At 40.2% G+C, this 57,671-nt stretch carries 42 protein-coding genes and 1 tRNA gene (1 of these 43 cut by a window edge); 13 read left to right on the top strand and 30 right to left on the bottom strand.

All coding sequences use genetic code 11. The features are described from left to right. Positions 1-818: the 5' portion of a radical SAM family heme chaperone HemW gene (gene hemW / locus UABAM_RS12145; protein ID WP_151968273.1), read on the bottom strand. It extends 307 nt beyond the left edge of the window; only the first 818 of its 1,125 coding nucleotides appear in the window; its start codon is at positions 816-818; its stop codon lies beyond the left edge, outside the window. Positions 819-854: 36 nt separating this feature from the next. Here hemW and UABAM_RS12140 point away from each other — a divergent pair, with 36 nt between their 5' ends. The 6 genes from UABAM_RS12140 (at position 855) to UABAM_RS12115 (ending at position 5,997) form a co-directional block, all read left to right on the top strand. Further along, complete coding sequence (locus UABAM_RS12140; RefSeq protein WP_151968272.1) at positions 855-2,783, top strand: hypothetical protein; 1,929 nt, start codon at positions 855-857, stop codon at positions 2,781-2,783. Then, positions 2,774-3,538 carry a 3-deoxy-manno-octulosonate cytidylyltransferase gene (kdsB, locus tag UABAM_RS12135; protein ID WP_229759390.1) on the top strand — a complete coding sequence of 255 codons (765 nt, stop codon included), beginning with the start codon at positions 2,774-2,776 and terminating at the stop codon, positions 3,536-3,538. The genes UABAM_RS12140 and kdsB overlap by 10 nt, the downstream gene beginning before the upstream one ends. Continuing rightward, positions 3,526-4,005, top strand: coding sequence for a hypothetical protein (locus UABAM_RS12130; RefSeq protein ID WP_151968271.1), 480 nt, complete (start codon positions 3,526-3,528; stop codon positions 4,003-4,005). The genes kdsB and UABAM_RS12130 overlap by 13 nt, the downstream gene beginning before the upstream one ends. A gap of 542 nt (positions 4,006-4,547) precedes the next feature. Further along, on the top strand, positions 4,548-4,901 hold the full coding sequence (gene queD, locus UABAM_RS12125) for a 6-carboxytetrahydropterin synthase QueD (protein ID WP_151968270.1): 354 nt from the start codon (positions 4,548-4,550) through the stop codon (positions 4,899-4,901). Then, positions 4,865-5,440, top strand: coding sequence for a GTP cyclohydrolase I FolE (gene folE / locus UABAM_RS12120; RefSeq protein WP_151968269.1), 576 nt, complete (start codon positions 4,865-4,867; stop codon positions 5,438-5,440). Before queD ends, folE begins: the two co-directional genes overlap by 37 nt. A 158-nt stretch (positions 5,441-5,598) precedes the next feature. Next, complete coding sequence (locus UABAM_RS12115; RefSeq protein ID WP_151968268.1) at positions 5,599-5,997, top strand: hypothetical protein; 399 nt, start codon at positions 5,599-5,601, stop codon at positions 5,995-5,997. Between the two features lie 430 nt (positions 5,998-6,427). Here the strand turns inward: UABAM_RS12115 and UABAM_RS12110 are convergent, their stop codons facing one another. Then, a complete protein-coding gene (locus UABAM_RS12110) occupies positions 6,428-7,942 on the bottom strand; it encodes a M3 family metallopeptidase (RefSeq protein ID WP_151968267.1) in 1,515 nt (504 codons plus the stop codon). 178 nt (positions 7,943-8,120) lie between these two features. On the opposite strand from UABAM_RS12110, the gene UABAM_RS12105 reads away from it, so the two are divergent. Continuing rightward, entirely contained in the window at positions 8,121-9,035 is a 915-nt protein-coding gene (locus tag UABAM_RS12105) for a hypothetical protein (protein ID WP_151968266.1), read from the top strand. Between the two features lie 117 nt (positions 9,036-9,152). Here the strand turns inward: UABAM_RS12105 and UABAM_RS12100 are convergent, their stop codons facing one another. Next, positions 9,153-10,076: a WD40/YVTN/BNR-like repeat-containing protein gene (locus UABAM_RS12100; RefSeq protein ID WP_151968265.1), complete on the bottom strand. Its 924-nt coding sequence runs from the start codon at positions 10,074-10,076 to the stop codon at positions 9,153-9,155. 235 nt (positions 10,077-10,311) lie between these two features. Here UABAM_RS12100 and UABAM_RS12095 point away from each other — a divergent pair, with 235 nt between their 5' ends. Beyond that, the gene (locus UABAM_RS12095; RefSeq protein WP_151968264.1) at positions 10,312-10,977 is read left to right on the top strand and encodes a hypothetical protein; all 666 of its coding nucleotides are present in this window, start codon (positions 10,312-10,314) and stop codon (positions 10,975-10,977) included. 158 nt (positions 10,978-11,135) lie between these two features. Here the strand turns inward: UABAM_RS12095 and UABAM_RS12090 are convergent, their stop codons facing one another. The 20 genes from UABAM_RS12090 to UABAM_RS11995 form a co-directional block, all read right to left on the bottom strand. Continuing rightward, positions 11,136-11,939, bottom strand: coding sequence for a hypothetical protein (locus tag UABAM_RS12090; RefSeq protein WP_151968263.1), 804 nt, complete (start codon positions 11,937-11,939; stop codon positions 11,136-11,138). Positions 11,940-12,138: 199 nt separating this feature from the next. Beyond that, positions 12,139-13,443 carry a B12-binding domain-containing radical SAM protein gene (locus UABAM_RS12085; protein ID WP_151968262.1) on the bottom strand — a complete coding sequence of 435 codons (1,305 nt, stop codon included), beginning with the start codon at positions 13,441-13,443 and terminating at the stop codon, positions 12,139-12,141. Beyond that, complete coding sequence (locus tag UABAM_RS12080) at positions 13,425-14,684, bottom strand: hypothetical protein (RefSeq protein WP_151968261.1); 1,260 nt, start codon at positions 14,682-14,684, stop codon at positions 13,425-13,427. Before UABAM_RS12080 ends, UABAM_RS12085 begins: the two co-directional genes overlap by 19 nt. A gap of 284 nt (positions 14,685-14,968) precedes the next feature. Continuing rightward, entirely contained in the window at positions 14,969-16,009 is a 1,041-nt protein-coding gene (ansA, locus tag UABAM_RS12075; protein WP_151968260.1) for an asparaginase, read from the bottom strand. Between the two features lies 1 nt (position 16,010). Next, positions 16,011-18,320, bottom strand: coding sequence for a xanthine dehydrogenase family protein molybdopterin-binding subunit (locus tag UABAM_RS12070; RefSeq protein ID WP_173013269.1), 2,310 nt, complete (start codon positions 18,318-18,320; stop codon positions 16,011-16,013). Then, positions 18,313-18,756, bottom strand: a complete 444-nt coding sequence (locus UABAM_RS12065; RefSeq protein ID WP_151968259.1) for a (2Fe-2S)-binding protein — start codon at positions 18,754-18,756, stop codon at positions 18,313-18,315. The genes UABAM_RS12070 and UABAM_RS12065 overlap by 8 nt, the downstream gene beginning before the upstream one ends. Positions 18,757-18,934: 178 nt before the next feature. Next, complete coding sequence (locus tag UABAM_RS12060) at positions 18,935-19,660, bottom strand: FAD binding domain-containing protein (protein WP_151968258.1); 726 nt, start codon at positions 19,658-19,660, stop codon at positions 18,935-18,937. Positions 19,661-19,673: 13 nt separating this feature from the next. Further along, positions 19,674-20,870, bottom strand: a complete 1,197-nt coding sequence (locus UABAM_RS12055) for a pyridoxal phosphate-dependent aminotransferase (RefSeq protein ID WP_151968257.1) — start codon at positions 20,868-20,870, stop codon at positions 19,674-19,676. Position 20,871: 1 nt separating this feature from the next. Further along, positions 20,872-22,863, bottom strand: a complete 1,992-nt coding sequence (gene argS, locus UABAM_RS12050) for an arginine--tRNA ligase (RefSeq protein WP_151968256.1) — start codon at positions 22,861-22,863, stop codon at positions 20,872-20,874. Positions 22,864-23,049: 186 nt separating this feature from the next. Next, on the bottom strand, positions 23,050-23,550 hold the full coding sequence (locus UABAM_RS12045) for a hypothetical protein (protein ID WP_151968255.1): 501 nt from the start codon (positions 23,548-23,550) through the stop codon (positions 23,050-23,052). Continuing rightward, a complete protein-coding gene (gene lpxK / locus UABAM_RS12040) occupies positions 23,547-24,584 on the bottom strand; it encodes a tetraacyldisaccharide 4'-kinase (RefSeq protein WP_151968254.1) in 1,038 nt (345 codons plus the stop codon). Before lpxK ends, UABAM_RS12045 begins: the two co-directional genes overlap by 4 nt. A gap of 3 nt (positions 24,585-24,587) precedes the next feature. Further along, positions 24,588-25,799, bottom strand: coding sequence for a serine/threonine protein kinase (locus UABAM_RS12035; protein ID WP_151968253.1), 1,212 nt, complete (start codon positions 25,797-25,799; stop codon positions 24,588-24,590). 3 nt (positions 25,800-25,802) lie between these two features. Next, entirely contained in the window at positions 25,803-26,669 is an 867-nt protein-coding gene (locus UABAM_RS12030) for an NAD(P)H-hydrate dehydratase (protein WP_151968252.1), read from the bottom strand. Between the two features lie 8 nt (positions 26,670-26,677). Next, positions 26,678-27,598, bottom strand: a complete 921-nt coding sequence (locus UABAM_RS12025) for a serine/threonine protein kinase (protein ID WP_151968251.1) — start codon at positions 27,596-27,598, stop codon at positions 26,678-26,680. An 8-nt stretch (positions 27,599-27,606) separates the two neighbouring features. Next, complete coding sequence (gene cyaB / locus UABAM_RS12020; protein WP_151968250.1) at positions 27,607-28,152, bottom strand: class IV adenylate cyclase; 546 nt, start codon at positions 28,150-28,152, stop codon at positions 27,607-27,609. Then, entirely contained in the window at positions 28,153-29,019 is an 867-nt protein-coding gene (amrB, locus tag UABAM_RS12015; RefSeq protein ID WP_151968249.1) for an AmmeMemoRadiSam system protein B, read from the bottom strand. Continuing rightward, complete coding sequence (locus tag UABAM_RS12010) at positions 29,019-32,507, bottom strand: hypothetical protein (RefSeq protein WP_151968248.1); 3,489 nt, start codon at positions 32,505-32,507, stop codon at positions 29,019-29,021. Before UABAM_RS12010 ends, amrB begins: the two co-directional genes overlap by 1 nt. A gap of 7 nt (positions 32,508-32,514) precedes the next feature. Further along, the gene (locus tag UABAM_RS12005) at positions 32,515-35,955 is read right to left on the bottom strand and encodes a serine/threonine-protein kinase (RefSeq protein ID WP_151968247.1); all 3,441 of its coding nucleotides are present in this window, start codon (positions 35,953-35,955) and stop codon (positions 32,515-32,517) included. A 108-nt stretch (positions 35,956-36,063) separates the two neighbouring features. Continuing rightward, positions 36,064-39,459, bottom strand: coding sequence for a serine/threonine protein kinase (locus tag UABAM_RS12000; RefSeq protein ID WP_151968246.1), 3,396 nt, complete (start codon positions 39,457-39,459; stop codon positions 36,064-36,066). A 12-nt stretch (positions 39,460-39,471) separates the two neighbouring features. Then, positions 39,472-42,717 carry a serine/threonine protein kinase gene (locus UABAM_RS11995; RefSeq protein ID WP_173013268.1) on the bottom strand — a complete coding sequence of 1,082 codons (3,246 nt, stop codon included), beginning with the start codon at positions 42,715-42,717 and terminating at the stop codon, positions 39,472-39,474. A gap of 247 nt (positions 42,718-42,964) precedes the next feature. On the opposite strand from UABAM_RS11995, the gene UABAM_RS11990 reads away from it, so the two are divergent. Further along, positions 42,965-43,564: a hypothetical protein gene (locus UABAM_RS11990; RefSeq protein WP_151968244.1), complete on the top strand. Its 600-nt coding sequence runs from the start codon at positions 42,965-42,967 to the stop codon at positions 43,562-43,564. Between the two features lie 45 nt (positions 43,565-43,609). Here the strand turns inward: UABAM_RS11990 and UABAM_RS11985 are convergent, their stop codons facing one another. Genes UABAM_RS11985 through UABAM_RS11970 form a run of 4 tightly spaced genes read right to left on the bottom strand, consistent with a single transcriptional unit; the run spans position 43,610 to position 46,954 of the window. Next, the gene (locus UABAM_RS11985; protein WP_173013267.1) at positions 43,610-44,680 is read right to left on the bottom strand and encodes a tetratricopeptide repeat protein; all 1,071 of its coding nucleotides are present in this window, start codon (positions 44,678-44,680) and stop codon (positions 43,610-43,612) included. Next, positions 44,670-45,416, bottom strand: coding sequence for a L,D-transpeptidase family protein (locus UABAM_RS11980; RefSeq protein ID WP_151968242.1), 747 nt, complete (start codon positions 45,414-45,416; stop codon positions 44,670-44,672). Before UABAM_RS11980 ends, UABAM_RS11985 begins: the two co-directional genes overlap by 11 nt. Positions 45,417-45,428: 12 nt before the next feature. After that, positions 45,429-46,565 carry a mechanosensitive ion channel family protein gene (locus UABAM_RS11975; RefSeq protein ID WP_151968241.1) on the bottom strand — a complete coding sequence of 379 codons (1,137 nt, stop codon included), beginning with the start codon at positions 46,563-46,565 and terminating at the stop codon, positions 45,429-45,431. Between the two features lie 2 nt (positions 46,566-46,567). Next, positions 46,568-46,954 (bottom strand): RidA family protein, encoded by a 387-nt coding sequence (locus UABAM_RS11970; protein WP_151968240.1) that lies wholly within the window; start codon positions 46,952-46,954, stop codon positions 46,568-46,570. A gap of 278 nt (positions 46,955-47,232) precedes the next feature. Between UABAM_RS11970 and UABAM_RS11965 the strand changes: the two genes are divergently transcribed. The 3 genes from UABAM_RS11965 (at position 47,233) to UABAM_RS11955 (ending at position 48,796) form a co-directional block, all read left to right on the top strand. Then, a tRNA-Sec gene (locus UABAM_RS11965) sits at positions 47,233-47,328 on the top strand. A gap of 94 nt (positions 47,329-47,422) precedes the next feature. Beyond that, positions 47,423-48,013, top strand: coding sequence for a tetratricopeptide repeat protein (locus UABAM_RS11960; RefSeq protein WP_151968239.1), 591 nt, complete (start codon positions 47,423-47,425; stop codon positions 48,011-48,013). An 18-nt stretch (positions 48,014-48,031) separates the two neighbouring features. Then, positions 48,032-48,796: a hypothetical protein gene (locus tag UABAM_RS11955; protein ID WP_151968238.1), complete on the top strand. Its 765-nt coding sequence runs from the start codon at positions 48,032-48,034 to the stop codon at positions 48,794-48,796. 5 nt (positions 48,797-48,801) lie between these two features. On the opposite strand, the gene UABAM_RS11950 is transcribed toward UABAM_RS11955, so the two are convergent. The 3 genes from UABAM_RS11950 to UABAM_RS11940 are packed head-to-tail and all read right to left on the bottom strand — an operon-like array spanning position 48,802 to position 52,036. Continuing rightward, complete coding sequence (locus tag UABAM_RS11950; RefSeq protein ID WP_173013266.1) at positions 48,802-49,893, bottom strand: glycosyltransferase; 1,092 nt, start codon at positions 49,891-49,893, stop codon at positions 48,802-48,804. Between the two features lie 28 nt (positions 49,894-49,921). Beyond that, entirely contained in the window at positions 49,922-51,289 is a 1,368-nt protein-coding gene (safD, locus tag UABAM_RS11945; protein WP_151968236.1) for a sulfoacetaldehyde dehydrogenase SafD, read from the bottom strand. A gap of 15 nt (positions 51,290-51,304) precedes the next feature. Beyond that, the gene (locus UABAM_RS11940) at positions 51,305-52,036 is read right to left on the bottom strand and encodes a sulfite exporter TauE/SafE family protein (protein ID WP_151968235.1); all 732 of its coding nucleotides are present in this window, start codon (positions 52,034-52,036) and stop codon (positions 51,305-51,307) included. A gap of 418 nt (positions 52,037-52,454) precedes the next feature. On the opposite strand from UABAM_RS11940, the gene UABAM_RS11935 reads away from it, so the two are divergent. Further along, the gene (locus tag UABAM_RS11935) at positions 52,455-57,542 is read left to right on the top strand and encodes an ICP22 family protein (RefSeq protein WP_151968234.1); all 5,088 of its coding nucleotides are present in this window, start codon (positions 52,455-52,457) and stop codon (positions 57,540-57,542) included. The last annotated feature ends 129 nt before the right edge of the window (positions 57,543-57,671 follow it).

Raw genomic sequence — 57,671 nt, 5'->3', positions numbered from 1 at the left:
CATTGACGTACACGACCATCGAAGGAATGGGCCGCAGGTCCAATACCTAGATACTCTTTTCCTTGCCAATATGCGGTGTTGTGCTTTGAGAAATAAGGTGGACGACAAAAGTTGGAAATTTCGTAGTGCGCATAACCATGTTTTTGCATTGTTTTCATGAGTAGAGCAAACTGTTCCGCTCCTTGATCTTCGCTGACATTAGGAACTTTTTTTGTTTCAATCATGTATTTGAGAGCTGTTTTCTCCTCAACTGTTAGACAGTAACAGGATATGTGGGGAATTTCCGTTTCTATTGTATGAAGAATATTGCGCTCCCAATCTATATCTGTTACATTAGGAATTCCATAAATAAGGTCTATGGAAATATTGGAAAAACCAACCTCTCGCGATAGATGTATACACTGTAGTGCCTCCTCGCCACTATGTGCACGGTTTAAAAACTGCAAATCGGCGTCGCGAAATGATTGAATGCCAATACTCAGGCGATTAAAACCCAAATCGCGATATTCTGTGAGAACAGATTTATTTAAGTCGTTGGGATTTACTTCAATGGTAATTTCTTCTACATGTTGCATATCGTAATTACTGTGAATGGCAGCAAAAATATTGCGTAAATCGTTTATATGAAGTATGGACGGAGTTCCACCCCCAAAATAGATGGTTTGTGGTGGCTGGGACAAGTAATCACGCTGTAGTTGTAACTCCAGAATGATTGCTTTGACTACTTTTTCCTTGAGACGTAACGAGGTAGAGAAATGAAAATTGCAATAATGACACGCCTGTTTACAAAATGGTATATGTATATAAATACCTGACAACAATAGCCTCCTGTGCATTTACTATAGGTGAATAACGTGAAATATTTTCTCGGTGTAAACGTTTTTATTTTTTTACTGACATTGTGCAATATTAACGCGCAACAAAAAGCGTTTGTTTACATCAAATCTACACCAGAACTTCGGCAGCAAATCCAAGAGCAACTTGCAGATACTCTCGCTGAAAACTATACAATTTCACAAAATAAAAAATTGTTTTCGTTACTGAGCAAAAATTCGTTTTTGCAAAAAGAGAGCAGCAAAGAAGTTCGCCAATCCATATTCGCCAAAGGTGTTGCATTTATTCTTCTCGTTAAGTGCGAACAAATACCAAATGGCTATCGATTCTATAGTCGTATGATTCAGAAGGATCGAGATGTGGTGTTGCGTATAACACCTCGAACTTCACAACAGCTCTTTACACAATTTAACAACTATTTACGTGAAACCACAACGATAAAAAATACACCTCCTGTTGTTGCTCCTGAAAGTTCTTCCAAAACTTGGACGACCAAGATCATACACCACACTGTGATCGGGCTTACATGCCTTGCCATCAGCAGCATATTTATCTATTCTATATTTTTGCTGTTTTCCAAAGGAAAAATTATTTTTACATTGTGTGTATTGCAGCTCCTTTTGTTCCAAGTTCTTTTTGTACAAATATACTACTGGCTTGGGCAACATCACTTTGAGCACGGTGCTAGTGATCCTTATTGGTATCAGTGGATACTGTTTATGGTATTTCACGTGTTTCGTGCGATCGATATTATTGATTTTCTAGAAGAGTTCAACATTGGTATATATTTTCTGAAACATCGAACGATTCTGTGCGGCAGTACGATTGTGATTATGCGTTTGATGATCGATGCTTTTGTTATTGCTCTTACTGTAAAGTTTTTGGAAACGAGAATGCAAAAAATTTACAGTAGCATTGATGCTTTTAAGCGTCGTTGGAAAAATCAGTTGTTACCTGTTTCACTGATGATGGCTATTGTATTTCTAGGAATTTATAGCTACTGTGCCGTTTCGGAAAAGTGGTTTGTTATCGATGCTTTGTTGTTGTGGCCTGTAGACAACTTTTTACGCGTCATTGATATTGGCGACTGTTTTCAAACATTTGATTGGACGTTGCATTTTGTTTTTGACAGCACATTGCACAGCAGTATGGAGGTTGTGTTTCGTTTCGCCACAGGGGTTCTTATTGCGAAATGGGTTGATCGGTTGACAACAACATATTTTCGCGGTATGGGCTTAACTCTTGATGAGATACTCGACAATCTGGAGCACAAAGATTTAAATGTGGTAAAGATCATGTTGAAAAAACTGCGAAAAATAGGACCGGAAGTAAAAGAAAAAGCCGTACCGCGATTTTTGAAGATTGTTACTATATATCAGTTAGACTTTAAAATACACAAAACTTTGAGAAAAGAGTATATCTTTTTCGATGAAGATGTTCCTGTTGCTGCACAAAACAACCTAGATTTTACTTTGGTAAAAACGCTTCAGGCAATAGATAAAAACGGTGAAGAGTTATGTAAATATTTTGCGGCGAGTGATACGCGCGAGAGCGCGAGTAAACTATTGTCTACACTTGGTCCACAGTGCATACCCTACGTGATGCGTTTTTTAGAAAACACAAACCCTAATATACGCGAAGAAGCTCTCAATTGCTTGAATAATATGACAAGTCCTGCGGGGAAATGGTGTCATACTTTGGAATATTTAAATGAACTTCCCATTGTATTGCGTATGCTTCATAGTTTTGATATAGAAATAAAGATCGTAGCCATCGAGATTATCAAAAATTCAAAAATAACATCATCTATCGCCGGTAATGCCATTCCTATTATACGCAAAATGCATAAAGAGGAAGAAAGCCGTGAAATGAAGAAATTGTGTCAAGAAGTCATTGATATCTACAAAGGAATTTGTTTCGATGACAATGGAAACTATATTTGTTACTAAGGAGATCAAAAATTAAAGCATCTGTTGTGATACCTGCGCGTCTTGCGTCGACAAGACTGCCGGAAAAAGCTTTACTAAAAGAGACCGGTAAATTTTTAGTACAACATGTTTACGAACAAGCTATTCAAGCGCAGAAAATAGATAAGGTAATTGTCGCTACCGATTCAGAAAAAATAGTAGAAGCGGTACAGTCTTTTTCGGGAGAAGTTCAGTTAACCAGTGAATTGCACCAGAGTGGTACCGACCGTATTGCCGAAGTGGCACAAAACGAATCTGCGGATATTTTTGTAAACGTTCAGGGAGATGAACCGGAAATATCTCCACAGGCAATTGACGCTGTTGTTTCTTTACTTTTGGAAAATCCTCAGGCAGATATTGCCACCCTAGCTTATCCCATCTCTCCAGCGAAAGCACAAGACCCTAATCTTGTTAAAGTGGTACGTGATACGAAAAAATTCGCTTTGTACTTTTCGCGTGCCCCCATTCCTTTTATGCGTGATCAGGAAACAACGGTTCGGGAAGACATCTACTTGGGGCATGTGGGTATATACGCCTATCGGAAAAATTTTCTAAAAGTGTATAGTTCTTTGCGACCATCGTTTCTCGAAAGATTGGAAAAACTAGAACAATTGCGTGCTTTAGAAAATAATTTTAAGATTATCGTTGGGGAAACAACGGAAAGTACGAGAGGCATAGATACAAAAGAAGATTATCAAAACTTTGTAGAAAGATTCCAGCAAAAATGCACAAATTAGATACGATTATTCGTCATGAAAAAGAATCGAAAAAAAAATGTACGATATATCCACTAAAATACCGCGAAGATTTACGCTTTATCAATGCAAATTTTATCGATAACTATGATTATGAAGGTTACGTGTTATTGCATGTTGATGGAGAGCCTTTGTCTGTCAATGACAAGGACAAGCCGTTGCTTCTAGTTGATGCGTCTTGGCGATGGGCTGACAGAATTTTTACAAGTGAGAAAATAAATAGTTTACCACGTAGATCCATTTGTGGGTTTGTGACCGCTTACCCAAGAAAAAGTAACTTCTATGATGACCCCGATACTGGTTTGGCAAGCGTAGAGGCTTTGTATATCGCTTCTTTGATGCGCGGCAAGGAGGACTTGTCATTGTTAGATCATTACTATTGGAAGCAGGAATTCTTGGAGAAAAATGTCGAAGTGATTCGCATGCATCGCGAAAGAGTGGTGGAATAAATATTACAGTTGTCCACATATCGTTACAAAATGTAACATCGTTTTGTGTGCCCAAAATGTCTTATTTTGTAAGCTATTATAAAAAAAAAGCTCTATTACCCTTTAAAAATAAAGATTAGTAAAAAAAAATTTTTTTTGATGTGCTTTTGGCATGGTATTCGCATAAGTAATAAGGCAGAGTTTAGAGTTTATTTCACTTGGTTAATCAATTCTTCCATTTCTACAAAGATTAGAATAAAAATTGATTAGGGCATAGGGGAAATCTACTACAATTTTGTAGTAGAGTCAGAGTGCCTGTGAAGCATGGGCAAAAGTTTCACTCCATTTATATTACGACATAAAGCGAAAATAAAAGCGCTACAAATTTTTGCTCATGCTTATGATACAGGTTTTATAGGACGTGTCATCAATCAACTTACAAAAGTTGATTGATAACACGTCTTTTTTTTTGCGTACCTAATTTTCTCGATTTTTCTCTGGACTATATCACAATAAAAATTTACAAAGTACATAATAAATTTTAGATATAGATAAGGGACATCATGGAAATATACAAAGAGTTTACCTTTGAAGCCGCACATCGTCTACCCAATGTCCCCGAAGGGCATAAATGTGGACGTTTACATGGTCATTCATTTAAAGTAACTATTTATGTGTCAGGCGAAGTAGATAGCACCACAGGATGGATTATGGATTTTGCGGATATTAAGGCCGCATTTAAGCCACTTTATGATCGTTTAGATCATTATTACCTAAATGATATCGAAGGTTTGGAAAATCCGACAAGCGAAGTGATTGCGATGTGGATTTGGGATCGACTAGATCTTCCTGGCTTGTCAAAAATAATGGTCAATGAAACATGTACCAGCGGCTGCGTTTACACAGGAAAAAAATAGTGGAAAAGATATTTACAGATTTGATCGAACAGATAGGAGAAGATCCGGAACGCGAAGGTTTGGTGAAGACTCCACAACGCGCCGCAAAAGCATTTCGTTTTTTAACTCAAGGCTATGAGCAAGATATATATGAAATTACCAATGACGCTATTTTTACAAGTGATGCCAACGATATGGTAGTGGTAAAAAATATCGAACTATATTCTTTATGCGAGCATCATTTGTTGCCCTTTATCGGCACATGCCATGTGGGGTACTTACCCAACGGCAAAGTGATCGGTCTGTCGAAAATTGCGCGTATAGTTGACATGTTTGCGCGTAGACTACAAATCCAAGAAAATCTAACACGGCAAATCGCCAATGCGATGATGGAAATTCTTCAGCCCTTGGGGGTAGGGGTTGTTGTTGAATCAAAACATTTATGTATGATGATGCGCGGAGTGGAAAAACAAAATTCGTTGATGAAAACATCGTGCATGCTAGGAAATTTCCGCAACCAACCACAAACACGCTCCGAGTTCTTGCATTTGATTTCTTAGGAACTTTTGATTGTTTGCGTTGCCATCGCTGTTAAGGTCGGTTTTTTATTTAGGGTACTCTCGAAAAAAACAACCCTGTGCTCAAGTTCGAAAAACAAGTTGTGTGTTGTTGGGGAAGGTTCAGAGGATACTCAAGACAAACGTAAGAGGTCGTAATAGTGAAAAAGATTGCGTTCTACACATTTACGATAACAGTGACATTGTATATTTGCTTACATGTTCTATTTTTAATGGCTAAAGCTAACATAGCTAACGTTTTTTCTCCTTTAGAAAGTAAGCCTGTAGAAGTAACAATCTACGATTTTAGTTATAGAAACGTTAAGTTTTCTGTAAGTCACGGTGTTACTTTTGTCTTCAATTGTAAAGGGAATAGATTCTACGAAGGAAAATTAGCCCAAACCAGCAAAAATAGAGTAATGTCTTGGAACTTATGGGGCGAAATAAAGTATTATTTCAAAATTAAAAACAAATTCGTCCCCGCCGAAGATTTAGATTTGCTAAATTCTAAAATCGAAGCATACAAAGCTCGTTGCAAGGAAAGAGGGGGAAACTATTGATGAAAATATTCTACCTAACAATTATTACCTCAACAATCGCATTGCTATTCATTGTAGGTGTTTATTGCGATGCTAAAAGCGACTGTGTAGATTTTCTAAACAAGAGTTCACTTCGGCCGGATTTGACTTTAAATTCAATAGAATTTTCCATAAAAGAAATACTAATATTCAAATTTAATACACTTCACAAAGAAATACCTGTTATACCTTGGAGCTTACGTAGTTGGGGTATAAACCCACAATTCGAATATCACTTTATATGGGTTGCACCAAGAACACTCAAGAAAAGTGAATAACAAATAATTTAACAAATTTATAACGTATTCAAACTAGCCAAGCTCTAGTTTCATCGGGGCGGAGCCCCGATTGTAACCAAGGCGGAGCTTAGTAAATACGTGTAGGAAAAGATGTCACTGATTTGAGGGCTCGATTACACGTACGGTTGTAAGCGATCGGTGTGTAAGAATTTTTTCAGTACTTCATCTGCGGAATACAATCCTCCATGTTGCCAAATTTCACGCCACATTTTTCCCGTGTGTGGGGTCATGATGCTTGAATGCTCTTTTTTGAGTTTAGAGGAAACTGTATTGACCAACATCCCTGCCAAAAAGTAAGACGAAACGTAAAAGGGCTGATTGTAGAATAGAATGTATTCTGCGTCGTGTCCGGTAAATGGAAAATCTGCTTTTAGGAAACTATATTCGCGATTTATGTGCTTGCGAATTTCTTGGATGTTTTGTCCCTTTTGTTCTAGGCATTGTTTCTCAAAAAAGTACGTTTGTGGCATGCGGTAGATCCAGCTTATGAAAGAATATTTACCGAATTTTTCGTACTCACTCAGTAAACTCTTATCTTTTATGTACTCGCTTGCCCAATCAACATCGTGTACCGTTTGTTCGGAGAAGATGGCGCTGGCTTCTGTGACGACGATATTCGGATCTTGGAAGAATTTATCTTTCTGGTCGGTGAGTTTATAAAATAAGGCATGTCCGTATTCATGTAACAGAGTTTTCTGCGAGCGTATTGTGTCATCGGGAAGAACACAGATACGTACGTCGTTGGGAATGTCAGGCGCAACACAAAAGGCAAAACTCGGAGATTTATGTGGACGCTTTTCGACGTCGATTTCGACGTCAAGGTTTTGCGTGTCGATACCCATTTTTTTCCAAATGTCATGCATAATCTCAAGAGGTTTGTCTAAAGGGAGCATCTTTTTGAATTTGTTTTCCATGTGGAATTCGAGATACTTTGTGTCCCAAGGAGCTATCTCACCGCTAAAAAGCTTATTTTCTTCCGCATATTCTTGCAACCATGTAATGCATTCTTGGCGATAGTTATCTATATCGCGAATAAAATGACTCATTTCTCTTTCAAGCTCGTCTTGTGAGATAGAAGATGTTTTCAGAGCTAAATTCAAAAAATCTACGTCTTTTTCTGCGGCGACTTCCGCTAAAATTTTGTAATAGTTGCTGAGTTCTTCATTGCATACGTCGGTAATTTCTAAGCGATTTCTGTAAACATCTTCGCGTTTTTGACGATCGCTGTCAAAGTGCAGAATCTCTCTTATTTCAAGTGAGCTAAGATCTTTGCCTTTGTAATTAGGGGTAAAAGATCCATAAATTTTTTGCAGTTTTTCGCCTATTTCAATGATCTCTGGATGCCTTTTGACTCTTTCGTAGCAAAACATCGTATGTAAGCGCTCTATTTTCTTACGGAATAGCGCATCGTTGATTTGTGGGTTGTGGTATTCCGTTTGTATCACGTCAAAATATTGTTCCTCAAAGGCAATTTTCGCCGACTCTTTTTCTAAACTGGCAAGATCTCCTGGCTGTCCGAGACAGTACATGTCCCAGAAAGTTTTCATCGATTTTTGCGCCAATGTATGTTGTTGATGACAGATTTCATCAACGGTTTTTTGAATTTGCTCTTGGTTATATTTTGACATGGTGATTCCTTTTTTAGAAAAAAATTTTAAAATAGCGGCCTGGGGAACATAATTGCATCAGTGACGTTTATAAACTTTATTTTCACATGACTATGTTGTAAATTATAAAGGTAACAAAATATTTCATATATTTTATAGTAAATGACTATTTTGCTCAATTATAACTTAGGAGGTTACCATGAGAATAACAAATTTTATTACGCTACTTGTAACCATTCTTATCGCCAGTACATCATTATATGCTGTTGGTAAAAGTGACATGCGTAAAGACTGGGTAAAAGAAAAGAAACAGGCACGAAAAGCTTTCAAAAAAGCTTACCAAGAGTTTATAGAGGATATGCCAAAGAAAAAGGCAAAAAAATTACTGGAAAAGCTCGGATTAGAAGAGGGTAAGGAAGAGTTAGAGGACTATGTTAAGTTTGATAAAGGTTTTGGTCCAGCATTAGACGCGCTTGTGGCTTACCATGAAATAGAAGTGGAAATTCCTGAAATAGAAGAGATCATCAAAGATGACGAACTTTGGGAACTCGGTAGAGAAGTTGCGGAAAGTATTTATGAAGAACATTCATGGAAGTACCAAACGCGTGACTACAAAAGTATGGATATGGCCACACTTTATAGTACCTATATAAATGGAAGTACCCAAATAAATATTTCTGGCGATATACGTAAACGATGGAATAACGCCGCAAAAGTGCAATTTGATGCAAAACTCTACAATGAACAAACACAAGATACCTTAAAAAAGCTTCGCGATGATACTGCGAAGGAAAAGTATGTGTGGAATTCTCTTTGCGCTCAAATTCGCAACTCCGAAAAATTTGAAGAGCATTTTAAAACCAAAAAAGCGAAAAAACTCGGTTTAGATTACAAGGTGGTTAAGAAAGCACGTAAACTAGCCTTGAAAAGATGTAAAGGGTATCGTAACGATCTCAAGAGTATGACAGATGCAATGTTCTCCGCGATCAATAACGAAAAAGATAAAGAGCTAAAGAAAGAATTGCAAAAAGAGTCGAAAAAATTGAAAAAAGAACTAGAAGACCTACAAGAAATCTTAGCCAAATTCTCCAAAAAGATTAAGAAAAAGTACTAGAATCCTGGCGAAAAGCCAAAAGTATAGGAATATTTTACTCCAGGGAGAATTACCTGGAGTAAGTTTGCGATTATTTTTAGGGATCACGATGGTTTTTGAATAAAGACGTTTAGGAATTTATCTAGAAAAAGTATTCTGAACTTTGTTCTCTAACTCCATAAACCATACACCGCCATCAGTGGTAATGTAAATCTTATTGTTACTACTGATCGCAATATCGTAAACGTCTGTATTAGTCAACCCGTAGTTGAAAGCTTGCCAAGTATTTCCTTCGTCCGTAGAACGAATCACCCCGCCTCTTTCAATCGCCGCGTACATATTTCCCTGAGAATCGATTGCCATAGAATTAATGTCACGATAAATGTTGTTGTGTACCACTTTCCAGCTACGGCCATTGTCTTCCGAGCGTATAATTTCCCCATGGAATTTCCCCATAAATATATGACCTTGGTCATTGATCACCATCGCCGTGCAATTATAAGTAGGTGTTTTGGAGTCAACAAGTTTCCAATCTTGGCCTTTATCTTTACTGGACCATAAACCAGTACCAGTATCATAACCGAAAAGTTCGTCTTGCGAATTAGATGTAATACCTTTTATTTGTTGCGAAAGATAGGTAATTTCCCATGTATCACCGTTGTCGAAAGACCGATGTAAATCCGTACCATTTGCTGTAAAATAGATGTGATCTTCCTCGGTGATGGTTATGTTGTATTTATTTGTGCCCGGCGCATTCACAATAAGGACCATGGTCCAGGTATGGCCTTTATCTGTAGAACGGAACAATCCGTGGTGGGCTGTCAAGGCAAAGAGATGTTGTTTGGAGTTTATGGCAACGGTTTGTATATAGTAACGAAGTCTTAAACTGATGCTTTGTTTTGAGGAGATAACACCGATATCGCTGGAGAAAAATAGAGTATTGTCTTTGTTTATCGCAATGTCTCGCACAACAGTTCCTTGTTTTAAAAGCGCGCGTTTCCACTGATTTTGTGCAAATGTACAGGTGGTTAAAATTAGGCAAAGTAAGAAAGTCTTTTTCATCGTGATCTCCTTTAAGTTTTGGAATATAAATGTCTCTACATGTAGATTGGAAAGAAAAAACGTTCGTATCCCTAAAAAAATTTTTTAGGTAAAATTTTGAAAACATCCTGTTTTCATGAGACATCCACAAAATCATTTTGTATTGTGGATGATATGCTATAAAGTGATGTAAATGTTCGTTGGGAAGTGGTCGTTGTGTCGCTTCTTTTGGTTTTGCAATGCGGAGGAAAAAAATATGAGACACCTAGTATTCTATTTGTTACAAGCTAGTGCAGGGATTAGTGCCGTATGGCTCCTATGGGCAATGTTAAAAGACTCTCCCTACCGAATTGGCTTCATGTCCGTCGAAGTAAAAGAATATCAACCGCAAAAATTTGTACAAATAGAGGCAAATGGTTATAAATGCGCGTACATTGCGTGGATGATTATGCTAGGATGTCTAGGTCTGTTGTACTTTGTAATGATTCCAGACGCCCAAAAGTACTTGCGTCGTACGATTTACCAAGACGAATGGTTGGAGCCTCTAATTGTCGGTACTGTACTTGGATTAATGGTGGTTTATGCGATCATTTTTTGTCTAGACGTCGTGATAAATAAGTCGGGAATAAAAACCATCACCTTTGACGTACCACAGCAAACTGTGACCTTGGTCGCGAAAGGAAAATCGATGGTCATTCCGATGGGCGAAATCAAGGAATGCAAGATGAAACACTGGGTTGGTTTAAAAGGGGAAATTTTAGTCGTCTTCATTTTAGGTGAGTTTGGCGGTTGTACAGTTGATATTATACCTGACTACAGCAAACTCCAAGAACGACTCGATATGTGGAGAGATATCTTCGGCGAGCGCTTTGTCGACGAACTAGACGACTTTCCTCCGGCGTCGGACAATCTTGTTTGTTGATGAGATGTGTTTACCATTCTTCGAACTCTTAGACGGTTTTGCGAATCAAAACAGCTCATATAATCGCGGTGGAAAATGTAGGGGCGGACCTTGTGTCCGCCCGTTCCCTCAAATACAGTAGGATATACGTTTACAACCACAAACCATGAATCCAAACTCTATTCGTTTTCGTTCGTTTCCTCACCTGCCGACACCGAACTTTGCTCGTTTTGTTGCTCAAACCATTTGCCATATTTTTCTTTGATCATAGATTCATATTCATCTATCCCTGTAATTACTTTTTGCGCAAATAGAGTTCGGTCTTCTTTCTTTTCCCATTCCGCGGCATTTTTTAAATTTTGTTCTACTTCATCACGACTAAAAAATTGCATATTGTACAATTGCATTCCCAAGGTGTAATTCTCCACTTCTTCATCAATTTCGACGAGCATTCCGATAAATCCCAATCCTCTAGGAGGAAATAGATACATACCTTCTAGCGATGGTTTTTGTTGACTATATTTACTTTTTATACAGCCGACGGGAAAATCATTTTTGATACGAAATGAACTGCGGGGAACGCCTAAAAAATCTACCATGGTTTCTTTGGTTTCATTTATGACAGAATTGACAACGGCTTGTTTGGGAAAGCGAAAAATATTCACTTCAGGATCAGCGTTTTGCTGCTTTCTTTTTCGTAAATCGCTTGTTTGTTGTACCATTAGGTATTGTAAATTTCCATTTTTAGTTACTTTGAAGGGAATCGTTAACACTGTGGGACGAAAGCCCATCCAATGATAAAAAGCCACTTTATTACGCCCAAAAGCATGGATACCACACAAGTCTTTACCAATTTCCCAGAATACATATACAACCGCAACAGGCGAAGCTACAATCCACAATACGCTTAACAAATACTCGGTATCGTACATTGCGGTAACAACAATCCCTACAATAGCAAGCAACAAAACAACTACTCTCATTTGAATTTTACCTTTCCATCAATAAAACTAAACATCGGATTTTAAATTTTTATTATTACAACACACGATATGGGAGTCAAGGTGGAAATGTAAGGGCCCGTTCCCGCAAAATACAGATTGGCATACACTTTTAAACAGTCGTGTTTGTCACTCCCGTATACGCTCCTGAATTGCACTATCTGTTTTCACTCTTGATCAACTAACCTGAGGAACGTTGTTGTTTAAAATGTTGTTTCCTTTTTTGATAGGCATCTTCGGTATATGCTTGGCTAAATAACCAATGCATACCTTGTTCCAACTCCTGAACACTCATATTTTGCGGTTGGTAATTTACGTCGAAAAGAGTACAGCTTTCCCAAAAACGTTCTTTTAATAAACGTCCTTCTTTTTTGAGTCTATCAAACAGCGGTGTTCCCGGAAAAGGTGTTAAAACCGTAAATTGTACATCTTCGGCACCTAAGTCCTGTACAAACTGCCAAACCTGAGGAAATATTTCTGGTGTGTGGTGATCCAAGCCAAGAATAAAACACGCAATCACTCCAATACCACGCGATTGCAAAGTATCCACAACCTTACGGATTTTGGGGGCTTGTTTTTTCTTCCAACCTACGGGATCGATACCTTCGAGATGTTGCTCATTGGGGCTTTCAAATCCGATTAACACTTGGCGGCAACCCGATTGAGAGATTAAATCACAAAGTTGTGTGTCCTCGGCAACCGAAGCGTCCGTTTCGGTAAAGTAGCGTATTTCTTCGCGTTGCAGTTGTTGGAGAAAGTCCTTGCTCCACGCTTTGTTTAAAAACGTATTGTCATCGGCAAACTCAAAAAATGGCTGTGAAAAATATTTACGCGCAGTGCGTATTTCGTCGATGATCAAATCGATGGGCTTTTGATTAAAACGTTCACTAATAAGAAGACTCGCCGCGCAAAAATCACAATTGCGCGGGCATCCGCGTGAGGTTTGGATGGTGAGTCTGCTGTATTCGCGGTTTTGTAACAAATCAAAACGCGGTTTTGTGTACAACTGTGGGGAAAATACCTTGTCCTTGGCACCATAGTACTTTTTTTGCATTTGCCCGCGTGAAAAGTCTTCTAACAGCTTTGGCCATGCACCTTCAGCACCATTGATCACAACGGCATCGGCGTGTTGTAGAGCTTCGTCGGGCATCATGGATACATGAAGCCCACCCATCACCACCTTCACTCCGGCACCGCGATAATAATCGGCAATAGCATATGCTTCGTGGATTTGCGCCGCCAAGGACGAAATTCCCACAAGATCGAACATTGGTAAGTCGCAACTATATTTGTCGATTTCGATATAGTGAACTTCATATTCGGGAGGGGTCAAACCCGCTACGGTAAGTATACCTAAGGACGGTAAGGTGGCAATAGTTTGTCCACGCTTGACAAACCCAGGCAACGACACTCCCAACTCCATAAGCTCCGGTGACTGTATACGCACCCCGCTCATGGCAATTAAGCCTATTTTTGTTTTCGCCATTTTGCACTGTATTCCAATCTTTTTAGTTCGTCATTTATTGGTGTTAGACCAAATGATTCTTCATTGAGGTCATTCACGGAACTATTGTGATAGAAAATAAACCCATATATACGCTCTTTATTGTTTGCAATCCATTTTTGGCCGCGGGGGGTTTTTTGCAAAGTTTGTCCAAGAGAGGAAAAAATTTGTACGTCTTTGTCATCGCGAGCAGAATTAAAGCTTCGTAAAGTAAAACAGTTTGTCAAATAGTTGTAATATGTGTCGTGCATCCACTGTGGATCTGTTTCTTGTAGATTTTGGAATATTTTGTTTAGTTGAGCAAAGTAACCAAATAGAAAATATTTTCCATATAACGTCGGCGGAATTTTGCGTACCGCCGAAAAATCACTTCTTTGGTGTTTTCTCATAATAGATAGCGCGTAAATAATATCGTCATCATGTTTGACGATTTTTTCCAACTCTAGAGAGCGGTGAACTTTATGTTGGTGAACAATAGCTACCCATCCCCAAAATACCGCAAAAATAATAACGGTGAATAGTGGATAAGAGGATGGCATTGCCTGTGGAAAGGTATGCGTTTTTTTGCGTTCCATTGCGGTTTTTGCTATCGCACAACCTAGAAATGCAATAATGGATAATACGCAAGTGGTGTTGGTAAGCTTGTAAACCATTTGCTCTTCCAGTGAAAAACGCAGTCCGCCCATGTTACGTGCAAGGGACATTCCCAAAGACGAAAAAAACGTCGCAATGCCGACAACAAAAGACACCGGCATCAAGATGACAATAATGGAATTGCGAATAGGTGTATCAAGAAGTACTTGTACAACGCGAATCATAAGACACACACGCCACAGTGACACGATGGTCAGGAGGGCAATATTCGCCATAGCGCTGTTGTATTCCGTCATCATCGTTTCTACGGGAATGGCGTACAACCATGCAATCGGAGCTGTCATCCAGAATAAGTTGAGAAAACGCAGGTACTCTTTGAAAAATGTATAGCCTTCCGCGAGTTCGCGACGTACGAATAAAAAGATAAAAAATGAATTTAATGTAGAAAATATAAACGGCGAAAGTAGATATATCGGCTCATGAAAAAAAGACGCTTGGTCATAGTTGCGCCCGACACCCGTCATCAAGACAAAGATCGCACCGATCAGTAGCGAAAATTTGGCCGAAGCGACTTTGTGTATCGCTTCGCGATTACCAAATAAATAGAGCAGTATAGTTGAGAAGTTCATTGGTATTCGTTTCTGTTGTGTTTGTTTTTGTTAGATGTTTTCTCAGATTGGTGTGCTATCTATAAGTTGTATTCGTATGATTTAGTTTAAGTTGCTGTATTGTATGAACGCTGAGGGCGTGGTGTAAACAAAAAAATTTGGAGTTGTGAAATCGTAGTAACGAAGACCCGCAAACCAGTGACGTCTTTTCCTATACATCTACCATATACAGTGAAAGACGTCAGTGGTTTGCGATGCCTTGTTGGTTGGTTTTTTTTGTGTGAAATTTTCATGCAAGATTCACATCAAATTAAAGTACTATAAAGCCCACAAGTCAGTTCTCCGCGTAGGTTTTTTGCCATTAGCATGCGTTTTCGTTTTATTTCGTGTTTTAGCGTGAACAAGTAAATCATCTTTGCCAGTGCTGACTCAATCGTCATATCTCCGCCATTGACTACTCCGCATTTTTGTAGCACCGAACCGCCGCGGTAGTACTGCAAGCTAATTTCTCCCAGAAGGCACTGACTGCAAACCGCAATCAATACTCCACGTCCCACAGCTTCTTCTAGTATGGGTACCAGTTCCGGTGACTCAGGGATATTACCAATTCCGTAAGCTTCGATCACTAGCCCCTGCAATGGAGCCTTTAGAATTTCCTGTAGTAGCAAAGGCGAAAACCCCGGGAATATGCGTACTGTTGTCACGGTGACATCGGGGGCAAAAGGGATAAACTCAAAATTGTTTTCATAGGTGGGCATGGGCAATAGGAGATCTTCGCGCACTTTAATTTTGATTCCGGCTGTGGCTAGTGGCTCAAGGTTTGGCGAGATAAACGCGCCGAAACCCGAGGCATTTACCTTAACGGCACGGCAACCACGATATAGTTTCTCGCCAAAATATAGGCATACCTCGGGAATCTCAAACTGTTGTGCTATGATTGCCGCAGCAATGATGTTGTCGCGTCCGTCGCTGCGTAATTCGGATAGGGGAATTTGTGAACCGGTTAGAATCACTGGTTTTCCCAAATTCTTTAGCATAAACGCCAATGCTGATGCAGTGTAGGCCATGGTGTCGGTTCCGTGAAGGATGATAAAACCGTCAAAATCATGGTAGTTTTTTGCTACGTAATCACCGATGGCCACCCAATCCTTAGGGGCCATATTTGCCGAGTCCATCGCAGGTGTGTATTCATCGATGACAAAGTCCGGCATATCGCTGCGATGAAACTCAGGTATGGCGTTGAGAACTTTGGTTATGTATCCCGGAGGAGCAGGAACATAGTTCCCCTCCTCTTTGATCATGCCTATGGTTCCTCCGGTGTAGAGGATTGCGAGTTTTTTTTTCATGCTAAATTTTACCCAAACCTTTGAGGATTTTTTCTGGGGTAATGGGTAGTTCGCGAAGTCTTACACCGCAAGCGTTATAGATGGCGTTGGCGATCGCAGGGGCTGGTCCGTTAATCGGAATTTCGGCGATGGCTTTTGCGCCAAATGGTCCCGTGGGCTCGTCGGTGTGCACGAATTTGGTGACGATTTCCGGCATATCGATTGCGGTGTGGATGTGATAATCGAAAAAATTGGTGTTGATGGGCGCACCCTTGTCGTCGAAAATCATGTACTCAGATAGCGCATAACCCAGTGACTGTGGTATGGCACCTTCCACTTGCCCTTCTGCCATTTGTGGATTGATGACCTGTCCGGCGTCGGAGACGGAGACGATTTTTTTTACGCGAACGATTCCGGTTTCGGTGTCGACCTCTATTTCGGCAAATGTAGTGTTGAATGGCGGTGGTGAATCGTAGCTCATGTGCGAGGCGTTGGCCATAATTTGATGTTGTTCATGGGTGTAGAATGCCTTGGTGCAGATTTCTTGGTATGTGACAGAGTTACCATCGGCAGCTATGACACAACCGTTTTTGATACTGGCTTCGTCTACTTCGAGGAGCTTCTTGCCCATGTCTAAAATTTGTTGTTTTACTTTTTCCGCGGCTTTTTTTACCGCACCACCGGAAATGTATGTGGTACTCGACGCATAAGCTCCGGTGTCGAAAGGTGTCATGTCGGTGTCCGAGGAGTAGACGATGATCTTTTCTACCGGAACTTCGAGAACTTCGGCGGCGATTTGCGCTAGCATGGTGTCTGACCCGGTCCCGATGTCTGTGGCTCCGGCGAGTAAGTTAAAACTGGCGTCTTCGTTCATTTTTATAAACGCGGCGGCCATATCAATTCCCGGAATTCCCGAGCCTTGGCCACAACCAATCATTCCCACACCGCGGCGCACTCTTCCACTTTTTTCTTCGTTGTAAAGTTCGTCCCAGTTGATGAGCTTTTTACCTTCATCGATACAATCTGCCATACCACTGGTGTATATCTTCATCGGATAACCTTCGCCACCTTCGCCTAGTATTTTAGCGATGGGAACGTCGTCGCCTTCTTTGATATAGTTTTTGTGACGTAGCTCCGTTGGGTCTATCTTTAACTCTGTAGCAATTTCATCGAGCATCACTTCCATAGCAAAGAAACCTTGTGGTGCACCGTAACCACGGTAGGCACCAGGAACGGACATGTTGGTGTATACTGCTTGACCGAGAAGTTTTTTGTTTGGTGCGGCATAGAATGAGAGTGCTTTGTTTGCGGTAACTGACATAACGGTGAGTGAGTGTGTTCCATAGGCTCCACCGTTTTCTAAAATATTGAGATCGATCGCTTCAATAAAACCATCGTTTTTGACACCCATACGCACTTTGAGAATTTGTGGGTGACGTGAGCGTGCGGCGAAGAGTTCTTCTTCACGTGTGTACTCAATTCTCGCAGGTTGTCCGGTTTTTAGCGTGACCGCAGCACACACTTCTTCGTTGAGAATCTCTTGTTTGCTTCCAAAACCACCGCCGATGCGCGGCTTGATGACGCGAATGCGACTAATCGGAAAATCAAGTACTTCGGCAACTATACGACGAACGTGAAAAGGAACTTGTGTTGCGGTACGAATGATTAATCGATTGTGTTCGTCCATCCATGTGACGGCAATGTGTGGTTCAATGTGTGATTGTTGGGCAAAAGGAACTGAGTATTCTTGTTCAAACACATGATCGGCTTTTTCCATCGCTGCTTCGACGTCGCCTAATTCGGCTTTTAATTCGGCGATTAGGTTACGCTTGTGATCGTGTACCATTGTAAGCCCTGATTGCTCGTGGACCATAATGTTCGAGGTTAGCGACTCACGCGGGTCGAGGAGCGCTTCGAGAATTTCGTATTCTACTTTGATTTTTTCGATGGCTTCTTCGGCCGCGGCAAGTGTCTCTGCGGCAACTGCGGCAACGCGATCACCTACATAGCGTACTGTGGAGTCGAAAATACGAGTATCACGCGAAGAAGGCTCTGGGTAGCCTTGTCCAGCAGTTGTGTAGTAATGGGTTTCAAAATCTTCGTGGGTAAGAATAAGTTGAACACCTGGTACCTGTGCAGCAAGTGAAGTATCAATACTTTTTATGTGCGCATGGGCATGAGGACTGTGTAATATTTTGATATGTAACATATCACGCAATTGTAGGTCATCGGCAAAGACCGGTTGACCTGACACCAACGCCAATCCATCGACGCGCACGGTTTTTTTTCCTACGTATTTCATATCGTTATTTGTTGTCTGTTTCTCATTCATGACTCACCGCCTTTATTGGTTTTACATATCCGGTACAACGACACAAATTGCCTGCCAATGCATCACGTATATCTTCTGTGGAAGGTTGCTTGTTTTCTCTAAGTAGTGCTTCCGAAGCTAAGATCATTCCCGGCGTACAATATCCACATTGTACCGCACCTTCATCGAGAAACTTTTGTTGTAGGTGATGCAGGTTGTTCTTGCTTCCAAGATTTTCGACGGTTTCGATCTTTTTTCCCTCTACAGTATGCATCATGATAAGACATGAATTTTGCGCCTTGTTGTCTACAAGAGCAGTACACGCTCCGCATTCTCCTAATTCACAGCCATTTTTGACGCTGTAAATTTCTTGACTTCGGAGATAGTGAAACAGAGTTTCTCCGGGAGCGAACTCTGCTTTTGTTTCTTTTCCATTTAATGTAAATGTTACTTTCATACCCAAATTCCTCTTTTATTGTTTTTGCCGTGTGTAATTTTTGCAAAGGTTATTATTCATTGTTCGTCGTTGAAAATGATTGTCCACCTGTATTTGGGGAACGGGCGGACACAAGATCCGCCCCTACATTCCACCACGATTCCCTTTGTTTTTTATTGCGGTTTGAATGGAATAAAATCTAACCTGTAAAGTCTCGCAATGCAACCTTTACCAAATGTCGTTTATAATTGCACGATCCATGGTGGTCATCGGCAAAAAATTCAGCCAACTTCTCCTCTACTGCTTCATCTATCTTACCGTCTTCGACCACAAAGTTGGCAAACCCATTTGTTCGTCCGCCAATAACACACATTTTTGTGGTATAGTTATAACCGACCACAATAAACGGTGGGGCAGAGGGAATAACACTGTAGCCCTTTACATCGACATTGCGATCTTTGGCAAATACGATTTCGCTGATAATTCCTTCTCCATCCCATGAGTTGATGTCTACCTCTGTGGTGCGATCGTTGACGAAAACTTTGAGGTTTACGTTTATGGCATGTAGTAAGACATTTATCTGTGAGGTTGTACTTTTCTGTGCAATCTCACCGCCGATGGTACGTTGGTTGCGTATATTTTTGGAATAGCATGATTGGTGCGCACTGCGACCAATGACATCTTTGTCGAAGTGACCTTCCATTTGCTGTAAAGTTACACCTGCCCCAATAGATATTTGTTCACCTTCTTCTGCTATTTTTGATGCAATTAGGTGATTTATATCAATTAGCGTATGCACTTCTTTACTTTTTTGTGCAACTAAATAGGTTCCTCCGCTAAAGAGAACGCTATTTTTGTTATCATTTAGTTTGTTTGCCTCTAGCAACGTGGCAGGCTGCTCGATGTTTTGGATACTTGCCCACATAATAATTGCCTCCTTATCCTTCGCGTAATTCTGCAAAGGCGTTGTGTATACGTTCAATACCTTTTTTTATCTGTTCGTGAGATGTTGCATACGATATGCGAAAATTCAAGTCACAGCCGAAAGCCTTTCCTGGAACGACCACCACATGGTGTTTTTCCAACATATAATCGGCCAAATCTAGTGAACTGTTGATGGCTTTGCCTTCAGGTGTTACTTTGTTGTAGCCTTCACATTGAGGAAATAGGTAAAAAGCTCCGGGCGCTTTATCTACACTAAGTCCTGGAATTTTATTTAGCAAATCATGGGCTAGGTTACGGCGATCTTCAAAAATACTGCGCATTTTTTCCACTTCGTCTTGCGAACCGGAAATGGCGGTGGCCGCGGCTTTTTGCGAAATCGAACATGGACTGGAGGTGAATTGGCTTTGTATTTTGGCCACGCCTTTGATGATTTCTGGTTCGGCGGCGATGTAACCAATGCGCCATCCTGTCATGGCATATGCTTTGGATACCCCATTTACCACAATGACTTGTGACTTGATTTGCGGGTATTGTGCCAGTGAGAAATGTTTGTTACCATCGTACACTAGTTTTTCATAGATTTCGTCGCTAATGACCCATATTCCACTTTCGGCAATTACCTCTACCAAACTCTGTAGTTCTTGTTCACTGTAAACGGCACCACTTGGATTGTTGGGGCTGTTGATGATCACGGCTTTTGTTTTGGGGGTAATGGCTTCCTTGAGTTGTTGTGCCGTAATTTTGTATCCAGAGTCTTTTGTTGTTGGTACAACCACACTTTTACCGTGACACAGTGTGACCATTTCAGGATAGCTCAGCCAGTAAGGCGCAGGGATGATAATTTCGTCACCTGGATTAATTAGAGTCATGAGAACATTGGAAATAGAATGTTTGGCTCCATTGTTTACTGCGATATTTTGCGCGGTGTACTCTAAATTATTTTCTGTTTTTAATTTGGAGACGATAATATCCTTTAGTTCGTTGATTCCCACTGCCGCCGTGTAGCGCGTAAAATTGTCATTGATTGCATCAATTCCACTCTGTTTTATGTGCTGCGGAGTAGGGAAATCAGGCTCACCAACGGTAAAGCCCACGATATCTTTCCCTTGTTGTTTCAAGTCATTTACTTTTGCCACCAACTGCAAAGTAAGAGAAGGTGTCACTTGATCTAGTGTACGATTGAGTTCCATATTACATCCTTTCGGGAACATTCATCCCTAAAAGTTTCATACCATTGTGAATAACCTGGGCAACAACTTTGCACAGTAATAATCTCGCTTGTTTTGTCTCTTCGTCGTCGCTAATAACTTGGTGCACACCATAGAATTTGAACAGTAATTTTGTCAAGTCCAACAAATAGGTGGTGATAAAATGTGGACTGTCGTTCTCGGCAGCATTGGCTACTGCCTGAGGAAAATCAGCGACTTTTTGTAGTACTGCCTGTTCTTCCTTGGAATGGAGAATCGCATAGTCGACTTCCGTAGTTGCTGTGGCATTGGCGTTGCGAAAAATACCACAAATACGTGCGTAGCCGTATTGGATATACGGACCAGTGTCGCCGGTAAAGGCAATAGCACCACTCTTGCCAGCACTGTCACCGCTATCGCTAGAAATTGCTTTGTGTGGATCAAAAAGTAGTGCTTTTTCGCGAGAGATGTTGAGTAAAAATAATTTTAGAGCGGCCAAGGCTATGTCTTCGGCAACATTCGCTATTTGGTCTTCTTCGATATCGATTTTTTCGTTGGCAGTGATAATGTCGACGACACGTTGTTCCATTTCCTTTACGAGCTCATCGGCATCTACGCGTGTTCCCTTGCGGCTTTTGAGCTTTCCTTCGGGAAGATTTACCATTCCGTAAGAAATGTGACGGCATTTTTCCCACCACGAAAAATCTAGAATTCCGAGAATGCTGAATAGTGTTTTAAAATGCAACTCTTGCTCTTCGCCCACGACAAATAAGCATTGGTCAAGTTCTTTGTCTTTATGTTTGAGAATAGTCGTTCCGATGTCTTGGGTAATGTATACCGAAGTTCCATCGGCGCGAAGTAATAATTTGTCCTTAGGAGAAAACTTTTTGAAGGTTTTCGAATCTTGTTTTTTTAGTGATTCTCCGCTCACCCAAATGGAATTGTCGTCGTGTTTCGCAAATACACCTTTTTGCGCACCTTCTTCTACGTGCTTTTTTCCTAGAGAAAATGTATCGCTTTCAAAATAAAATTTATCGAACTCACAGCCGAGTTTGCCGTAGGTTTCATGAAAGCCATCCATTACCCACGCATTCATCTTTTTCCACAACGCGCGGACTTCCGCGTCATTGTTTTCCCATTTTTTTAGCATCGCCAACGCATCGCCGTATAGCTTGGAGTTGCTAAGGAAATCGTTGTTGAAATCTTCGACCGATTTTTCTGTGTCTTTTAGCTTTTTACGCAATTCTTTTTTTTGTGCAGCATCTTTACAGTTGCGCACTTGTTTTTTTAGATCACCAATTTCTGTGGCGAGTTTTTCGAGATCAATTTTTTGATCTTTGGCACATTGTTGTTTTTCTTCTTCTAACTTATTGTCGAATAAAACATAGTACTTACCAACAAAGTGATCCCCTTTTTCTCCACAGCTTTCGGGAGTTTCGCCGTTGCCCCATTTTTCATAGGCCAACATAGATTTGCAAATGTGAATACCGCGATCATTTACCAAGTTGACCTTAATGACCTCGTATCCATAAAAGTCGAGAATATTGGCGATGGCCATACCTAAAATGTTGTTGCGCAGATGCCCCAAATGTAGTGGTTTATTCGTATTCGGTGAAGAATACTCGATCATGACCGTTTTGTTTTTCTTTTCTCCGCGTCCGTAGTCTTTTTCTTCTTTCATTACTGTGCGACAAACCACTTCGCTGAAAAGGGTTTTGTTGATAAACACATTGATATACGGTCCGACGGCTTGCATTTTGCTTACCAAAGAAGAAGGCGTAAAATTTGCGGCGATGTCGGTAGCAATGGCTACCGGAGCTTTTTTCAATGCTTTGGCGAAGGGAAAACACGCGATCGCATAGTCTCCCATATCGCTATTGGGCGGTGCGCTAAACTGAATGGCATCGGGAGATATATCCTCTACATCGCTAAATGCATTATTAATATTTTGGCAAATTTCCGTCTTTAATTTGTTGGTAAATTCCTGTAAGAGCATGACAATTTTCCTAAAGTCCCCTAATCGCTAGTTAAAATCCGTAAGCGTGTCATCCCTGTGAAAACGGGGATCTAGCAATCTGAATAATTCTCATTACTGGTTTACCGCTTTCGCGGTAATGACACAAGTGTTTAGTAAATTATTAGACGTTTCTAGATGAAACTCAACTAGCAGTTTAGGGTTAAATTATAATATATTCTTCATATCTTCGTAAAGATAATCTGCTTTACTGTTTACGAAAATATCGGGCTGCGGATTGGTGAAGCGCCCAATGTTGTATATGTTTTTGTAGTAAATCCACTCGCTATCAACTTCGTAACGTCCGTTAAATTTTATTTGTCCCCATTGATTCTCGTCGAGTTTGAAGGCGAATTTTCTCTTTTCCCATGCAATGCCTTCCCCTTCGTAGTGGTTGGGTAAGTGATATGTTTTTATCATACCGTCTTGTTCGAAAAAACCAATGCATGAATCTTGTTGTGGAAGAGAGTCTTCTTCCTTTGTTTCCATATGTGTTTTTGCAAAGTCATTCCATGCATAGCATGAAAAAGATTGGTAACCATATGCCTTGTTTTCGGAAAGAAAAGGCAAGAATTCATACACTTCGGGAACGGCGTTGCGAATACTGGCTTTTGGTGCACCGCGATACTCTTTTCCCCATTTTATTTCTACCATTTGCACTATAATCATGATTTTTTCCTAATCGTATTTTCAATTACTGAAATAAGTTCTTGTTTGCCTTCGGTGATGTCTATTTCTATTTGTAAAACCCAAATAGGTATTTCGCCACTTACTTCGCTAATCTTGACGGCGTCTTTCGCTGTGGTGATGATGATGTCTGCGTGATGCTGTTGCGCACTACGGCAGATCGTGGTTATATCTTCGGTGGTGTAGTGATAATGATCGTCAAAGGCTTTTAATTCTATCACTTCGACCCCAAGATTTTCCACTAAATAACAAAAACTATTGGGGTTTCCTATGCCGCAAAATAGTACAGCTTTCTTGCCGGTAAATGTATGTTTGTTTTGCGTATGTTTTTTAGTAAGTTCTGTAAAATAAGCGGGAACATGTTGTGAGAGAACCTGTAACTTTTCTCCCGCGACATGACGCAGTTGTTGGCGAATTTTTTGTAGTTGTTGTGTCGTGACCATGTCGCTACGCGTAATGATAAAAACATCAGCACGTTTTAGGTTACTTAGATATTCGCGAAGAAATCCGCGTGGCAGCATGTGCTTATAACCAAATGGACAAGTTGCGTCGATAAGTACGATATCTAGGTCGCGATTGAGTTGTCTGTGTTGGAAACCATCATCGAGTAAAAATACGATATCTTCTCCGTATTGCTGCAGAGCCTTTTGCGCGGAATCGTAGCGTTTACTGCCTGTGAAATGTGGTACTTGTGGAAGAGCTTGTGCAAAAATTTGTTGCTCGTCTCCTCCATAGCCACGCGAAAGGAGTATTGTCTGGGGGAAACTTTGTGGGAAATTTTGGATGAGCCATATCACCATAGGGGTTTTTCCCGTTCCTCCGGCAATGATGTTACCGATACTAATTACAGGCGCATGAACCGATTTACCTGATAGGAAATGATATTTGTATCCCAGATTGCGTAGATGTGTGATGACACCATATACAATACTTGCAAATTTCAAGATAGGACGTAAGAAAAAAAAATGTAGTTTATTGCTCGTTTGCAATTGATGTACGAAAGAGGTTTTGCTCATAGTTTAGCCAGCGAGTAGTAAAATGATAACGAGTGTTGAACAAAGTATTACGATGAGTATTTGATAGTATATTTCGCGGTATTTTAGCCTTTTTATTTCCTCTTCAAGTTTGTAGATTTGCGCCGGAAGGCCAAAAAAATCTTGACGGGCAATCGTGGACTTATTGATGTCGAGTCTTTCCGCTTTTGGTGAACTACCTTCTTTTACTAGTACAAGGTCGCGCTTTAGGTTTTCATAACTTTGGTAACGGTCTTGTGGTTCTTTTGCCATCATTTTTTCGATAATTTGACAAACTCCTGGTGGGATGGAACCACGTATACTTAAAGGGGAAGGAATGGCCGCTTTAATATGTTGGCGAATAATAACGGATTCAGACCCATCGTAGGGAGCAGAACCGGTGATCATGTGATAAAAAGTTGCACCAAGGGAGTAAATGTCACTGCGATAGTCTAGGTCGTTTTTACCCATGGCTTGTTCTGGAGACATATAGTCGGGTGTTCCTAAGACAAAATCGTCGTTTTGTACGAGTTGTTCGTCCATTTTCGACTTTACAAATCCAAAGTCGCCTAACTTCGCAATTTGTTCTTTGTTTATGATAATGTTACTTGGTTTGATATCGCGGTGTACCAGGTTTTTTTTCCAAATATAATTCAGTGCATCTAGAAGCTGCAGGGTATGATCCATTGCCTTTTCTAAAGGAATATAATCGTCTTTGTTGATGATTTGTTCTAGGGTAGACCCAGGAACGTATTCCATAGAAAAGTAGTAATGACCTTTATCATAACCAATATCAAATACTTGGATTAAATTCGTGTGCGATAGTTTACCCACGATGCGCGCTTCGAGAAGAAAACGTTTGCGAAATTCTTCGTCTTGTACCCATTTGCGATAGAGAACTTTTAGTGCCACATTGCGTTTCATCGAAAGTTGTTTGGCAAGGTATACGACACCAAGACCACCTTCACCTAAAATAGATTTTATTTCGTAGTTTCCGATGGCGAGTGCCTTGTTTTTTTTGCGTGTTTCTTTGTATAACCGATCGAGTTGTTCTACACTCATTAAATTGTGATATAAAGCTAATTCATGCAACATTTTGTCTTTGTGCTTGGGAGCATTTTTTTGCGATTGCTTACACCTGGCAACTTGCTCCGCAGTGAGATATTTTCCTTGGATTGCGGCGTGCATAAATTCTTTATCCGAAAGATAATATTCCACGATTTATTCCTGACTTAAATGTATTTGAAAAGCATGTGGTAAAAACTGTAGTATGTCGCTGGCGATCATCCCGTATTCTCCTATGTATTCTTTGCACAGATCTCCTGCAGCACCGTGTAGGTAAACACCTAGTTGCGCTGCGGCAAATGCTGAAAAACCCTGTGCGAGTAGGGCGGTAATCACCCCTGTCAAAACATCTCCACTTCCCCCTGTTGCCATTCCTGGATTTCCGGTAGTGTTTTCGTAGTAACTGTCGTGGCTGACAACGATCGCTGGTGCGACTTTTAATACCACAACACAGTTGTGATCACGGGCGAATTGCATCGCAATTTCTTTACCGTTTTCTACGATTTCATTAATAGGTTTGCCCACTAAACGACTGAACTCTCCAGGGTGAGGAGTTACAATTGTGGGAGCACTACGTTTTTTTAGTACGTCACTGCGATCGCAAAGCGCGTTGAGTGCATCGGCATCTATTACAATTGGCGCACGTAAGCGCGGAATAACATCGTAAATAAATTCTTGTGTATAGTGGTGTTGTGACATTCCTGGACCAATGGCTACGGCTTGGCATTCATTTGTAACATCAACAATATTACTCCTTGCCATAAAAGACACTGCTCCGGTAGACGTTGAGGGAAGAGGATAGGTCATTGCACAAGTTAACTTTGTTGCCGCAACGCGTTGTTCACTGTCGGGAGTGGCTAAGGTGACCAATCCCGCACCAGAACGCAAGACCGATTCTGTTGTGAGGTACGCAGCTCCCATCATGCCACGTGAACCGGCGATAATAAATACTTTACCACAGCTTCCTTTGTGGGCATTTTGTTTGCGTGGGGACAATTTGGGTAAGGTTTGTATTTGTTCCATAACTCTTCCTATAAAAAGCGCTGCATATCTTTATCGCGATCCGTAATACCCAAACAATCGTAAGCGTAATCGCGTACTTCCATTGTTGACCATCTTTTGTTGGGATCAAAGTCCATCATTTTCTTCACTAAGAATTGCAACATCTTTTTTTGTTTGCGATCTGCACGAACATCTTCTAGCTTTGGTACGCGATAGCGTTTTGAACTCCACTTTTCGACATCTCGTTTCGGATTGAATGGTGGCGTACCGGTCAACATGTGAAAAAATATGGCACCTATACTGTAAATATCGCTGGCAGGTGTTATGTATACATTTTTATCAGGAAATAGCAAGCAGCGCATTAATTCTGGTGAGATGTAATGAGTATTGATGTCCACTAATTTTGTTTCCATGAAATCCGACTGCGCGAGATATTCAAGACCGGCAAGGTATACATCCGCCGTTTTTTTGCGAACAATGATACTACGCGGATGAATATTGCGATGTACAAAAGAAAAATCGGCTAAATGCTCTAACGCCTTGGTTAAGTCGGATAAGATCCACAAAGCCTCTTTTACGGTAATGAGAGATGATTTTCGCAAAATAGTGTGTAGATCGATACCTGCAATCCAATCGAGAATGACAAATCCTTGATTGGGATCAATGGAAAAATCTCGTGCGGAAACAACATTGCGCTTTGGATCCAGAATTAGTAAGAATAATGCACGACGTAGATATTTTTGCAATTGAATGTGATTTAAATTTGGTGGTGCAAATTCGATAACATACTTTTTGCCCTCTTCCATCGACAGACAGAAAAACACGTTTCTTTTGTTTACGTTCGGCTTTTCATCTAGCAATTGATAGAAACCTTTTCCCCCTTTGAAGATATTCTTTTCTAGCAATTTTTCGTTTAGAGTGTGAATTTCTTTGATAATATCTTTATGCATTTTTGCACCTAAAATTTCATTTCGGTGATTGTATCGATATCGAGCCCGTAGTGCGCAAGCACCTCCTTGGGACCCATTGCATTTGCTTGGTCAACGGGAATATCCAACTTTTTCAACATTTCAATGAGCTTATCACTAGAAGGAGCTTCAATCTCTAAATATGTTGGTATATTGGGCAATGTGTCTATATCGAAAACGAATTCGTTATAAACATAGTGCTTACGCTTTTTTTCAAAGTGGAGTATGATTTCGAGACCTAAGCCAAGAAGAATATTTTTCATATTCTCGGTGTCACTAACGACGACCTCGTGTTCTTGCATAATTTTATGTTGATCTTGCGCACCAAGAGGTGTTTTGTAAGTGCATTTTATCTCTTCGCCTTCGCTGCGGATACGCACATACGATTTGTTTTTGGTAAGACGTCTATCTGGATAATCAAAGATGAGCGTCTCCATAAGCCAGTCGCCTTGTAACGAGGCCCCTAGTTCCCTTACTTTATTTTCTATGTTTTCCTGGCAAATGTCTAGAACTTTTATCTCTATTTCTGTTGTCATTTAGATTACAATTCCTGAGTAACCAACAAAATTATCTATTTCACCTTGCGGATCTACGTCCCAACTAGTGGTATAATGCAATAATTTCCCCTGGGATCTTCCCGCTACTTTTGCAAACATTAAAGTTGCTGCAATTGCTCCACCACCACATGCATTTTGATTTTTTTGTACTTCTTCTACAATCTTAGCGTCTTGTAGTTGTAACATCAAATCAATAATTCTTTTATCGTTGTTATTTTTTACCCATTCTAAGCTTTTGTGACCTGAACCTGCTGGGTTGAAGCCAAAACGCGATCCATAATGCGTCAGGTCTGTGGAACAAATGGCGATAGTGGTGTTGTTGCTTTCCTGTTGACCAAAAACAAGTTGAGCAATGTTTTTACCTAGCGTATTTGCCGACGACATTACGGGTACCATAATCGGGACAAATTTGGCCTGTGGAAAAAAATGTTGTATAAACGGTAACAAAACTTCAATAGAATGCTCGTGCATGTGTGCATTTGCATTGACTTCGACGATTTTATTTTCGATAAGTTGTTCGGTAATTTCTTGCGCAATTTCTATGTCTCCCAAAGGTGTATTCCACGTTCCAGCTCCCCAAGTGCAAGGAGCAAAAACCCCGGGTATATGAATCGCCCCAAAAACAATAAATGTTTTTGCATCGGGAACTACGCGGTGCAATGCGTCGAAAACTTGATAGGCTGTATATCCCGAAAACATCCAGCCTGCATGAGGAGCTATTCCCGCACAAATATCGCCATCACTGTGTATTTCGTTTTGTTGCGCCTTCCATCTTTCGAACATAATTTCGCATTGTTTTTTTGTTTGTGGGTAAAAAAAACCTGCGTGAGCTGCTTGGCGATGCATTACGCGTCTCCTAAATATTTTTGACCTCTAGGGCTTCGTGTGATTGATTTACCATCGTAAGAGACAAGTTTTTGTTTGGCGAGAGCTTCGACAACGGCAAAAAACTGGGCTGTTTCAATGGCATTTTCTTCGGGAATTAATGCGTTTTGTATGTCTACGATGTTTTGTTTGTCTTGCGTGAGTAGATGTAGTACCTTATTTTCTATTTGCGTGGCACTTAAATCTGAGTTTTTCATTTCATGAGCGAGAACAAAGAAGATTTCTTCGCTGATGTCGGTGAAGGCCTCGATATTCTGCGCGGTGCCTGAAAACTTGACGCCCATTTTGTTTTCTGTTCCTGAAGGGCGAGCGGTGATGGAAAATTCAAACACATCGTTTTGGCTACTACAAAAAAACAAGGTGTCCGGTTCTTGGGCAAATTTAGTTTGTAACAAAGTGTAGTCGCTAAAGTGCTGCTGTATACACGCCACTATTTTTTGCCACAGCGGACTTTCGTAATACCACAATTCTTTTTTCACAAAGTATACATAAACACTGATACTTTTTGGCGTAGGGTACAACTCGCTTATTTGTGAAAAATCGCGTTGGGTTGTGAGTAAATCGAGAATCGAAAATACCGTGTGTATATTGGCGAGAAAGCCATTTCCTACGTAAACATCGTGTTCTTTGTCTTGAGAAATTACGCGATTACAACGAATGATGTGCCCTGATTTTTCTCCTCCAAGAGACTGCTGTTGAAGTATGTATTTGTCTCCGATGGGAGTGATGCACAAGTTTACTTTGTCGTTACGAACGTTTTCACTCATGACAAAATCTACGGGATGAAGTTGGCGCACACAATTTTTCATTGCGTTCATAAAGGGAATACTTGAATCTACAGTAAATGCAATGACGGTTCCCACAGGCAAAGATTTGTGGTTTACCGCAGAACGTATTTGTAAAAATAGTGATTTGTCGCCATCAAAGATATGAGCAATATCAAGTTGAGGGTTATAAACGGCAGTAATTCCACGATCACCATCACCATCCATAAAAATAGCAAAAGCTGTGGTTTGCGGTTTGTCTTTGTAAGCAAATAATTTTTTTAGTGCCGGAAAGCCATTGTATTTTCCACCAGGTTCTATGTCAGAACGTGTGAGGTGTTCTATATTTTCAAAATGCCCCGCACCAACACGGTCGTCACCGCTATTGTTATTGATATTAAGACCATTTGGTTTGTCTCCCACCCAGTCAATAGAATCAATGCCACATTTTTGTATCGCAAGTTGCAGCGCTTCTTTGTAGTGTGTTGCCGATAAAGCGCCATGTGACAAATCACAAATAATCGCTACATCTTGTGTCGTTTTTCCTGGTAAATTTTGTTGTTGCGTGACAACAGATGTAAACACTTTTTGTGCCTCCTCTTGCAAGCACAGTACCTCGGACGTAGAGGAGCGTTGTATGTCGGATGCATGATAGAACATTAACGCGGTGATGGCGTTTTCCATATTGCTCATTGCTTTGACAAATCGACCTTGCTCATCGCGGATAAATATTTTAAGTCCGTCTTGAGAAGCAGGGTTATGCGAAGCACTTTTGTATAGAAGTATATTGATTGGATTTTGTTGTGGCATTTCGCTAGCTAAAACATAAGGAGCGTTGGCAATGGGCATAGTTCCTAAATCGTAGACCGAGTGCCCGGCGGCAGCAATACCTTCCTGTAAGGCTGTGTACAGACAGTCGCTGCGTAAGGGGTCATTGCAGTACAAGTCGCGCGTATCTTTACCAATTCCCACGACCGCAGTTGTTTTGTATATGGCTTCGAAAGCTTGAACACTGGCGTATGCCAAAAGGTAGCATAGCTGCGGGGTGATGTCTCCGAGTTTTATATAGCGGACAATGGCGTCAGCGTAAGGTACATGTGCGTCGAGGTAGTGGACATTACCGCGAATACCATCTGTTCCATGAAGGCGAAATAGCGATTTATCCACGAAGCCTTTCCAATCGCTTGTGCTTGCGACAAAATCTCGTAGCAATTTCCAGTCAATTACCATGGCGTCGTCTAGTGAAGTGAGGTGATGTATGACTTCGTGACTATTTGTACCAAGAGTTGCGTCTATTTCATGAGCATTGTATTTGTTGCCGTCATTTACAATACCTAAGTTGTTGCTCAAGTGACGGAAGTCGACGATGAGCTGTTGTTTGTTGCGTAAGATTTCTAAATGATCGCTAATTTTTGAGTTCGGTGTTGGCTCTGACATTTTTTTCTCCATTGTTGTACGCAATTCTTGTTGCTGTTCGCGAAGAATTGTTTGCCAAATTTGGCAAATTTGTTTTTTGGTGTTGGTGTCGAGATCAGAAATACATTCGCAAAATGAAGATTTGTCAAAATGGAATGTGGGGAGGGATGCTTTTATTTGCGAGAGAGACTTTACTTTTTGGTAGAGAGATTCTTGTGTGGTGAGGATCATGTGGTGTTCTTCTATGTTTTTGCGATGAAAAGCCGCTTTTTTCTTCCAGTTTTTGTTTTGTAAATCGCGGTGTATTGTGAGTGAGTTTGTCAATTTGGCCGTTAGGTGTAAATCATGACCTTTTTCTGTTTTCTCAAACAACCACTTGGTTCTTTCGGTTATATTGCTGCGTATAGAATTTGCAGAAGCAATATATAGTTTTTCCAAGAATTTGTCGTTGTGATATTGGGCGTAAGCGCAGCGCACTTCACGAAAATAGTTTTCTAACAATGTATAGTGAAGTATTAGCTCAGTGGTCATCAGAAGTTTTTCACGGACGTTGGTAAGTAGCTCACTGTAATAGGGTTTGTGTCCTGGTTTTACAGGAGAAGATACTGCCATGGTGTTTGCCGCGACTTTTTCGCGAACGGCGACTCCTGCAGGAATGAGGCTACCGCTTCCTATCTGGCAAGGTGCGATAATTTGTGTTTGACCTCCTACGAAAACTCGTGGGAATACACCCAGCATTTCTCCTAAGACTCCAGGACCTACAAGAGAGCCAAACTTCAAACCTTCGGGGGTGAAATTGTAGTGCACGGCACCGCTACCGATTTCACTAAAAGCGTAGGGTTTGTCACTGCCACCACTAACGTAGATATCGCAAAAATTGATTAAGCTACCAAGGGTGGCGTACATGCCGACAATCGTCATTTTGCATCCTACTGTGTGTGCCGCACGTGCGTGTTCCATGAACAGCGTTCCTTTGCGCATTTCGGCACCTGATCTTATTTCGACATGATTGAGAAATACACTATTATTGTAACTACCGCTTCCCAGAGTAACATTGCGTCCGCAGCATACATTTTTATAGATCCCGCCATGCTCTTTACCTAACTCGCTGTTTGCTCCGAGTAATGTTTTTTCTCCGGTGACGCGTACACCGGGGTGAAGCGTTACTCGTGGTTCTATATTTTCTACATGGACCTCTTCACCCACAAATACCATTTGTGGGAAGGGGATAATGACACCTTTATTTTGTAGTTGCTTTATTTTTTCCATCTATTCATCATTTCGTATTATTGAGTACATTTTCAATCTTGTTCATGTAATACATCAAACCTTCGTTAGTTTTCGCCGAGATCATTTGGTCACATTGCTCTATTTTGCGAAACATTGCTTCGTCATCTATTAGAAAACTTTGGTCGAAAATCATGATCTCTCCTAGTCCATCGGGAATATACGCTTTCTTCCAATCTTTGCTAAAAATAACGCCTTTTTCCTTAAAAAATCCACGATATATTTCAAAACGTTTGTCGAGATCTTTTGTGCTGTAGATATGTACATTCTCTTTTGTTGTTACGCTGAGATATTCTGACATGGGAGAAAAGGAAAGTCCTTTGATCGTACCGTTGACCTTGGCTGTTCTGAACGTCTTTGGCGACAAACCATTCCATACATAAATGTTGCCAATGTTATCTCCCGCGGCAAAGCAAGTATTGGTTTTGTCCGCGGCTAAGGCAACAATTTTGTTTAATCGTACCTTGGGAAGTATACGAGTGTGGGGCTTCCCTGCTCTTAGAACATAAAGAGCCATTTTGGTATAATCCCAGGTTTCAGATGCGACAAGGAGAGTATCTTTGTCTAATTCTAAAATTTTTTTCGTGGACCCCTGTGTTTCAAGCAGTATCTCTTCGGTTTTTGTGTCTAAATTTTCTTTGACAACGCGGCAGGGAGAATTGTAAGAAATATAAATGCAGTCCTGGTACCTGGAAATGGCAAAATCCGCCACAGCTCTGCGTATACGGCTTTTAAATGTACGGACGGATAAACCGTTTCGTGCATCGTAGATATCTATTCTTCCGCTGGCAAAATGAATAAACAATTGTTCATTACGTATATCGTACTTTATGCGCGAGATGTCTTCAAAGATGGGTTTGGGAATACATTTACCGTTTCTCCATATGATGAACCCAATGTGCCCTGTATAGATAAAAATATCTTTGTAGGCGATCATCGCCAGTGTAGGGTCCAGGTCGTGCATAAGACTTTTAAATCTTGACAATATTTTTTTGATGCCGGCATCGTTTATCTGTAGCTTTTCGAACGCAATAGTATATTCTTTGTAAGATTGAGATTTTGTCAAGCTTAGTTTTAATCCATTTTGCGATTGCAATTGCATGGAATGTAAGGTGCCATTTTCTGCAAATGTTGATATGACGTTGCCCGTGTATATATCTCTGAGTTCAATGATGTCGTTTCGAATGGCAACAAGAAAATTTTGTGGGTGAAATTTTAAGTGTGATACAAGCATGTTGAAATAGCTAGGGAGTCGTTGTTGAAAAATACTGTCGTTTATATTTTTCTTGGCCAAAATCAATTTACCGTCTTTTTTGCCCATGGCATAATGTGAGTCAACGGTTAATATTGGACCAGCAGAGATAAAATTTCCTAAGAGTAACGACGGTGAAGACACTAGCGTATTTTTTTTCAAATTGAGGATGCTCATATTTACATTGGACACAATGAACACTTTGTTCTTCTCTTCGGTAAAACACATACGACAGGTATATTTGAAAATGTCATCTGTATATTCGTAGTTTTTGTTGTTGATAATATTGTGGATAATAAGTTTTTTCTGTTGTTTCTCCTGAATGATAAACCAGTTACCATTGGGAGAAATTAACATGTTGCCGTAGACCTCAATCGGAAATTTTCGTATTTTCCCCGTGGATAAATTTAGTAAGTGGCAGGCACGCTCTTTGCGTTTGTCGTTGGCTTTTTCAAAGCGAAATGCACAGTAGCGACTGTCCGCAGAAAAACACGCATCTTCGACAATACAGTATTTCGTCGAAAAAATTTGTTGACGTTTTTCTAAGTCAAAAATGGCAAACGTGTCCTTGGGAAGCCTTAACATCAGGTATTGATTATTGGGGGAAAATAAAACGGCGTTGTAATTGTGAACATGAGAAATTTTGAGATACATATTTTCTAATGTGAATTGTTGCTGTGTGTTTTCCCAGATATAATAATTCGGTACGTTGTTAGCGATGTACATTTTGATGATATATTTATTTTGCGGAGAGCATATAGGGGGATATGGGCTTTGCGGAAGTTTTTTTTCCGTTACTTTTGGGAATTTATTGAGTATATCAAAACGCAGATGCATATTGAGAAGTTGGTGAAGATTTTGGGCCTTTTTTGGGGAGATAGTGTTGATAATTTCAGAAAGGTAGCGATAGCAGCGCGTTATTTTGTTGTAGCTGTCAAATATATTTTGTGCTGCCATTTCTGCGTCAATGGTTTCTAGTGTACTATGTATGGCTTCTATTTTTATATTTGCCATTTCGTTTTGCGTTTGCCGTTGTAATTTTTGGCTATGTCGCTGCTCAAGAAACATTGTAGAAAGAGCAACACAAACAATAATAAGCATCGCTGTAAACGTGGCGAGCACCACTGGATTTTTTTTTCGCCATTTTCCAAATTTTTGCCATGCCGTTGGTGGTTTTAATTTTATCGGGTTCTTGTGAATGATATTGTGTATCTCTGATTTTAAGAATGCGGCGTCGGGAATACGTTTTTTCGGATCTTTTGCCAGGGCAGTTAAGCAAACAATTTCTAAGTCGCCGTCGCGAGGTATAGATACATTGATTTTCGATGGTGGAATCGGATCGCTTGTTGTTAGGTGAAACAATAGTTCGATGTAATTTTCTCCGGTAAAAGGAACAGTTCCTGTGAGTATTTCGTATAAGATAACTCCCAAAGAGTAAATGTCGCTACGTTGATCTACTTTTTCACCTTTTGCTGTTTCAGGAGACATGTATTTCGGAGTGCCAAAAACATCTCCTGTTTTTGTTAAGTCAGTGGATTGACCAATATGTTTTGCAATGCCAAAATCTAAAATAATGGGAACACCACTTTGGTCGACGAGAATATTATCTGGCTTTAAATCACGGTGTAATATCTTTTTACTATGAGCAAACTCAATGGCATCACAAACAAGGTAGAAGACCTTTAATTTGTCGTCCATGCTCTTGTTTTGAATATATTGTGTAAGCGTTTGTCCTTCGACGTAAGCCATGGCGAAAAAATATTGAGGGGTTTGACAAATTTCATATATCTGTATAATGCCTGGGTGCTGTATTTGCGCAACTGCTTTGGCTTCACTTTGAAAGCGTTGGACAGCTTGGAGATCACAGCGTAATTCGGGTAGCAATACTTTTAAAGCGCACATGCGTTGAAGCTGTGTATCTTCCGCTTGAAAAACAATCCCCATACCTCCGCGACCAAGTTCTTTTATGATATTATATTTGCCTAGTTGTTGTTGCATGGATTCAATAGCAGGTGTCGCATTGGCATTGATGTCATGCCAAGTATTGTTGTCTGCAGAAATAACATATTCATTGCGGTTTATTCTTCCTTCTTCAATATATTTCTGCAAAAGTTCTTGGGTATAAGGTCCAAAGACTTTACCATTTTTATTGGATTTGACGAACCAGGTTTGCGACATATAAATTCCGATCTAAAACTCCCGTGTATTCCCATATTACTTGTAGTATTGTAACTTTGTAGGTGTGATTTTCAATTAATATTCTGTATGGGAATAGCACAAATCTTTTTACTTTTGAATTTTTTCTTCGATACGATTCATATAAAACACCAACGATTTATCATTTTTCGGTGGGATGATTTTTTCACATTGGCGGATTTTTTTGCGTAAATTTTGCTTGTCGAAAATATACGCTTGGTCAAAGACCATCACCTCTCCGATCGCATTCGCGATGTAAGCTTTTGACCAACGGTTGTTAAAATTCATACCTTTTGCTTTATAGTAACCCGTGTACATTTCAAATTTATCTGTGGGATTTTGTACATCGTAAATGTATATGTGGTTGCCAACAAATACGGCTAAGTAATCACCATTCGGGGAAAAAGACATTCTTTGCACTTCTCCATGAACTTTTGCGGTATGGTAAAGTTGTGGAGAACTTGCATTTTTGTACAACAGTACTTCGCCATTTAGACTGCCAACGGCAAAAAAAGTCTGTTGGTGATTGACGGCAATGGTACTTGGATACAAGATGTTTGCGGGAATGCGAACTTTGTCTCCGTTTGGTTGAACTATATGAACGTTTGATGGCAGACTCACCACAAGCAAATTTCCGTTTTGCAATTCAATTATTTTGCGAACTATACCATTTACAGTAGAGTATTTTTGTATAGACTGCGTTCCTAGGTCGTATTTTAGTATTATGCCTTGTAACTGCGTGGCAATATATAATATTTCTTCGTTACGAGACAACTCAAAGGCTGTTGCAAGGTTGTTTTGTCTATTGAGTCTGACTTTTTTCGCCAAAGAGCCATCGAGTACGTTGTAAATGTCTATTACTCCGTCATTTTGTGAGTAGGTAAATAGTTGTTGGGATTTTTTTCTATATGTATTTAATGCGGCGTCCTTGAGGTGGGATTTGTAAAAAGGTTTTCCTTTTTTCCACACCGCAAAACCTAAACGTCCAATATACACAACGACATCTTCACCATCCGCAATAATTCCCTGCATTGGATTTAGATTTTTATTAAAGGAGTTCAGGCTTTGCATTATTTTTTTCATATTCGCGGAAAGATTTAGCTTTTGAAATGGAAACCTGTACTCGTTATAGGACTGCGATTTGGTAAAAACTATGCGTAAGCCATCCTTTTCTAAAGCGTGTAGTTTTCTTATCGATTCGCCTTCGTCAAAAATCAAAATGGGGTTTTTTGCATACATATCGTGGATTTCGATAATCTTATTTTTTTCTACGGTGAGAAAGGTAGGAGACACAAACGTAAGCTGTGAAACACTTACATTTGAATAATTGGGAAATGTTTCGTGGGAAATGGAGTCGTTGATACTTTGTTTGACAAGAACGATTTTACCATCTTTTTTACCGATGGCAAAATAAGAGGGCATTGTCGAAATAGGAGCTACGGCTAAGCGTTTGCTGAACAACGATGATGGCGCTGTGGTGAGCTGGCGTTTCGCAATGTTAAAAACACCCACGTTTGCCAAACCGACAATAAATATTTTGTTTTCATTGTCGCAAAATGATAGATGGCATTCTCGGCCAAGAATACTATTGGTATATTCCTGTAGACTTTTGTTTTGTATATTGTATATGAGGAATTTTTGTTGCGTACGATGATGAATAACAAGCCATTTCTCATTGGGAGAAATCATCATAGGACAAAAATTTTGCAATGCAAAATGCTCTACTTTTAAAGTACGCAAATTCAAAAGTGCTTGTCGCCGCTGGCTTATGCAGTAAAATGCACAGTAGTTTTGCGAAAATTTTATGAAACGAATACTACCGGGATGAGTAAAAACTTGTTTTTTTTGTTGTAGATCGAAAAAAGTTAGTTTCTCACCTTTTTTATATACAATAAATTTGTTGTTGGGAGAAAATCGCATTGATGTATTACTTGCATCGTATATTTTGTAAAAAATATTGTCGGTAGTAAGTGGAATACCATCCTCATTTTTCCATATATATATGATATCCCTTTTGTTTTGACGGGATAAAGTGGCAATATATTTACCATCGTTAGAGCATATACTATGACCATTTATTGGAATGGTCTTTTGCACAACATTGGGGAACTTACTGAGTATGCTAAAGCGCAGATGTGAGTTAAGTTTGCGATAAATACTCTTTGTTTGTTCTTGGGAAATTTTGTCTTGTATTTGGTATAGGTACTGATAGCAAAGTTGTATTTTGGCGAAACTGGTGAATATGTGCTGTGTAGCGGTTTCTGTTTTTAGTGTTTCTAGGGTAATGTCGATGGCATTTTGGATCGCGGCGACCTCACGTTGCTGAGCATCCATGATAATTTTTGTTGCTTGGCGCTCTACTTCCACACTGTGTCGGCGTAGGTTATATGCAACGACAAAAGCTACGCTGGTAATGGCAGTTAGAGAAAGAAGTGTCAATAAATGTATGGGGTGATTTTTACACCATTTTTTCAATTTCTCCCAGGGTTTGGGAGGTTTCAAACTGATGGGACGCTGATGTAAAATATTGTCTATCTCTGTTTGTAAATATTCTACACTGGAAACGCGGTGACGTTGTTTTTTCTCTAAAGTTGCCAAGCACACAATTTCAAGGTCACTATTTTTGGCAATGGCGGTATTTAGAACCGAAGGTGGAATAGGATCTTCAGAGGTTGTGCGCATCATAATTTCAATGGCGTTCTCTCCAAAAAACGGAACACGACCTGTCAGCATTTTGTATAGAATGACACCCAGTGAGTATACATCGCTGCGCTGGTCTACGGGTTTACCTTGGATGACTTCTGGCGGAATGTAGATGGGAGTTCCTACGATAGCACCTGTTTTGGTTAGGCCCGCGGTGTGATCGATATCTTTGGCGATTCCAAAGTCTACAATGACTGGCTCTCCCTCTTTGGAAATTAATATATTTGCGGGTTTTAAATCGCGATGCAATATTCCTTGTTGGTGCGCAAAAGCGATAGGCGTACATATTTTGTGAAACAAATGTAGTCGTTCTTTTAGGTCCAGGTTGGAAATGTACTGGTCTAGTGGCAAACCATCAATGTAGGTCATTGCAAAGAAATATGGTTTTTTCTGATGTACTTCATAGATTTGAATAATGTTCGGGTGGCGGATTTTGGCTATGGCAATGGCTTCTCTTTTAAAGCGCTCTATGGCGTCATTATCACTATTCGATAGCAATACTTTTAAAGCACATTCACGTTGCAATTCGGCATCAAAAGCGCGATAAACAACTCCCATGCCTCCACGTCCCAATTCTTCTAGAAGTCTGTATTTTCCAAGTGTTTTTGATGCATTTGGATTTGTGATATAGTCGATATTTCTCCATATACTACTATCTTGGGAAATAATGTGTTCACCAGGTTTTATTTTACCTTCTTTGATGTAGCGTTTAACAAGTTCTAGAGAGTAGGGGCCGACAACTTTTCCGTCGCGATTGGATTTTACAAACCACCCATTTATCATAAGATGTCCTTTTTACTTGTTGTGTTTTCGTAGATGCTTTTTTACCATGTTGACGTATGTGGCTAAGTCTGTCGTGTTTGAGAGCGCGGAGTCGCAGTAGCGCAATTTTTTGATGAATGTATCGTCATCAACGAAATAATCTTGGTCAAAAACTAATATTTCGTGACTGGCATCGGGAAGGTAGGCTTTTGTCCAACTACGATTGAATGTGGATTTTCCAAATTTATGATGCCCACGGTAAATAGTAAACAACCGCAAGGGGTTGCGCAAATCGCAAATATATATATTGTTTTGTGTGAAAAATGAACAATAAGTGCTGTTGGGATCAATGATAATTCTTTCTATGCCGGCCACTGTTTGTAGTGAGGTCACGAGTTGTGGTTCTACGGCATTTTTCCAAATGGTTATTTTTCCTGTTACGTCGCCGACCACCAAAAACTGTTGGTTGTCACTGACGGCAATAGCCGAAATCTGATCGTGACGTACTTTTTCTGTTATCTGGCTCATGTAAACAGTCTCGCCCGAAGGCTTGATAATGCAAAATTCTCCATTATTTCTTAAGTCTTCAGCAAGACCTATGATCAAGTGATCTTGGAGTTCATGAATCACCGAACCTTTGTATTTTATGGAACTTATTTCATTGATCAATGACCCCGCAATATTTTGTTTAACTAGGCGATACTTTTGCGAGTATTTGTTGAACATCGTAATATATAGATTTTTTCCATCTTTGGAAAAAAGTACTTGGTTAATTTGCTCTTCTTTGGGAAGGAGGACTTTGTATTGCCCAAGCACCTTTCCATTTTGGTAGTCGTAGATTTTGACCATGTTTTTAAAAAACACATGTAATTGTTTGGTTTTTTCGTGAAACAACATGTGTGTTGATGCTTCCCAGAACTTTTGAAAAAAGAATTTGTTATCGTACCAAACAACAAATGCAAAATCGTTGGCGTGTAAAACCATGTTGTCACTAACAATAAGTTTTTTTAACAAATCGACTGAGGAGCGACCTTTTTTTTCTATCTTAATCAAAGAACGTAGGGTGGGGTCTTGTATTGTTAATTTGGTAAAAGGAAACGTGTACTCATTTACTAAATTTTGCATGGCAACGGTCACATGCAATCCGTTATCATTTAATTCTACTTGCGCGTCTTCCATCCTACTGGGCATTTTCAGTGTTGTAATTAAGTCTTTCACGTCAAGGTTTTGTACTTCAATGGTCGAGCCTTTGGATAAAATGACAAAATTATCCGGAGCAAAATAACCTTCCTCAATAACACCATCATTATGTTGAATTTTACTTGTGATATTGAGTTTGTTTTTTTCAGCATAGAGAACGTTTAGGTTTCCTCTTTCATCACTGAACAGAAATCTTGAATTTCCGGTTGCCAGTGGTGGCATAGATTTTTGGCTGATGTATTTGGTGGCACGTTTTAGGACCTTTTCAGGATTTTGTAGGTCGATGACAAATGCATTTATCATGGCAAGTATGAATAGATTTTTACTATTACGGCTGACAACCATTTGGTATGAGCGCCTAGTTAACGTTGGTTTTTTTGCGTGCAAACGACGTTGGGGCAAGTCGTAGATAAGGATGTTATCTACCGTTCCTATGATGAGGAATTTTGCGTCGGCGGATACTAGGGCTTTTTCCGGTTTATCTGTTTCGAGGAGTTTCTGTAAATTTTGCGTTTGTGTATCAAAAATATACCATTGGTATTTTTGTTCAAAGGCCGGAAAAATAACATAGCGACTGCCTTCGACAAATTGCGTATGAATGGGAAGTCCATCTTTATATTTAAATATGTTTTTCTTTCGTTGTAAATCGAAAATGGTCAAGAAATGTTGCGGGTTGCGGTATACCACAAAACGATTGTCTGGGGAGAATTGGGCAATTTTGACTTTTTCGTTCGCGCAAGGTAATTTTACCAATTCATCTAATGTTTCGTGTGATGTTTTTTTCCAAATAGAGGTATAAAATTTTTTGTCGTAGTATAGTTTAGCTAAAAGCTGCCCGTCGGGAGAAAGCGAAATGCGCGTGCGTATTGCGAAGTCATCCGGTATTTTTTTTTGTGTGATTTGTGGAAAATTTGTGAGAATTAAAAATTTTAGGTGACTGTTTATTCTGCGTGAAATTTGTTGCGTTTTTTGTGGGGGAATTGCTTCCATGATTTCGGTTAGGTACTCATAACACTTTTCTATTTTCTTATAAGCATTTTGCACATCGAGAGAGCGTCGCTGTGTATATATGGCTTCTAAAGTACCATCAATAAAGTCGCATTTTGTATTTATGTAGCTTGTTTTCAAGCTTGCCGTGTAAGATCGTTCTACAAGATAAAAATATATAGGGGTTGTGATTAAAATAAGAACCACAGAAAAAACAATGTAGTTTTTACGGTATAAATTGCATGCCTTTTGCCATAAACTAGGCGGCTTTAGGCTAATGGGACGATTGTGAAGAATATTTTTTATTTCATCATAGAACATCTGTGCACTAGCGATGCGTTTTTGTGGTTTTTTTTCCAACGCTTTTAAACAGACGATTTCAATATCACTTTCACGCGCAACTTTGGGATTGATGCGCGAAGGGGGAATGGGGTCTTGTGTGGTTAAGTGAAAAAGCAGTTCAACAACATTGTCTCCGATAAATGGAACGTTGCCTGTTAGCATTTGATATAGGATTACCCCGAGAGAATACAAGTCACTGCGTTCATCTACACTATCTCCTCGTGCTGCTTCAGGTGACATGTATTTGGGGGTTCCGATAAGATCACCTGTTTTTGTCAAACCAGTGGTGTGCTCAATGTTTCTTGCAATTCCAAAATCAACAATAATGGGTTGACCATCTTTGGTGACCAAGATATTTGCGGGTTTTAAATCACGGTGTAGGATACTTTTTTTGTGTGCAAAAGCTACGGCAAGACATATTTTGCTGAACAGATGTAACTTTTGTTGTAAGTCAATTTTTTCTAGGTGCTTATCAAGGGGTATGCCTTCGACATAATTCATGACAAAAAAATACGGTTTTTGTTGGTGAACTTCAAAAATTTGAATGATATTTGGATGATTGATTTTTGCTACGGCAAGAGCTTCGCTTTTAAAACGCTGAATGGCGCGTTGGTTGTCCATTGCTTCGGGAAGTAATACTTTAATGGCACAATCACGTTGGAGATGGATATCATAAGCTCGATATACGACTCCCATACCTCCACGACCGAGTTCTTCTAGAATTTTATATTTACCTAAAACTTTCGTCATTTGATCATTATGTTTTCGAAAAAACATCCTTACTGTGGGTTTTCAAGTTGTGTATATTCTTTTGTAGCAAAAATTTAGGTGATAGCCAATGACTATTTTTCATTTGTGAAAAATAATTGCAACGGAATCTTGACTTTGGAAAAGATTTATGTTGTATAGGCTATGATAACAGCAATGGATTTAAACTCAGACTTAGGTGTTGTCTTTTTGCATGGTCAGTGAATATCTCGTTTTTTAGGAGTACCTTATGGAAGACTTTGTTTTTGTATTGTCTGCTTTTGAAGTGAGTGACAATATTTCGTTCTTACTGTCTATTTTTGGTTCTGTTGTGGCATTGATTTCGCTGTACTACAGTCGTTTCAAGCTGGGGAAGTTGAAAGCTCTGCCCATTAAAGTATACGCAGCACAACCTCTGAATTCAGGCGACAATCGCCTTGTTAAATTAGTCTTTCCCGTGACATTTATCAATAATGGGGCTGTGACGCGCGCAGTAAACGATATGAGAGTTCGCGTAGCGGTCCCAGGAGAAAAAGATCTCATTTTGGATTGGAGATACGAGTACAAAGAGGTTTCTCTACTTCAGGATATTGGTATTGGACATTTTCCGGCGCAACCAACAATAAAACCCTATGAAAGCATTAATCGCATCTACGGTTTTCAGTCGGATGATGAGGGGGGCGCTTCGGTTGCCGCGATGGAGAAGCACGAAGAAGCACAAAAACATGCGGCTTTTTTGGAGTACTATGATCACAAGAATCGCTGGCAGGTACTCAATCAATTTTGTGTGATATACAATGGGCGACGCAAATGGGAAATGGATTACGATAGAATCAATTGTGTCGTTTAAAAATGAAGAAAGTTGGGGATGTCCCCAACTTTCTTCATTTGGTGTCTATTTAAAATCGCGGAGTTTTTGTGCGAGGTCTTGTGCAAGTTGCGATACTTTCTTGTCGGAAACAGTGATGTCTACGGCCGCGTAAAACTCCATTGTTTGATCCACAACTTCCTGAATTTTTTCCAACGCTTCTCCACGTCGATTCGAACGTTTTGCAATTTCCATAAATTTATTTGCACATTTTAGAAGACGAGAGAATTGACTTTCCATTTCTTTTACAAATGTTTCTTTGTTTTCTTCGGGGGTATTTTGTCCTTCGGCTTCTAAGCTAGCGACTAAAAAAAGAAACGCATCATCGTATTGTTGTCTTTCTTGTGAAAGCTGTGCTAAATGAAAGTAAATATCTGCTTGTGAGGCATTATCTTTTGCTTTTTGAAACTGTTCGAGAGCTTTTTGCAAATATTGTTTACTGCGTTTTTCCTTTTTGCTTTCCAATAGATAATTCGCATATTCACGATAAGTGATTCCTGCTGCTCGGTGTACACCGTCTTGCGCATCTACCTGGGCTTGTTTTAGCGTGTAGTTCCATAAGTTCTTGACAATTTTACTGCGTTCAATATTGTTATTGGCGTTTTCAAGAGCTAAGGAGCATATGGCAATCGCTTCGGGGTAATTGGCAATTTCATCAAAAGCCCTTCCAGCACTTATGCGATATTTATTGGCGAAAATTTTATTTGCGGTAAGCTCAGAGGCCTTTATGTAGCATTCCGCAGCAAGCTCCCATTTTCGGGAATCTTCGTAGTTAAGAGCGGCATATGCCATCCATTCTTGTTGCTGACGTTTGCTATCTGGTTGCCCCTCTATTAATTCCGCTGCGTATACATAGCAGTCAGCGGCCATGAGTTTTTCTCCCATTTTTGTATAGCAATGGGCCACTTTATCATATGCTTTTGCTGCGATCAGTGGTTTTTCTGAGTGGTCTTCACTGATTTTCATGTAGTATTTGATCGCATCTTCCCAGCTGTCATTTTCAATCTGTTGCCCTTTTTCCCACATGTCATCTGTAAAGCAAGTGGCTATTAGCAACATAAAAATGAGTAGTGTTTTGACAATGATTTTACTTTTCATTTTTTGGTTCCTCAACGGGTAACTTGGGAAGCCCCATTTGCGAAGCATAACTTTGATATATGCGTCTTGGTAATTGAATAAAACGTGGCTTTTTTTGCGGATCTATCCACTTAATAAGTTTTAAGATGTTTGCTTCCGACATTGCTGTACAGCCAGATGTGTCTGATTGTGGCGAAATCCATAAGTGAAGGAATATACAACTTCCGCTGCCTTTCGTCGTAGGATTCAAGTTGTGTTCCACAACCAGAACCCAGCGATACAGGTGATCTTTGCGTCGCATGTGTTCAAAGGAGTCCCAGTCTTTTTCTATTTTTCGCGTATCAACTATTTTGTTGTAGTACTTACTTTTTGAGTCGTCTATTCCCAAGTAATTTTCCGAAAGAGCGGTATAATTTAGCTTCGTACCTTCTGGAGGTGTTTTGGCATATCCATATAACATGTTGGTTATTTTAAATATCCCCGCTGGTGCTTTACCATCGCCTTCTTTTTTTTCGACCATGTCTTTGGAAGGTAGTGTAAATTCACCTTTGCCCCACGCCAAACCATTGCGCCCAGTGACTGTTGGCCACGATGTCTGGTGTTGCCACTGGTTGTCTTTTTTTTCTAGTAAGTACAACGTAGCTTTTGAGTCTTCCCATTTTTCGTTTACCACAACAATGACCTGTTGTGTATCTTCATTCATCTGGGAAGAGATACAACCTAGAAGTATTAGGGTTATTGTTAGTACTTTTCGCATTTTTTATCTCATTTATTTTTTAGAAATCACTTCGAGTTTTGGTACCTGCCCTTGTTCACCAGAACGCAAATAAACACTCATTGAGTTAAATGCAAACTCAACACCTGCTTTTTGTAACGCTCTCATAATAGCAAGGTTTACACGTTCGCGTATTTCTACGTATTCCGTCCACACTGTTGTATCTGTGAAATAATACAATAGGACCTCTAGAGCACTATCGCCAAATCCTGTAAAACTCACCATATAAAAATCTTGACTAACGCCTTTGGTCTTCTTAAGTACATTGCGAAGGCCTGCAAGCGCTTTTTCCATTTGGTCGGGAGTTGTTTCGTAGGTAAAACCTAGTGTTGTGGAAACACGTCGGCGTTGCATGCGGGAAAAGTTGTCAATGGTAGCGTTGGCAACGACACTATTGGGAATGCTAACTTCTGTTTTGTAGAACGTGCGTATGCGTGTACTGCGAAAACCCACGGCTTCGACAACACCTTCATGGCTGTTGACTTTGATCCAGTCCCCCACCTGAAATGGTTGGTCGCTGAATATAGTGACAGACCCAAAGAGGTTGGATAGAGTGTCTTTGGCTGCCATGGCCAAAGCTAAACCCCCGATACCCAAACCAGCAAGTAGACCGCCAATCGAGTATCCCAGACCTTGGGCGATGGTGATAAACGCAATGAGTATGATAAAAATCTTCAGTGATTTCGAAACAAGTGGTACTAGTTGATCGTCGAGTTTACTTTCGGTCGTGCTCGCGTGTTTTTTCATGTAAATCATGAGAATGTCGACAAACCGGATCAACATCCACGCGATAGAAAATGCGATCACTGTCGCAAAAAAGGCATCGATAAACATTTGAACTTTGTCAACACTGTTTGCATCGACTTTGCGCGAAATTGTCAAGACACCCGTGGCCATTTTTAAGCCAATGAAAAGAATAATGTAGCCTAAAGGACTTTTAATTTTACCAAGAACTTTGGCGTCTAAGTCTTCGCTTTTGCTATCTACCCAATTCATTAAGCGCTTGTACACAATGGAACACACAATAAAACGAACGACTACGGCAATGAAAATAATTGCCAATACCATTGCATATTGACCTAGTGTGTTTCCCCAATACTTCTGTTGTAAAATTTCCAACCATTTTTCCATGTCTACTCCTTACACAGTGCGACAGCTTCTATTTCAATGTTTACATCTTTAGGAAGTCTACTTACTTCTACACACGCACGAGCGGGCTTGCTTTCCTGTACATATTTTTCATAGATACCGTTAAACTCTACGAAATTACCTAAGTCCTTCAAAAACACATTGACCTTGACTAGGTTGGTCATTGAACTGCCACCCGCTTCGAGAACCGCTTTTAAATTCTCAAGGACAGTTGTGCATTCTTCGGCAAAAGATGCATTTTTTAACTCACCACTTTGTGGATCTAGGGCAATTTGCCCGGATAAAAACATCAATTCACCAACACGGACAGCTTGAGAGTAAGGTCCTATAGGTTTGGGAGCATTTTCTGAAAATACAATTTTTTTTTCCATAATTTCTCCGAGAAATCTAAAATTCATTTAGTGATTTTTCCGCTATATCATATGGTTTATTCTATTATTAGTAAAGTACTATTCACGTTATTTTCCATTAGATCGTATCACTACGACAACACGAATAAATTCAAGTGGATTAAGGTAAAAAAATATCATTGACAATGGACAGTCAAATGTCATATGATAACTAATAATTCTTAAATTTAATTTTGTTTCTTATAAACTTTAAATAAGAATGTTCTATCAAAAAAAGTAAATGTATTTTGATAGTATACGGGAGTAGAAAAGTCCTGGCGGGCTTCGCTGGCTTCAACCCAGTTGAAAGGTCGTTAAACATCTTTGGTGGGTTCGATTCCCATGTACTCCCGCCATCACTCCTAAATTTGAGCGGCTAAACAAAAGGTATAGATATTTTGCTATACTTTCTGGTTACTTTAAAGTACGGAAAGACCAAATAGGTGTTATATGTCATCTCAAAACACGTCAGAAAATAACGATACCCTTCCTGGCGACTCTGCCGTTTTTTATTGGCGTAAGTTAATACTGGCGGGTATTTTAGTATTATTCATCGCCACGAATATTGCCCTGGTGAAAAGATATCGCTACGAAAAAAAAATGCGTGTTGAATTAGTTGATAAATACCAAAAGATTAGGTCTTCACTCGAAGCTGCGGGCTTACAGCAAGCGGCGAATTGGCAAGCGGAATTGCAAACTTGGCCGATCATTGAAGAAGGAGCGATTTTAATACAGCAAAAAAAATATAAAGAAGCTCTAAAGAAATTTGATACAATCGCCAGCACTGGTTTTGAGCACGTACCGATTGTCTACTTTTTCCGCGGACAAGTTTTTGGCGAGCTTGGCGAACACGAACGTGCAATACGAGATCTCAGTAAATACTACGATATAATAGCTTCTTCGCACTACACTTTATATCTTCGGGCCAAAAGTTACTTGGGCCTTGGAGAAAAAAAATTGGCGATAGAAGACTTAAAACAAGCCATCCAACATGCGGGCAATTTCGCAGAAGCAGAAGCATTGTTGAAAACAATAAAATAATTCAAGAAGGCTGAATACATGCTAGATACAATCATGATAGGTATGGTCCGTTTAAATAGCCGCGACAAAATGATTGGTTATATGCGTAGTTCAAAAACTCAACCAGGTATTGAAGTGACCAGTTATTTTCGCATACCTATTCACGCTGTATTTGATAATGAAGGTTATAATACCTATAAAGAATACGTAAAAAAAGAAAATCCTGAGTTTAAGACTTGGGTGAGTAACATTGTCATTCAAACTCCTCCATCATTAAAAGAAGCACGTTATTATATCAAAGCGGGTAATGAGAAATTTCTCGAAGATCTCTATGAATTAGAAAAAAAATCGATACGTTTTCCCAAAAAACTCAAAGATTTGATCTATCAAGCTGTTCAAACATACCAAGAGGCAAAAAAAAGTACAGGTCGCAATAGTGATGTAATTGAAAATGATTACGAAGAGCATGTTAGCCGAGATCAGATTGTCGCCGCAGAAGAAGCGATTAAGTTGTATGGCATGCTGCAGAGATCGCGTTTCGATGGTGGACGCCCTGGAAAAAAAGGGGAATTTCGCATTCTTCCTTTTGTAAGAGTTAAAGGGGATAAAACGGCGCGGGAGCTGTTAGAGCATTCGACAAATCTCGTTTGTGATTTTTTACTTGAAAACCCACGTGTCAGTAAATACTCTGAGGCAGAAGGAGTAGGTCTGAAGCGCAAACTAGGCAATTTGTTTTTGGAAATACTCTACAAAGAGCAAGTTGAATTTATGCGTCATCGTCTTAAGTCGATGACCTACTATTAAAATTCCTACCGAAAATTTCTTTCTCTATACAGTTTGCAATACAAATCCAGGTATTGTGAAATCATGTTTGGCAAAGTAAACTCTTTATAAGGGGTTCTTTGACTTATCGCAAGTTGTTTTATCATTTTCTCTACGGTGTTGATATTCGCAAAATTTGTCACGCTGCCATTCTGGTAAACCTGCAATAACTCAGGTAGTGAGTCTACATCGTTTGCGAGAATAGGCACTCCATGACTCATTGCTTCCACCAAAGCCAGACCAAATCCTTCATAACGTGAAGGCATCACAAACAAATCAAATGCACCGATACAATGGGCAGCGTCTTTACGAAAACCGGGGAGACGAATTTCAATGTTGGACAACGAGGGGTATTGTTGTAATACCTCACGCTGTTGACCCTCTCCGAGAATAACAATCGCCCAAGACTCATTCTCCGGAATTTTGTTGCTAAGTGTTGGCAACAACTCAAATAACATATCATAGCCTTTTTGTGGCTCTAACCTACCAATAGAACCGATTATCTTCGTACAATGGTCGACTTTCCATAGTTTTTTTAAATGAGTTACCTGTTGTTGGGAGATTGGTGCGGGAATATCAATGCCATTGTAAATCACCGGAAGTTGTGAGGGGTGAATGCCTAACTTTTGTGAATGAAAACGTTGCACTGCATTGGACACAACCGTCATTGAGTCGCAGTGACGCAATGTGAAACGATCGCAAAGAAAATGCCATTTTTTTCCTGGGCGTTTTTCCGCAATGTGAACACTATTTACCAAAATGTACTGTTTGCGCCATGCGTTGAGACGCGTGACAATATTTGCGTGAATTAGATGCGCATGAACTATTTGCGGTTGCAAATTGCGTAGCATACTACGCAATTTGAAAATACGCCACATGCAAAATTTTGTCAAGTTTAAGCTGTAAACTTCGATGTTGAGAGAGTGAAGTTCTTCAACAATGACAGATTTCTCTGGTATTGGTAACAAAGAAATGACAGCGACATCGTGATTATTTTTTTTTAAACCACGGCTAAGTTCGAGCACGATACGTTCTGCTCCTGCAGGTCGCAATTCGGTAATAACTTGTACAATTTTCATGATGTTACTCTGATAAATTTTAGCGAGTCTATAGAACAAATGTCTTTTGAAAAGACATTTCACGAATGGCATAGTACACACCCTCGCGGCCAATCCCGCTATCTTTTACCCCACCAAAGGGAAAGTGCTCTGCGCGAAAACCGGGACCGTCGTTAACTGCAAGAGCCCCAACCTCTAATTCCGCGTACAGTTTTTTGGCGATGGCTAAATTTTGTGTAAAAACACCTGACTGTAAGCCATAGTTCGAAGCATTCACACTCTTTATTACGGTGTCTAAATTTGAAAAACGAAATAGAGGTACTACCGGTCCAAAAGTTTCTTCAGCAACAACAGGAGTGTCAGCGGTAACATTTTCGAGAATAGTTGGAAATATGATGTTGTTTTCGCGTTTGTTGCCAATAAGGGCTACAGCCCCCTGTTCTACAGATTTTTGTATTCTGGAAAAGACTTCATCAGCCGCAGCAGTATTTACCAAAGGTCCGACGAAAGTATCTTCTGCTAATGGATCGCCCACTTTTAATTTCTGAGCTTCATGTACAAGTTGTTCTTTGTATACGTCATAGATTTTGTCGTGTACATACACTCTTTTACAGGCTGTACAACGTTGTCCCGCAGTACCAAAACGTTGCTGAATGGTCGTTTGTACAGCCAGAGGAACATCTGCATCGTCCATAATAATGAGGGGATCATTCCCACCGAGTTCAAAAAGCAGTTTTTTAAATCCAGCATTTTTGGCAATCGCCTGCGCTGCGTGTGTACCGCCTGTGAAATTGATGCAGTGAATTCGTGGATCAGCAACTACTTCCCCCATGGTTTCAATGTCAGGCATACACATTTGTAGTGTATTTTCGCTCATTCCCGCTTCGTAACACAGACGAGTGATCTCTTTGGCGGAAAGATAATTTTGTGGACTTGGTTTAAAAAGTATCGTGTTGCCCGCAGCAAAAGCAGGAGCAATTTTATGCATGGCAATGTTTATGGGGAAATTAAAAGGGGTAATGGCTAAAACAGAACCTAATGGAAACCATTGAACGATACCTAAACGGTCTCGTTTGGGAGGGTAGGCATCAGAGTGTAGCGTTTCTCCCTTAATATTTTTTACCTCACTTGCGGTACACAATACAGTATTTCTTGAACGCTGTAGTTCGATGCGACTGTCACTGATTGTTTTGCCAATCTCCTTGGTAATAAGTTGTGCGAGTTTTTCGGCATTCTTCTCCAATAGGTTTCCTAAATTTTCGAGAATGGTAGCACGCTCAAAATAAGAGGTATTACACAGCTCTTTTTTGCCTGAATGAATGATTTCAATAGCTTTTTGTGTATCTTCGCGCGATGAAAATGGGAATTCGCCAAGAGAACTATTGTCAAATGGATTTTGAACAGTAAATGTTTTCATGATATAGAATTCTTTCTAGAGAAATACTTGGTAAAGTAATTTTAAGCCAGCCAGAAATAATGCACATTTGAAAGCGATAAAAAAATAAATTTGTGGAATCCACATGAGCGCGTATATTCCAATTCTAGTACCAATTAACCCGGCAAGTAATAGATATACGATAAAGCTGGCATACTCCATGTACGAAAAACCTAGGTATAAAAAGATGGGGAGTTTAGTTGTGTGAATTAACGCCTGCATGGCGGATTTGTTGGCAACGACTTGCTGTTTGGATAAATCTTTGCGTACATAGAATAGGGCTAAGAATGGTCCAATCGCTCCTACGAGAATTCCCAAAATACCGGTGATAAATCCGACAACAGTAAACCATACATCACCAATCACAAAATCAGGAATATTTTTTGGTTTGAAAATCGTATAAAAAATAAATACCGCAATAATAAAATAGGGAATTTCTTTGGGAATTTTTGGAATAAAAATCGCTGCGCAAATAGCTCCAATACAAGCACTGACAGCAAAAAATGCAAATGACTTCCAGCGCATGGCATCTAACAAAAAGAAGCATCTTAGCCAGTTCATGCACATTTGCAGAAAACCATGAATTGGTATAAGAACAAAGAGTGGTAAATACAATGTCATCACCGAAAATAATAAAACACCGCCCCCTGAACCGGTAGTTGCGGAAATAATTGAGCTAAAAAACGTCACTATTACAAGAACGCATATATCAAAGTAGTCTATTGTCAATTTGTAAGTCTTTGTAAAAGAATAAAAATGTTATCTAGGGCATGTTATCCATTAACTCTCATCCGACACGCCCTCGTAAAATGGGTGGTGACAAGAAGTGTTTATCGGCAGCTTTTTGTAGCGCTTTTTTACAACATCTACCACCACGTTAAAAAAAAGTTAAAAATATTGCAAAAAATTTTAGTATATAATTATGCATTTTTATAAAAATATTGCAAAATTTATAGTAGAATTTAAAAAAAATAAAGAAAATCTTAAATGCAAATATTCCTAAGAGTGTCATAATTGGTACTTTATAATAAAAGCCTACCCAAATAGACTATGTGACGCAAAGAATCACATACTACAACGTAGGGATGAGGTAAAATCCAAACGAATTTTATTCATCCGCCCTTATATTCAAAATCGGAGACCATAGATGTTAAAGTATGTACTGATAGTTTTATTAATTTTGATGCCTATTCTGAGTGCAGAAACGTATATCTCTGTTAATCCTATTGAGGTATCTGTTGCTCCACAAGAACAAATTCCCTATATCGTGGGTTTGGTAAAAGATGGAGAAGTTCAGCAGGTCTTGCCGTGGGATTTTAAATTTTCTGCAGAAAAAGGAAGTTTTTCGGGAAACGTATATAAAGCTCCACCTGTACCCGGGACATATTTGGTTTTTATTCGTTATAAGACCATCGAAAGCGTAGCTGTTGTAAATGTTATTGGGCGTGAACCAGTGAAGGAAATAGTCGTAGAGCCTACGGAGGTAGATATTCAAGTAGGAGAATCGGTAACTCTGACGGCAACAGCCCTAGGTAAGAGTAAGAACGCTCTTTTTTACCAAATAGCATGGATGGCAAATGGTGGAAAAATAGACTCCAATGGTAAGTTTACCGCTGAAAAAGTAGGTAGCTATAAAATTATTGCCCTTGGTCCGGATGGCTTGAAAACTAAAGTCACTGTGAATGTTCGGGAAAAAGGTAGCACACTCAGTGAAATCGTCATTTCAACGCCTAAAAAGAAAGTGTTTGTGGGAGAAAAGTTACAGTTGACCGCAGCAGGGTATGATGATCGTGGTCAAGCAATGGACACAGACTTGATTTGGCGAGGTAACGCTGGAAAAGAAAATGCACGAGGCTATGAATTTTCTGCAAATAAAGTAGGGATTTATAATGTAAGTGTGAAAGCCGCGAATAGCGATGTCGAAAAAACAGTGGCGATCGAGGTTGTTGCTGTTCCTGCGAAGTTACAAAGAATAGAATTGACGGTGAATGAGGAACCTATCTATCCAGGAATGATTGTAAGTGTGAAGAGCCTTGGTTATGATCAATATGGCAAAACGATAGACTTTCGACCGTTATGGAGAGTCGATAAGGGAAGAATCGATACACAAGGTAACTTTATGGCAAGTGAACCGGGGATTTACAAGATAGAAGCGAAGGATGTGGGTAGCAATATAAGACAGGCACTACAAGTCGTCGTTGTTGCAAAACCCAATATCGTTGCTACTCCTGAAAAGAGAGAGATCCCTGATGAAATAATTGTTGCCGAGGGTAACTCTGATGATAGCGATGCCGACGCAGAGGAATTTGCCGACGCAGGTAGTGTCGAAGAATCTACCGATGCAGGCAACGCAGAAGAGTATGCTGATACGGGCGATGCGGAAGAGTATGCCGATGCAGGCGATGCTGAAGAATTTGTTGATGCGGGTAGTGCCGAAGAATCTACGGATGACGGAAACGCAGAATCTACCGATGCGGGTAGTGCAGAAGAGTATGCCGATGCAGGCGATGCAGAAGAATATGCCGATGTAGGCGATGCAGAAGAATCTACCGATGTAGGCAGCACAGAAGAATCTACCGATGCAGGTAATGCAGAAGAATATACCGATGCAGGCAACGCAGAAGAATTTGTTGGAGAATCTACAACTAGAGACAACCCCGACGAATTGGTGGAAAATAATTTAGGTGCGACCACAGAGGATAATGTCGATGGGGCTACATCTGCGAAGGAAGAACAAAATGGCGATGATAAGCCAAATAATAATGTGGTCGATGGAAATAGCAATGACATTATAGATGTTCCTGCGGGATTAAAGATTACCAGTGAAAATATATCATTACAACCAGGAGAACAGTATCAGTTTTCCGTCGAGGGGGCTCGTGAGGTAAGGTGGGAAGCCACGGGTGGTACAATTGATCGTAATGGTTTATACACCGCAGGGAGTGCAATAGGTGATTTTGTGGTTGTCGCAACAGATGGTGACCAACACGCTAAAGTGCGCGTGAACGTTTTTCGTGGTTTACAAGAGGTAACAGAGATCTCTAACTTGGAAGTTCTTCCAAAAAATATTACCTTACAACCAGGCGAAAGTGCACAGTTTTCCGCAAACGCGTACGATGGTAACAATAACAAAATTGCGGTAGATATTGAGTGGGTGGCAACAGGCGGAACTATTGATCGTACTGGACTATATACGGCAAACAATACGATGGGAAATTATAGTGTAAAGGCCGTTTATAAAAAACAAGGCCTAGAGGTTTCTTCACGGGTAATTATCGCGGCTAACAACGAGTACACCCTGCAAGTTTCTCCCGTAGAACCACGTGTAAAACCGGGTGAAAAAGTGAGTTTCCAAGTTACATTGCGTAAGAGCAATAAAGAAATATGGTCGTGGCCGTGGGAATATACTTTTGTCGCCAGTGAAGGAGAAATGAACGATACCGTGTACACTGCGCCACAAAAGCCGGGAGCCTATAATATCGAAATTCGCCATCCCAAAGCAGTGACCAATGTTGTGGTTATTGTTGCTACGGGTGAGCAAAATTCGCGCATCAAAGAAATTCAAGTCAATCGCGAAAGTTTAACCCTGCAAGCCTATAGTAAATATACCTTTGTGGCAAATGCCATTGCCGAAGATGGTAGCGTTCAGCAAATTTCGCTGTTGTGGCGAACCGATGGTGGCCGTGTAGATGCCAATGGAACATTTACTGCCGGAGGAAAGCCTGGTAACTACACCATCGAAGTTTCCGAACCAACTTCTGGCGTAACAAAAACAATCAATGTTACGATTATCGAAAAGAAATCTGATATATATCGAATCGAGTCTGACCCTCAGGAAATTGTTTTACCTATAGGTACGACGCAAAAGATTAATTTTAAGTTATTCCGCGGTTCTTTTGAAGAGTTCTCTTGGCCTTGGGAGTATAAGTCTACGGTTTCGGGAGGAACTTTTGAAAATAGTATTTACACTGCGCCGCAAGAAGTAGGTGAATACGAGTTAAAAGTGGAGCACAAAAAAGCAAAAGCTAAGTTTAAAATAACTGTAACACAACCCCAAATCCAATCTTTTACGATAAAGAGCGACAAAACGTCTGTAAAAGAGGGAACCAAAGTCAAATTCATCGCACAAGTTGCTGATGAAAAAGGTAGTCGAACATTTCCTCTTGAGTGGAGTTGTTCTGGCGGAAAAATAAAACAAAACGGTTGGTATCTAGCTAGCGAATCTGGAGTACAAACCATTACGGCAAAAATCGTGGGCACTGATATTTCTGCGCAGGCAACGCTTAAGGTGATTGGACGCATGAAAATGTTCATTGAACCTCGCAAACTCACTGTGCCGGTGGGGGAGAAACTTCGCCTAAAAATTACCATGTATAAAGGTAAAGAGAAATTGTGGGCATGGCCTTGGGAGTTTAAATGTATTGCCGAAAAAGGTTCTTTTCATGAAACGCTGTACACAGCACCCGATGAGCCCGGTACATACCGAGTTAAGATTCGCTATAAAAAATGGGTCAAGCGAACCAAAATAGTGGTTTATACACCAAATTATAATCGCAGTCGCATAGTGATCACTCCACAAAATATTACGTTGGAACCTTTACAGAAGTACCGCTTCTCTGCTGAAGTTTATGATGCAAAAAATAACAAACTATCTGCAAATGTTCAGTGGCGTGCCCAAGGTGGTGTTATGGAAGGCGATGGAACCTATACTGCGGGGGCCATCAATGGTGAATACACTATTGTCGCTGTGGATCGCGAACGTAGCCTAGAGACACAGGCAAAAGTTTCGATTGTCGAACCGATAGAGAGAGTTGTCATTGTTCCAGGCAACAAAGAGATGCGCCCTGGAGAAACATTTAAGTTCTCTGCGATGGGAATTCGCCGCAACGCCGAAGAAACGCCTGTTGACGTAAAATGGACTGCTACCGGAGGAAAAATTACTCCGCAAGGTGTTTTTACCGCTGGACAAAAAGACGGTGGTTATTTTACTGTAACCGCAAATACAAAGAATGGTCTGAGTAGCACCGCGAAAATACGTATAGTAAGTAGCAACAGCGTGCGCTTAAAAATAATTCCGGAAAGTGCGACCCTGGCCCCAGGAGAAAGTATTAAATTTGAAGCAGTGGGAATTGATAGTAGTGAAAATCAAGTGAATGTTACCCCCAAATGGTTTGCCATCGGTGGAACGATTAGTAAAGATGGAGTATACTATGCGGGAAATAAAGTCGGTCGTTATTATGTCACGGTGATTGATACCGAAAGTCATTTGTTCGCCAAAGCATCTATTCTTATAGAGGGTAAACAACAAAACGATAGTGGTTATTCGCTGCGTATCTCGACGAGTAGTACAACGGTAAGGCCAGGTGAAAATGTTGTCATTAAACCCGCTTTGTTGAAGAATGGCAAAGTGGAATGGACATGGCCATGGGAATTCAAGTACAGGTCCTCAGGAGGTGTACTTGTCGGTGAGTACGGCAATATTTGGATTGCACCGAAGCGTCCAGGTTCTTATGCGGTTACGATTGCGCATCGCAAGGCCACACGGGAAATCGTTCTTGAAGTGCAAGGTGGTTATCAGGAGCGTATTGAGTATATTGACATTTCACCGAAAAAGATTACTTTGCAACCCAATGAACTGTACAAATTCTCTGCAGCAGCTTTCTTACAAAATGGAGCAAAGTATCCCGTAAGAATTTCGTGGTCGGCCACTGGCGGAAGAATTGACCAAAGTGGAACATTTCAAGCTGGCGCGGCACCGGGGAATTACAATGTTATTGCTCGATATCGCAATGTGGAAGCGGTTGCTGAGGTGATTATTGGTCGTCAGGACACCACATTCAGTCTAGGACTTGATTGGGGTAAATCCTTACGTAGTGGTCGTGTATCGCGTCGACAAACGCGTAAGTTTATTTACGGTAACGTTTTTACAAAAAGCTCTACAGAGTTGGCCCAATTTAGACGAGGCTTTATTAAAGGTTATGGGGCAGCGGGTCTATATCTTTTCCAGGAATTACTATGTCATACCGCCAGTGATTTTGGAAAAATTTACGGACACAATTTATATTGGGGAAATGTAACAAAAAATCAGTTGGCAAATTTTATTCGTCAATTTGTTTTGCGTTTGCCCGAAAGCTGTCATCATTCTTTTAAACAAGGTTTTGTCAGTGGTTACAAGCACTACAAAGGTGGTAATATTTACGAACAAATTTACCGCTGGGCGAAATATCGTCGGTAGTCGTGTTTGTAAAAACGTGACCGTAAAAAATCCATGTCATTCCCGCATAAGCGGGAAACTAGCAATACAAAGTTGACTTATAAACGCTGGATCCCTGCTTTTGCAGGGATGACACCATAAGGGGTTATA

It is taken from the genome of Candidatus Uabimicrobium amorphum, from assembly GCF_009002475.1.
Lineage (GTDB): Bacteria > Planctomycetota > Uabimicrobiia > Uabimicrobiales > Uabimicrobiaceae > Uabimicrobium > Uabimicrobium amorphum.
This window is presented reverse-complemented; position numbering and strand designations above follow the sequence as displayed.

Coding starts and splice junctions, on each gene's coding strand:
- UABAM_RS12130 (WP_151968271.1), top strand. CDS start 3,526: ATGCACAAATTAGATACGATTATTCGTCATGAAAAAGAATCGAAAAAA.
- queD (WP_151968270.1), top strand. CDS start 4,548: ATGGAAATATACAAAGAGTTTACCTTTGAAGCCGCACATCGTCTACCC.
- folE (WP_151968269.1), top strand. CDS start 4,865: ATGTACCAGCGGCTGCGTTTACACAGGAAAAAAATAGTGGAAAAGATA.
- UABAM_RS12110 (WP_151968267.1), bottom strand. CDS start 7,942: ATGTCAAAATATAACCAAGAGCAAATTCAAAAAACCGTTGATGAAATC.
- UABAM_RS12105 (WP_151968266.1), top strand. CDS start 8,121: ATGAGAATAACAAATTTTATTACGCTACTTGTAACCATTCTTATCGCC.
- UABAM_RS12100 (WP_151968265.1), bottom strand. CDS start 10,076: ATGAAAAAGACTTTCTTACTTTGCCTAATTTTAACCACCTGTACATTT.
- UABAM_RS12095 (WP_151968264.1), top strand. CDS start 10,312: ATGAGACACCTAGTATTCTATTTGTTACAAGCTAGTGCAGGGATTAGT.
- UABAM_RS12090 (WP_151968263.1), bottom strand. CDS start 11,939: ATGAGAGTAGTTGTTTTGTTGCTTGCTATTGTAGGGATTGTTGTTACC.
- UABAM_RS12085 (WP_151968262.1), bottom strand. CDS start 13,443: ATGGCGAAAACAAAAATAGGCTTAATTGCCATGAGCGGGGTGCGTATA.
- UABAM_RS12080 (WP_151968261.1), bottom strand. CDS start 14,684: ATGAACTTCTCAACTATACTGCTCTATTTATTTGGTAATCGCGAAGCG.
- ansA (WP_151968260.1), bottom strand. CDS start 16,009: ATGAAAAAAAAACTCGCAATCCTCTACACCGGAGGAACCATAGGCATG.
- UABAM_RS12070 (WP_173013269.1), bottom strand. CDS start 18,320: ATGAATGAGAAACAGACAACAAATAACGATATGAAATACGTAGGAAAA.
- UABAM_RS12065 (WP_151968259.1), bottom strand. CDS start 18,756: ATGAAAGTAACATTTACATTAAATGGAAAAGAAACAAAAGCAGAGTTC.
- UABAM_RS12060 (WP_151968258.1), bottom strand. CDS start 19,660: ATGTGGGCAAGTATCCAAAACATCGAGCAGCCTGCCACGTTGCTAGAG.
- UABAM_RS12055 (WP_151968257.1), bottom strand. CDS start 20,870: ATGGAACTCAATCGTACACTAGATCAAGTGACACCTTCTCTTACTTTG.
- argS (WP_151968256.1), bottom strand. CDS start 22,863: ATGCTCTTACAGGAATTTACCAACAAATTAAAGACGGAAATTTGCCAA.
- UABAM_RS12045 (WP_151968255.1), bottom strand. CDS start 23,550: ATGATTATAGTGCAAATGGTAGAAATAAAATGGGGAAAAGAGTATCGC.
- lpxK (WP_151968254.1), bottom strand. CDS start 24,584: ATGAGCAAAACCTCTTTCGTACATCAATTGCAAACGAGCAATAAACTA.
- UABAM_RS12030 (WP_151968252.1), bottom strand. CDS start 26,669: ATGGAACAAATACAAACCTTACCCAAATTGTCCCCACGCAAACAAAAT.
- UABAM_RS12025 (WP_151968251.1), bottom strand. CDS start 27,598: ATGCATAAAGATATTATCAAAGAAATTCACACTCTAAACGAAAAATTG.
- cyaB (WP_151968250.1), bottom strand. CDS start 28,152: ATGACAACAGAAATAGAGATAAAAGTTCTAGACATTTGCCAGGAAAAC.
- amrB (WP_151968249.1), bottom strand. CDS start 29,019: ATGCATCGCCAAGCAGCTCACGCAGGTTTTTTTTACCCACAAACAAAA.
- UABAM_RS12010 (WP_151968248.1), bottom strand. CDS start 32,507: ATGGAAAAAATAAAGCAACTACAAAATAAAGGTGTCATTATCCCCTTC.
- UABAM_RS12005 (WP_151968247.1), bottom strand. CDS start 35,955: ATGTCGCAAACCTGGTTCGTCAAATCCAATAAAAATGGTAAAGTCTTT.
- UABAM_RS12000 (WP_151968246.1), bottom strand. CDS start 39,459: ATGATAAATGGGTGGTTTGTAAAATCCAATCGCGACGGAAAAGTTGTC.
- UABAM_RS11995 (WP_173013268.1), bottom strand. CDS start 42,717: ATGACGAAAGTTTTAGGTAAATATAAAATTCTAGAAGAACTCGGTCGT.
- UABAM_RS11990 (WP_151968244.1), top strand. CDS start 42,965: ATGGAAGACTTTGTTTTTGTATTGTCTGCTTTTGAAGTGAGTGACAAT.
- UABAM_RS11985 (WP_173013267.1), bottom strand. CDS start 44,680: ATGAAAAGTAAAATCATTGTCAAAACACTACTCATTTTTATGTTGCTA.
- UABAM_RS11980 (WP_151968242.1), bottom strand. CDS start 45,416: ATGCGAAAAGTACTAACAATAACCCTAATACTTCTAGGTTGTATCTCT.
- UABAM_RS11975 (WP_151968241.1), bottom strand. CDS start 46,565: ATGGAAAAATGGTTGGAAATTTTACAACAGAAGTATTGGGGAAACACA.
- UABAM_RS11970 (WP_151968240.1), bottom strand. CDS start 46,954: ATGGAAAAAAAAATTGTATTTTCAGAAAATGCTCCCAAACCTATAGGA.
- UABAM_RS11960 (WP_151968239.1), top strand. CDS start 47,423: ATGTCATCTCAAAACACGTCAGAAAATAACGATACCCTTCCTGGCGAC.
- UABAM_RS11955 (WP_151968238.1), top strand. CDS start 48,032: ATGCTAGATACAATCATGATAGGTATGGTCCGTTTAAATAGCCGCGAC.
- UABAM_RS11950 (WP_173013266.1), bottom strand. CDS start 49,893: ATGAAAATTGTACAAGTTATTACCGAATTGCGACCTGCAGGAGCAGAA.
- safD (WP_151968236.1), bottom strand. CDS start 51,289: ATGAAAACATTTACTGTTCAAAATCCATTTGACAATAGTTCTCTTGGC.
- UABAM_RS11935 (WP_151968234.1), top strand. CDS start 52,455: ATGTTAAAGTATGTACTGATAGTTTTATTAATTTTGATGCCTATTCTG.